Annotated in this window: 48 protein-coding genes, 5 pseudogenes and 1 riboswitch (2 of these 54 cut by a window edge); of the genes and pseudogenes, 30 read left to right on the plus strand and 23 right to left on the minus strand. The window is 58.7% G+C overall.

Annotation, left to right across the window (positions count from 1 at the left end; genetic code table 11):
- On the plus strand, positions 1-522 hold the end of the coding sequence (locus ABOC21_RS16675; protein WP_426815345.1) for a DUF1479 domain-containing protein. It extends 744 nt beyond the left edge of the window; 522 of the gene's 1,266 nt are visible here — the last part of the coding sequence; its start codon lies beyond the left edge, outside the window; it ends in the stop codon at positions 520-522.
- Here the strand turns inward: ABOC21_RS16675 and ABOC21_RS16680 are convergent.
- Entirely contained in the window at positions 519-1,592 is a 1,074-nt protein-coding gene (locus ABOC21_RS16680) for a LacI family DNA-binding transcriptional regulator (protein WP_426815346.1), read from the minus strand. The two genes, ABOC21_RS16675 and ABOC21_RS16680, sit on opposite strands and share 4 nt — an antisense overlap.
- Positions 1,593-1,893: 301 nt before the next feature.
- On the opposite strand from ABOC21_RS16680, the gene ABOC21_RS16685 reads away from it, so the two are divergent.
- Both ABOC21_RS16685 and ABOC21_RS16690 read left to right on the plus strand, forming a co-directional pair.
- Positions 1,894-3,195: an MFS transporter gene (locus ABOC21_RS16685; RefSeq protein WP_426815347.1), complete on the plus strand. Its 1,302-nt coding sequence runs from the start codon at positions 1,894-1,896 to the stop codon at positions 3,193-3,195.
- A gap of 14 nt (positions 3,196-3,209) precedes the next feature.
- Entirely contained in the window at positions 3,210-5,576 is a 2,367-nt protein-coding gene (locus ABOC21_RS16690) for a TIM-barrel domain-containing protein (protein WP_426815348.1), read from the plus strand.
- Positions 5,577-5,654: 78 nt separating this feature from the next.
- On the opposite strand, the pseudogene ABOC21_RS16695 reads toward ABOC21_RS16690, so the two are convergent.
- Positions 5,655-7,251: pseudogene (locus tag ABOC21_RS16695) on the minus strand (ABC-F family ATPase).
- Between the two features lie 357 nt (positions 7,252-7,608).
- Between ABOC21_RS16695 and ldtB the strand changes: the two are divergent.
- On the plus strand, positions 7,609-8,529 hold the full coding sequence (gene ldtB / locus ABOC21_RS16700) for a L,D-transpeptidase (RefSeq protein WP_045855429.1): 921 nt from the start codon (positions 7,609-7,611) through the stop codon (positions 8,527-8,529).
- 63 nt (positions 8,530-8,592) lie between these two features.
- Here ldtB and ABOC21_RS16705 read toward each other — a convergent pair whose 3' ends face one another.
- From ABOC21_RS16705 to mntR, 6 genes are all read right to left on the minus strand, one after another.
- Positions 8,593-9,306: a GntR family transcriptional regulator gene (locus tag ABOC21_RS16705; RefSeq protein ID WP_426815349.1), complete on the minus strand. Its 714-nt coding sequence runs from the start codon at positions 9,304-9,306 to the stop codon at positions 8,593-8,595.
- 12 nt (positions 9,307-9,318) lie between these two features.
- Complete coding sequence (locus ABOC21_RS16710) at positions 9,319-10,638, minus strand: PTS sugar transporter subunit IIC (RefSeq protein WP_426815350.1); 1,320 nt, start codon at positions 10,636-10,638, stop codon at positions 9,319-9,321.
- Between the two features lie 83 nt (positions 10,639-10,721).
- Positions 10,722-12,095: a glycoside hydrolase family 1 protein gene (locus tag ABOC21_RS16715; RefSeq protein ID WP_426815351.1), complete on the minus strand. Its 1,374-nt coding sequence runs from the start codon at positions 12,093-12,095 to the stop codon at positions 10,722-10,724.
- A 161-nt stretch (positions 12,096-12,256) separates the two neighbouring features.
- Positions 12,257-13,294, minus strand: a complete 1,038-nt coding sequence (locus ABOC21_RS16720; RefSeq protein ID WP_426815352.1) for an aldo/keto reductase — start codon at positions 13,292-13,294, stop codon at positions 12,257-12,259.
- A gap of 107 nt (positions 13,295-13,401) precedes the next feature.
- Entirely contained in the window at positions 13,402-14,514 is a 1,113-nt protein-coding gene (locus ABOC21_RS16725; RefSeq protein ID WP_426815353.1) for an anion transporter, read from the minus strand.
- Positions 14,511-14,984, minus strand: a complete 474-nt coding sequence (mntR, locus tag ABOC21_RS16730) for a manganese-binding transcriptional regulator MntR (protein ID WP_045854573.1) — start codon at positions 14,982-14,984, stop codon at positions 14,511-14,513. Before mntR ends, ABOC21_RS16725 begins: the two co-directional genes overlap by 4 nt.
- 183 nt (positions 14,985-15,167) lie before the next feature.
- Here mntR and mntS point away from each other — a divergent pair, with 183 nt between their 5' ends.
- Positions 15,168-15,293, plus strand: a complete 126-nt coding sequence (gene mntS / locus ABOC21_RS16735) for a manganase accumulation protein MntS (RefSeq protein ID WP_426815354.1) — start codon at positions 15,168-15,170, stop codon at positions 15,291-15,293.
- 268 nt (positions 15,294-15,561) lie between these two features.
- Positions 15,562-17,139: a phosphoethanolamine transferase gene (locus tag ABOC21_RS16740; RefSeq protein ID WP_426815515.1), complete on the plus strand. Its 1,578-nt coding sequence runs from the start codon at positions 15,562-15,564 to the stop codon at positions 17,137-17,139.
- A gap of 105 nt (positions 17,140-17,244) precedes the next feature.
- On the opposite strand, the gene ompX is transcribed toward ABOC21_RS16740, so the two are convergent.
- Positions 17,245-17,754, minus strand: a complete 510-nt coding sequence (ompX, locus tag ABOC21_RS16745) for an outer membrane protein OmpX (protein WP_426815355.1) — start codon at positions 17,752-17,754, stop codon at positions 17,245-17,247.
- Positions 17,755-18,107: 353 nt separating this feature from the next.
- Between ompX and rhtA the strand changes: the two genes are divergently transcribed.
- The 6 genes from rhtA (at position 18,108) to ybiO (ending at position 24,762) form a co-directional block, all read left to right on the plus strand.
- Positions 18,108-18,995 (plus strand): threonine/homoserine exporter RhtA, encoded by an 888-nt coding sequence (rhtA, locus tag ABOC21_RS16750; protein ID WP_426815356.1) that lies wholly within the window; start codon positions 18,108-18,110, stop codon positions 18,993-18,995.
- Positions 18,996-19,239: 244 nt separating this feature from the next.
- Positions 19,240-19,743 (plus strand): DNA starvation/stationary phase protection protein Dps, encoded by a 504-nt coding sequence (dps, locus tag ABOC21_RS16755; protein ID WP_426815357.1) that lies wholly within the window; start codon positions 19,240-19,242, stop codon positions 19,741-19,743.
- A 402-nt stretch (positions 19,744-20,145) separates the two neighbouring features.
- Positions 20,146-20,892 carry a glutamine ABC transporter substrate-binding protein GlnH gene (gene glnH, locus ABOC21_RS16760; protein ID WP_426815358.1) on the plus strand — a complete coding sequence of 249 codons (747 nt, stop codon included), beginning with the start codon at positions 20,146-20,148 and terminating at the stop codon, positions 20,890-20,892.
- 165 nt (positions 20,893-21,057) lie between these two features.
- A complete protein-coding gene (glnP, locus tag ABOC21_RS16765; RefSeq protein WP_095095381.1) occupies positions 21,058-21,717 on the plus strand; it encodes a glutamine ABC transporter permease GlnP in 660 nt (219 codons plus the stop codon).
- A complete protein-coding gene (gene glnQ, locus ABOC21_RS16770; RefSeq protein ID WP_426815359.1) occupies positions 21,714-22,436 on the plus strand; it encodes a glutamine ABC transporter ATP-binding protein GlnQ in 723 nt (240 codons plus the stop codon). The genes glnP and glnQ overlap by 4 nt, the downstream gene beginning before the upstream one ends.
- A gap of 109 nt (positions 22,437-22,545) precedes the next feature.
- A complete protein-coding gene (gene ybiO / locus ABOC21_RS16775) occupies positions 22,546-24,762 on the plus strand; it encodes a mechanosensitive channel protein (RefSeq protein WP_426815360.1) in 2,217 nt (738 codons plus the stop codon).
- Positions 24,763-24,820: 58 nt separating this feature from the next.
- On the opposite strand, the gene rlmF is transcribed toward ybiO, so the two are convergent.
- On the minus strand, positions 24,821-25,735 hold the full coding sequence (rlmF, locus tag ABOC21_RS16780) for a 23S rRNA (adenine(1618)-N(6))-methyltransferase RlmF (protein WP_426815361.1): 915 nt from the start codon (positions 25,733-25,735) through the stop codon (positions 24,821-24,823).
- 95 nt (positions 25,736-25,830) lie between these two features.
- On the opposite strand from rlmF, the gene ABOC21_RS16785 reads away from it, so the two are divergent.
- On the plus strand, positions 25,831-26,454 hold the full coding sequence (locus tag ABOC21_RS16785; RefSeq protein WP_426815362.1) for a flavin reductase family protein: 624 nt from the start codon (positions 25,831-25,833) through the stop codon (positions 26,452-26,454).
- Positions 26,455-26,478: 24 nt separating this feature from the next.
- Here the strand turns inward: ABOC21_RS16785 and ABOC21_RS16790 are convergent, their stop codons facing one another.
- On the minus strand, positions 26,479-26,850 hold the full coding sequence (locus ABOC21_RS16790; protein ID WP_426815363.1) for a LysR substrate-binding domain-containing protein: 372 nt from the start codon (positions 26,848-26,850) through the stop codon (positions 26,479-26,481).
- A 276-nt stretch (positions 26,851-27,126) separates the two neighbouring features.
- Between ABOC21_RS16790 and ABOC21_RS16795 the strand changes: the two genes are divergently transcribed.
- The 4 genes from ABOC21_RS16795 to ybiJ all read left to right on the plus strand — a co-directional run bounded on the left by ABOC21_RS16795 (position 27,127) and on the right by ybiJ (position 31,020).
- A complete protein-coding gene (locus ABOC21_RS16795; RefSeq protein WP_426815364.1) occupies positions 27,127-29,415 on the plus strand; it encodes a catecholate siderophore receptor Fiu in 2,289 nt (762 codons plus the stop codon).
- Positions 29,416-29,461: 46 nt separating this feature from the next.
- The gene (ybiX, locus tag ABOC21_RS16800) at positions 29,462-30,139 is read left to right on the plus strand and encodes a PKHD-type hydroxylase YbiX (RefSeq protein ID WP_426815365.1); all 678 of its coding nucleotides are present in this window, start codon (positions 29,462-29,464) and stop codon (positions 30,137-30,139) included.
- Positions 30,140-30,207: 68 nt separating this feature from the next.
- Positions 30,208-30,474 (plus strand): DksA/TraR family C4-type zinc finger protein, encoded by a 267-nt coding sequence (locus tag ABOC21_RS16805; RefSeq protein WP_426815366.1) that lies wholly within the window; start codon positions 30,208-30,210, stop codon positions 30,472-30,474.
- 285 nt (positions 30,475-30,759) lie between these two features.
- Positions 30,760-31,020: a DUF1471 family protein YbiJ gene (gene ybiJ / locus ABOC21_RS16810; RefSeq protein WP_095095340.1), complete on the plus strand. Its 261-nt coding sequence runs from the start codon at positions 30,760-30,762 to the stop codon at positions 31,018-31,020.
- Positions 31,021-31,268: 248 nt separating this feature from the next.
- On the opposite strand, the pseudogene ybiB reads toward ybiJ, so the two are convergent.
- The 3 genes and pseudogenes from ybiB to rhlE form a co-directional block, all read right to left on the minus strand.
- Positions 31,269-32,239, minus strand: a pseudogene (ybiB, locus tag ABOC21_RS16815) (DNA-binding protein YbiB).
- A 125-nt stretch (positions 32,240-32,364) separates the two neighbouring features.
- Positions 32,365-34,509: an ATP-dependent DNA helicase DinG gene (dinG, locus tag ABOC21_RS16820; RefSeq protein ID WP_426815367.1), complete on the minus strand. Its 2,145-nt coding sequence runs from the start codon at positions 34,507-34,509 to the stop codon at positions 32,365-32,367.
- Positions 34,510-34,715: 206 nt separating this feature from the next.
- Positions 34,716-36,059, minus strand: a complete 1,344-nt coding sequence (rhlE, locus tag ABOC21_RS16825) for an ATP-dependent RNA helicase RhlE (RefSeq protein ID WP_426815368.1) — start codon at positions 36,057-36,059, stop codon at positions 34,716-34,718.
- Between the two features lie 260 nt (positions 36,060-36,319).
- On the opposite strand from rhlE, the gene cecR reads away from it, so the two are divergent.
- From cecR to ABOC21_RS16850, 5 genes and pseudogenes are all read left to right on the plus strand, one after another.
- Complete coding sequence (cecR, locus tag ABOC21_RS16830) at positions 36,320-36,997, plus strand: transcriptional regulator CecR (protein WP_426815369.1); 678 nt, start codon at positions 36,320-36,322, stop codon at positions 36,995-36,997.
- Positions 36,994-37,990 (plus strand): annotated as a pseudogene (gene hlyD, locus ABOC21_RS16835) (secretion protein HlyD). Before cecR ends, hlyD begins: the two are co-directional and overlap by 4 nt.
- Positions 37,983-39,724: pseudogene (locus tag ABOC21_RS16840) on the plus strand (ATP-binding cassette domain-containing protein). The pseudogenes hlyD and ABOC21_RS16840 overlap by 8 nt, the downstream one beginning before the upstream one ends.
- A gap of 1 nt (position 39,725) precedes the next feature.
- A complete protein-coding gene (locus ABOC21_RS16845) occupies positions 39,726-40,847 on the plus strand; it encodes an ABC transporter permease (protein WP_426815516.1) in 1,122 nt (373 codons plus the stop codon).
- Between the two features lie 58 nt (positions 40,848-40,905).
- A complete protein-coding gene (locus ABOC21_RS16850) occupies positions 40,906-42,012 on the plus strand; it encodes an ABC transporter permease (RefSeq protein ID WP_426815370.1) in 1,107 nt (368 codons plus the stop codon).
- A 63-nt stretch (positions 42,013-42,075) separates the two neighbouring features.
- On the opposite strand, the gene ABOC21_RS16855 is transcribed toward ABOC21_RS16850, so the two are convergent.
- Positions 42,076-42,510, minus strand: a complete 435-nt coding sequence (locus ABOC21_RS16855) for a YbhQ family protein (RefSeq protein WP_426815371.1) — start codon at positions 42,508-42,510, stop codon at positions 42,076-42,078.
- 131 nt (positions 42,511-42,641) lie between these two features.
- Here ABOC21_RS16855 and ABOC21_RS16860 point away from each other — a divergent pair, with 131 nt between their 5' ends.
- The 3 genes from ABOC21_RS16860 to ABOC21_RS16870 are packed head-to-tail and all read left to right on the plus strand — an operon-like array spanning position 42,642 to position 45,609.
- A complete protein-coding gene (locus tag ABOC21_RS16860) occupies positions 42,642-43,403 on the plus strand; it encodes an endonuclease/exonuclease/phosphatase family protein (RefSeq protein ID WP_426815372.1) in 762 nt (253 codons plus the stop codon).
- On the plus strand, positions 43,400-44,644 hold the full coding sequence (clsB, locus tag ABOC21_RS16865; protein WP_426815373.1) for a cardiolipin synthase ClsB: 1,245 nt from the start codon (positions 43,400-43,402) through the stop codon (positions 44,642-44,644). Before ABOC21_RS16860 ends, clsB begins: the two co-directional genes overlap by 4 nt.
- A complete protein-coding gene (locus ABOC21_RS16870; protein ID WP_426815374.1) occupies positions 44,644-45,609 on the plus strand; it encodes a lysylphosphatidylglycerol synthase domain-containing protein in 966 nt (321 codons plus the stop codon). The genes clsB and ABOC21_RS16870 overlap by 1 nt, the downstream gene beginning before the upstream one ends.
- A 69-nt stretch (positions 45,610-45,678) precedes the next feature.
- Here ABOC21_RS16870 and ABOC21_RS16875 read toward each other — a convergent pair whose 3' ends face one another.
- The 6 genes from ABOC21_RS16875 to moaA form a co-directional block, all read right to left on the minus strand.
- Positions 45,679-46,383: a Bax inhibitor-1/YccA family protein gene (locus ABOC21_RS16875; protein WP_426815375.1), complete on the minus strand. Its 705-nt coding sequence runs from the start codon at positions 46,381-46,383 to the stop codon at positions 45,679-45,681.
- A 44-nt stretch (positions 46,384-46,427) separates the two neighbouring features.
- Positions 46,428-46,880, minus strand: a complete 453-nt coding sequence (moaE, locus tag ABOC21_RS16880) for a molybdopterin synthase catalytic subunit MoaE (protein WP_426815376.1) — start codon at positions 46,878-46,880, stop codon at positions 46,428-46,430.
- 1 nt (position 46,881) lies between these two features.
- Positions 46,882-47,130 carry a molybdopterin synthase sulfur carrier subunit gene (gene moaD / locus ABOC21_RS16885; RefSeq protein WP_426815377.1) on the minus strand — a complete coding sequence of 83 codons (249 nt, stop codon included), beginning with the start codon at positions 47,128-47,130 and terminating at the stop codon, positions 46,882-46,884.
- Positions 47,123-47,611, minus strand: a complete 489-nt coding sequence (gene moaC / locus ABOC21_RS16890; protein WP_426815378.1) for a cyclic pyranopterin monophosphate synthase MoaC — start codon at positions 47,609-47,611, stop codon at positions 47,123-47,125. Before moaC ends, moaD begins: the two co-directional genes overlap by 8 nt.
- Before the next feature lie 3 nt (positions 47,612-47,614).
- Positions 47,615-48,127, minus strand: coding sequence for a molybdenum cofactor biosynthesis protein B (gene moaB / locus ABOC21_RS16895; protein ID WP_426815379.1), 513 nt, complete (start codon positions 48,125-48,127; stop codon positions 47,615-47,617).
- 22 nt (positions 48,128-48,149) lie between these two features.
- Positions 48,150-49,139, minus strand: coding sequence for a GTP 3',8-cyclase MoaA (gene moaA / locus ABOC21_RS16900; RefSeq protein WP_426815380.1), 990 nt, complete (start codon positions 49,137-49,139; stop codon positions 48,150-48,152).
- Positions 49,127-49,265: riboswitch (molybdenum cofactor riboswitch) on the minus strand. (Overlaps the previous gene by 13 nt.)
- A 209-nt stretch (positions 49,266-49,474) precedes the next feature.
- On the opposite strand from moaA, the gene yvcK reads away from it, so the two are divergent.
- From yvcK to pmrB, 4 genes and pseudogenes are all read left to right on the plus strand, one after another.
- Positions 49,475-50,380 carry a uridine diphosphate-N-acetylglucosamine-binding protein YvcK gene (yvcK, locus tag ABOC21_RS16905; RefSeq protein ID WP_426815381.1) on the plus strand — a complete coding sequence of 302 codons (906 nt, stop codon included), beginning with the start codon at positions 49,475-49,477 and terminating at the stop codon, positions 50,378-50,380.
- Positions 50,381-50,493: 113 nt separating this feature from the next.
- Complete coding sequence (eptA, locus tag ABOC21_RS16910) at positions 50,494-52,140, plus strand: phosphoethanolamine transferase EptA (protein WP_426815382.1); 1,647 nt, start codon at positions 50,494-50,496, stop codon at positions 52,138-52,140.
- Positions 52,137-52,811 carry a two-component system response regulator PmrA gene (gene pmrA / locus ABOC21_RS16915; protein ID WP_426815383.1) on the plus strand — a complete coding sequence of 225 codons (675 nt, stop codon included), beginning with the start codon at positions 52,137-52,139 and terminating at the stop codon, positions 52,809-52,811. Before eptA ends, pmrA begins: the two co-directional genes overlap by 4 nt.
- Positions 52,812-52,813: 2 nt before the next feature.
- Positions 52,814-53,912: pseudogene (gene pmrB, locus ABOC21_RS16920) on the plus strand (two-component system sensor histidine kinase PmrB).
- Between the two features lie 274 nt (positions 53,913-54,186).
- Here pmrB and uvrB read toward each other — a convergent pair.
- Positions 54,187-56,202 (minus strand): excinuclease ABC subunit UvrB, encoded by a 2,016-nt coding sequence (gene uvrB, locus ABOC21_RS16925; protein ID WP_426815384.1) that lies wholly within the window; start codon positions 56,200-56,202, stop codon positions 54,187-54,189.
- Positions 56,203-56,939: 737 nt separating this feature from the next.
- On the opposite strand from uvrB, the gene ABOC21_RS16930 reads away from it, so the two are divergent.
- Positions 56,940-57,662: an ABC transporter ATP-binding protein gene (locus tag ABOC21_RS16930; RefSeq protein ID WP_426815385.1), complete on the plus strand. Its 723-nt coding sequence runs from the start codon at positions 56,940-56,942 to the stop codon at positions 57,660-57,662.
- On the opposite strand, the gene bioD is transcribed toward ABOC21_RS16930, so the two are convergent.
- Positions 57,604-57,671, minus strand: partial view of a dethiobiotin synthase gene (gene bioD / locus ABOC21_RS16935; protein WP_426815386.1) — the final stretch only. The gene runs 655 nt beyond the window's last position; only the last 68 of its 723 coding nucleotides appear in the window; the start codon falls outside the window, past its right edge; its stop codon occupies positions 57,604-57,606. The genes ABOC21_RS16930 and bioD overlap by 59 nt on opposite strands.

Raw genomic sequence — 57,671 nt, forward strand, 5'->3', positions numbered from 1 at the left:
GACAACACCACCAAATGCTCGGTCTTCCGCACCTTCCAGGGCTGGACGGCGCTCTCCGATATGATCCCGGACCAGGGCCTGCTGCACGTGGTGCCGATTCCGGAGGCGATGGCCTACGTTCTGCTGCGTCCGCTGCTCGACGACGTCCCTGACGATGAGCTGTGCGGCGTGGCGCCGGGTAAAGTGCTGCCGATTTCCGAGAAATGGCACCCGCTGCTGATCAAAGCCCTGAGCGCGATCCCAGCCATCAGCGCCGGCGATTCGGTGTGGTGGCACTGCGACGTGATCCACTCGGTGGCGCCGGTCGAAAACCAGCAGGGCTGGGGCAACGTGATGTATATCCCCGCCGCTCCGCTGTGCGAGAAGAATCTCGCCTATGCGCACAAGGTTAAAATCGCGCTGGAGAAAGGCGCATCGCCGGGCGATTTCCCGCGCGAAGACTACGAAGCCGACTGGCAGGCGCGCTTTACCCTCGACGATCTCAACGTTCACGGCAAACGCGCGCTGGGCATCGAGGTTTAATCGTCGTACAGCCCCTGTTGCTCAACGGCGGTGCGGCGGCTACCGGGTCGTATCCGCCGTACCGAATCCCGAACCGCCAGCGTCCCGTTTAGCAGCAGCGAGCCGCCCGGAGCCTGCGGGCGGATCAGCCGCTGCTGCAGGAGCTGCACCGCCTCCGTGCCGAGCTCGTCGCGCGGGACGTGAACGGCGGTAAGCGGCACATCCTGGATAGCGGCGAGGTTAAATCCGTCGATGCTCATGACCGAGATATCCTGAGGAACCCGCAGGCCGCGCTTTTGCAGGGCGTTAACGGTTCCCACCGCCATATAATCCCCGCCGACCAGGAAGGCCGTCGGCAGCGGCTTCCCGACCTGAGCGTCGAGCCACTCCCCTACCAGCTCTTCCGTCTCCCTGGCGCTAAAGTTGGCCACGCTAATCAGATCCCGACCGTCGGCGAAGCGGAGGTTGCGGGCGCCCCAGGCCTCCTTGATGCCCACCAGCCGCAGTTCCATGGTGTAGCGGCGCAGGCACATCACGTTCATGACCGCCCGATGCCCCATGTCGAACAGGTAGCGCGCGGCAAACTGGCCGATCAGCCGGTGATCCGGGGCGATCGACGACAGGCGCATGCCCTCATCCCGGCAGTTGATCAGCACGCAGGGTTTGGCGAAATCGGCGGCCAAATCGTGAATATGCGGATCGTCAATGCCCAGCAGAATGGCCGCCTCGGTCTCCGCCTCATTCATGCGCGCCAAAAACAGGTTGGCATCGCTGTCGTTCTCTTCCAGCGCGCAGGTGCGCAGGCGGACCTCATGCGGAGCCAGCGCATTATTAATGCTCTGAATAACGCGGTAGTAATAGATATCTGAGCGCTCATCAAACGCCCGGGAAGGGGCGAAAACCACCAGGCTGTTCAGCAGCATGCGTCCGGCGGCGAGCCCCGCCATCACCCCCATTTCGCGGGCGCACTGCAGGACCCGCTGGCGCGCCTTTTCGCTGGTGTTCGCTTTGCCCGCCAGCACCCGGGAAACGGTACTCGCCGACATCCCCGTACGGGCCGCGATTTCGGCAATTCTCAGCTTTTTATCCATTTTGTGATCCAGCTCCATCTTGCAAATGAAAGAATTTTCATGGCACTAAAAAGCAGCTTATCAAGCCAGATTCGCTACCTGTCGTGAGCGTTTCCTCATCTCATGAAAAAACTTGCATAAATAAGGCTACTGGCCGCTCATTTTCTATCTTAACCTGAATTGGTCCGATAGCTTCCATACTAGCTATACGGAAAAGAAGATAAATAAAACAATAACATTCATAGCGTTAATAAAACAGGTATGACAACTCAGGGACTGAGCATCGGTCATTTCCCCCTACAAAATTCTTGTGGAGAGTTCTATGAGCCAAGGCCTCAACAACGATATGGCGGTCAGTAAATCGCGCCGCGTAGTCAAAAACCTGCGCTGGTGGATGCTGACCCTGTTCTTACTCGGCGTCACCGTTAACTACATTACCCGCAACTCCTTAGGCATTATCGCCCCCGAGCTGAAGGCCACGCTGGGCATCACCACCGAGCAGTATTCGTGGATCGTCGGCGCTTTTCAGCTGGCCTATACCCTCTTCCAGCCTCTCTGCGGCTGGCTGATTGACGTGATTGGCCTGAAGCTCGGCTTTATGATCTGCGCCACCCTGTGGGCCGTGGCCTGTATCGCCCACGCCGGCGCCGGCAACTGGCTGCATCTGGCGATCCTGCGTTTTTTCATGGGCGGGGCAGAAGCCGCCGCCACCCCGGCCAACGCCAAAACCATCGGCGAATGGTTTCCAAAATCTGAGCGCCCGATAGCCGCCGGCTGGGCCGGCGTCGGTTTCTCCGTCGGCGCGATGCTGGCACCGCCGATCATCTATTTTGCCCACGCCTCTTTCGGCTGGCAGGGCGCGTTTATGTTCACCGGGGTGCTGGCGCTGCTGTGGGTGATCCTGTGGTGGGCGTTTTACAACAATCCGCAAAAGCACCCGAATCTGAGTAAGAGCGAGCTGGAGTTCATCCGTCAGGACAACGAGCCGCCGGCGGTGAAGCTGCCGTTCTTTACCGCGCTGAAAACCGTATCGAAAAATAAGCGCTTCTACGGTATCGCGATCCCGGCCTTTATGGCGGAGCCCGCCTGGGCGGTCCTGAGCTTTTGGGTGCCGCTGTACCTCGCCAAAGAGCACGGCATGGATCTCAAGCAAATTGCCATGTTCGCCTGGCTGCCGTTCCTCGCCGCCGATCTCGGCAGCGTGGTCAGCGGCTATCTGACGAAGCTGTACACCCGCTGGTTCGGCTGTTCGCGGGTGAATTCGGTGGTCGCCAGCTCGCTGACCGGCGCCTTCCTGATGGTTTCGCTGGCCCTCGTCGCCATTACCCGCGACCCCTACGTCACCATCGTTCTGATCTCCATCGGCGGCTTCGGCCACCAGATTATCTCCTGCATGCTCAGCGCGCTGGTGGTGGAGTCGTTCGATAAGGGCCAGATGGCGACCGTCAACGGCATGCGCGGCTCCGCCGCCTGGATCGCCAGCTTCCTGTTCTCCTTATTAATCGGGGTGACCGCCGACAAAATTGGCTTCAACCCGCTATTTGTCGCCATGGGCTTCTTTGACCTGATTGGCGCGGTTTTCCTCGTCGCTTTTATTGCTGAACGTCGCGCCAGGCGCGCCTGAGAGTGGATGTAAAAATGAAAACGTTGAAACACTGGAAATTGCAACAGCAGTTGGCCCACCACGTCGAGCTGGCGGTAGACGGGCAGCACACCCTGTGCCTGTACGTACTGGAAGAGAACCTGTTCCGCGTCCTGCTTAAGCGCAGAGGGGAGCTGGCGCTGGACCGCACCTGGAGCATCGCTCCGCAGCAGGACGTTCCCTGGGAGGGACGCAGCCGCGACGACGTCAGCGGCTTTACCCTTCCCGCCTGGAGCCTGGAGCAGCAGCAGGAGACCCTGACCGTCGCCACCGAACGGCTGCGCGTCACCGTCCACCGGCCGCTGTGGCTGGAGTGGAGCTACCGAGACGATGGCGGAGAGTGGCAGCCGCTGGTCAACGACCGTCCGACCAGCGCCTATCTGCTGAACGCGCACGGCGACGGCGTCGCGCACTACCAGAGCCGGCGCAAAGATGAACGCTTCTACGGTCTTGGCGAGAAGGCGGGCAACCTGCAGCGCAACGGCAAACGCTACGAGATGCGCAACCTGGATGCGATGGGCTATAACGCCGTCAGCACCGATCCGCTGTATAAGCATATCCCCTTCACCATCGCCCAGCGCGGCGATATTAGCTACGGCCTGTTCTACGATAACCTCAGCAGCTGCTGGCTGGATCTGGGCAACGAAATAGACAACTACCACACCGCCTATCGCCGCTGGCAGGCCGAGGCGGGCGATATTGATTACTACATGTTTACCGGCAAACGCGTGCTGGACGTCACCAAAGCCTTCGTCCGCCTGACCGGAAAAACGCTGTTCGGGCCGAAGTGGAGCCTGGGCTACAGCGGCTCGACGATGCATTACACCGATGCGCCGGATGCGCAAAACCAGCTGATGAACTTTATCCGCCTGTGCGATGAGCATGCCATTCCATGCGACTCGTTCCAGCTCTCCTCCGGCTATACCTCGATCGGCGGTAAGCGCTACGTCTTTAACTGGAATTACGCCAAGGTCCCGCAGCCGAAGGTGATGAGCCAGCGCTTCCACGACGCGGGCATCAGGCTGGCGGCCAATATTAAGCCCTGCCTGCTGCAGGATCATCCGCGCTATAGCGAGGTGGCGGAACGCGGCCTGTTTATTCAGGATTCCGAAAGCGAGGCCCCGGAGCGCTCCAGCTTCTGGGATGATGAAGGGTCGCACCTCGACTTCACCAACCCGCAAACCGTCGTCTGGTGGCAGGAAGGAGTCACAGCTCAGCTGCTGGAGATGGGGATCGATTCGACGTGGAACGATAATAACGAATTTGAAGTCTGGGACGGCGAGGCTCGTTGTCACGGTTTTGGCCAGGAGATTGCCATCAAGCATATCCGTCCGGTGATGCCGCTGCTGATGATGCGCGCGTCGCTTGAGGCCCAGCAGCGCTTCGCCCCGGAGAAACGCCCGTACCTGATCTCGCGCTCCGGCTGCGCCGGGATGCAGCGCTACGTGCAAACCTGGAGCGGCGATAACCGCACCAGCTGGGATACCCTGCGCTACAACACCCGCATGGGGCTGGGGATGAGCCTCTCCGGTCTCTATAACGTCGGTCACGACGTCGGCGGCTTCTCCGGCGATAAGCCGGATGCCGAGCTGTTCGTGCGCTGGGTGCAGAATGGCGTGATGCACCCGCGCTTCACCATCCACTCCTGGAACGACGATCGCACGGTCAACGAGGCATGGATGTATCCGGCGGTCCTGCCGGCGATTCGCGGCGCGATTGAGCTGCGCTATCGCCTGCTGCCCTACCTCTACACCCTGCTGTGGCAGGCGCACGCCGACGATGAGCCGATGCTGCGCCCGACCTTCCTCGATCACCAGCACGATCCGCAGACCTTCGAGGAGTGCGATGACTTCCTGCTCGGCCGCGATCTCCTCGTCGCCAGCGTCGTCGAGCCCGGCCAGCGCCGACGCCCGGTATGGCTGCCGGAAAATGAGTCCGGCTGGTACGACTTTTATAGCGGAGAGTGGTTCGCCGGCGGCCAGTGGGTCACGCTCGATGCGCCGCTGGAGAAACTGCCGCTGATGGTGCGCGCCGGGGCGGGACTGCCGCTCAGCGAGAGGATCGTCCACGTCGACGCCAAAAAAGACGCCAGCCGCGAGCTGAAGCTGTTCCCGCTGAAGGGCGCAGGCTCGACGAGCGGCCTGCTGTTTGAAGACGACGGCGAGAGCTGGGGCTATCGGGACGGTGACGCGCTGTGGCTGGGATGGGAAATGACCTGCAGCGCCAGCACTATCAGCCTGCAGGTGAACGCCCGCGGCCGCTACCGCCCGGCGTGGAAGGCGCTGAAGATAACGCTCCCCGCCGGTGAAAAGCGCCGGCTGTTGGTCAACGGTCAGGACGTCGGCGAGTGGCTGCCGGACTAAAGGCAATAAAAAACCCCGGTCGCGCGAGGCTGACCGGGGCTTCTGCTTGACTCCCCGCGAGTCCGGGGCAGCTGACGGTTAGCCGTCGATGCCTTTGCTGCGCAGATAGTCTTCGTAATTGCCGCTAAAGTCGACGACGCGCTCCGGCGTAATTTCAATCACCCGGGTGGCCAGCGAGTCTGACGAACTCGCGGTCGTGGGAGACGAAAATCAGGGTGCCCTGGTACATCTCCAGCGCCATGTTCAGCGATTCGATAGATTCCATATCCAGGTGGTTGGTCGGTTCGTCCATTACCAGAATGTTAGGTTTCTGCATCATCAGCTTGCCGAACAGCATGCGGCCCTTTTCGCCACCGGACAGCACTTTTGCCGGCTTTTTGATATCGTCCTGACTGAACAGCAGACGGCCGAGGAAGCTGCGCACAACCTGCTCATCGTCGCCTTCCTGCTTCCACTGGCTCATCCAGTCGAAAACGCTCAGATCGTTATCGAAGTCTTCGGCGTGATCCTGCGCGTAGTAGCCAATCTGCGCATTCTCAGACCATTTAACGGTACCGTTATCCGGCGTCAGTTCGCCAACCAGGGTTTTCAGCATGGTGGTTTTACCCACGCCGTTGGCACCCAGAATGGCAATCTTCTCGCCCACTTCCAGCAGCAGATTGAATTTTTTAAACAGCGGGCCGTTATCAAAGCCTTTCGCCAGCTCTTCGACGGCCAACGCGTTACGGAACAGTTTCTTGTCCTGCTCGAAGCGGATGAACGGGTTCTGGCGGCTGGAGGCCTTCACTTCATCGAGCTTGATTTTGTCGATCTGACGCGCGCGTGAGGTCGCCTGACGGGATTTAGAGGCGTTGGCGCTAAAGCGGCTGACGAAGGACTGCAGATCGGCAATCTGCGCCTTTTTCTTGGCGTTATCCGCCAGCAGACGCTCGCGGGCCTGGGTCGCCGCGGTCATATATTCGTCGTAGTTGCCGGCATAAACGCGCAGCTCGCCGTAGTCGAGATCCGCCATGTGGGTACAGACCATGTTGAGGAAATGACGGTCGTGCGAAATGATGATCATGGTGCTATCGCGTTCGTTGAGCGTCTGCTCCAGCCAGCGAATGGTATCGATGTCGAGGTTGTTCGTCGGTTCATCGAGCAGCAGGATATCCGGGTTAGAGAACAGCGCCTGGGCTAACAGTACGCGCAGCTTCCAGCCGGGAGCGACTTCGCTCATCGGGCCATAGTGCTGTTCAACCGGAATGCCGACGCCGAGCAGCAGTTCGCCGGCGCGGGCTTCGGCGGAGTAGCCGTCCATCTCGCCGTAGGTGACTTCCAGATCCGCCACCTTATAGCCGTCCTCTTCGCTCATTTCCGCCAGAGAATAGATGCGATCGCGCTCCTGCTTCACTTCCCACAGCTCGCCGTGGCCCATGATGACCGTATCCAGCACGGTGAACTCTTCGAACGCGAACTGATCCTGACGCAGCTTACCGATGCGCTCGTTCGGATCGATGGACACGTTGCCCAGCGTAGGCTCCAGATCGTTGCCGAGGATCTTCATAAAGGTAGATTTACCGCTACCGTTGGCGCCAATCAGGCCGTAACGGTTGCCGCCGCCAAATTTGACGGAGATGTTTTCGAACAGCGGCTTGCTGCCAAACTGCATGGTGACGTTGCTGGATACTAGCACGGGGTTATCCTGAAAAAAGAGAATGAGAAGTGTGATACATCGGACATTATGCCAGCAAAACCATCTCTTTTCACGGCCTGCGGTGAATTCCCTTGCCGCCGGCGCCGCGAATGGCGCCTTTTAACCGTCCTGCCCGCCTGCGCAGCGGACCGGCGGCCCCAGGCATCCCGTGCGATCGTCCCTGCGGGAGAGCAATTTTGTCAGCCAACGAACTACACTTGAAACAACCGGCAAAAAAGTGTGATTTCGTACACATCTCATTTCCCTGTTGGCGGGAATGCACATATAATGCGCTCCCATCTACTCCCTGAAAAATCTAACAAAGGCCTGTGTGGCTTTAACATCGCACACGACATGATGAATATGAAATTATCGACACTCCTTGCGGCAGCCTTCGCCATCGTGGGCTTTTGCAATACCGCCTCCGCGGTAACCTATCCCCTGCCGACTGACGGTAGCCGACTGATTGGCCAGAACCAGGTTGTTACGGTTCCGGACGACAACAAGCAGCCGCTGGAATATTTCGCCGCCAAATATCAGATGGGTCTGTCCAACATGCTGGAAGCGAACCCCGGCGTGGATACCTATCTGCCGAAAGGCGGCACCGTGCTGAATATCCCGCAGCAGCTGATTCTGCCGGACACCGTGCATGAAGGTATCGTCATCAACAGCGCGGAAATGCGTCTTTACTACTACCCGAAAGGCACCAACACCGTGATCGTGCTGCCGATTGGTATCGGCCAGCTCGGCAAAGATACGCCGATCAACTGGGTGACCAAGGTTGAGCGCAAGAAAGCCGGCCCGACCTGGACGCCGACGGCGAAAATGCACGCCGAATATATCGCAGCCGGTAACCCGCTGCCGGCCGTGGTGCCGGCCGGTCCTGACAACCCGATGGGCCTGTACGCGCTCTATATTGGTCGTCTGTACGCGATCCACGGCACCAACGCCAACTTCGGTATCGGCCTGCGCGTCAGCCACGGCTGCGTCCGTCTGCGCAACGACGATATCAAATTCCTGTTTGAGAATGTGCCGGTCGGCACCCGCGTCGAATTTATCGATGAGCCGGTGAAAGCCACCAGCGAGCCGGACGGCAGCCGCTATGTTGAAGTCCACAACCCGCTGTCGACCACCGAAGCCCAGTTCCAGGGCGGCGAGATCGTTCCGATTACGCTGAACAAATCCGTACAGGCCGTTACCGGCCAGTCCGACGTCGATCAGAGCGTGGTTGAGCAGGCGGTGCAGAACCGTTCCGGTATGCCGGTTCGTCTGAACTGATCCTGAGCGCCATGCACAAAAAAGGGCGAGGTGAAAACCTCGCCCTTTTCTTTTCGCCTGACGTCAGCCGTTGTTAACGATAACGATGCCGCCGTGATCGTAGCGGTAGTGACAGTGGGCATACTCCAGCGGCGTACCGTCCTCCAGGTAGATAACCTGCTCAACTTCCAGCACAGGATCGCCGGCTTCGCACACCAGGTGCTGCTGCTCAAGCTCGCCGGGCTTAATGGCGCGCACCACGCGGTACGATCCCATAATCTTCAGCCCGAGCGTTTCGACATACTGAAATACGGAGCTTTCGAGGTGGCTTTTATTCAGGCCAGGGACCAGACTCACCGGCATCACCGTGGCGTCCAGCGACATCGGCTCGTCGTTGAGCAGCCGCAGGCGCACGAAGTCATAAACCGGCGAATCGGCATTAATCAGCAGCGAAGTCTGCTCCTTCTCGCTGGGAAAGCGCAGCTCGAAGCGCACCACCTTGCTGCTGACCGCCCCCAGATGGGCCCAGGTTTTGGTAGCGCCAAAATAGTCGCTTCCCGGAAGGTCCCACTGCGAAAGCTGGAGAAAGTTTTTACGTACGAAGGTGCCCTGCCCCTTGCGGGTATAAATCAACCCTTCAACGATCAGCTGGCGCATCGCCTGCTGGATGGTCATCCGGCTGGTGTTAAACTCCGCCGCCAGCGCAAACTGATCGGGTAATGGCATGCTGGCGGGATACTGCTGGCTGATAATCCGCTTTTTAATTTCCCGCGCGATCAAGAGATACTTCGCCGCCATCGCCCTTCCTTATTATTCATTTATCCCATTGTTTTTTAACGCCACTCTCTCGGATATCTTGAGGAATGGCAGGTAGAAGAATACACCAAAGGTGATGATTATCAACTGCACCACCACCGCCCGCCAGTCCCCCGCCGTCGCCAGCCAGGCGCTGAGCACCGGCGGCGTGGTCCACGGGATCATCACCACACAGCGCGACATCAGCCCGAGCGTGGTGCACAGCCAGGCGAAAAAGATGCCGATGGCGGGCAGCAGCACGAACGGGATCATCAGCGGCACGTTGAAAACGATCGGCAGGCCGAAAATCACCGGCTCGTTGATATTGAACAGTCCCGGGGTTATCGCCAGCCGCGCCACCTGCTTTGAGGCCTGCTGCCGCGAGAAGAGAAAGATGGCGATCAGCAGAGAGATGGTGCTGCCGGTACCGCCCACCATGCCGAAGGTCGGCACGAAGATATTGTTAATAATATGCGGAATCGGCTGGCCGCTGGCGTAGGCCAGCATATTCTCATTGGTATTAATCAGCAGGAACGGCTCCAGCACCACGCTGTTGACGACCGACTGATGAATACCCAGCGTAAACAGGAAGTTGCCGAAGCTGTAGATAAAAATGGTCCCCGGCAGGCTGGTATTAATCAGGCGCAGCGGCTGCTGGATAAGCGTGGTGATCAGATGGATAAGATCGGTGTGCAGCAGGTTATTCAGCAGCGCCGCCAGCGCCGCAAACAGCGACAGCGTAAGAATGGCCGGGATGAGCGATGAAAACGATTGGCCCACCGCCGGCGGCACGTTCTCGCCAAGGTTGATGGTCAGGCGCTTAATTCCGGCGATGCGCATAAAGATCTCCGTCGCCACCAGACCAATGAGCACGCCGGCGAAAATACCGGTAGAGCCGATGTTGGCGAAGGTCAGCACCGACGTCAGGCTGATCGCCGCCTTCCCGCCAACGGGAACCAGATCCACCTGCATCGGCATCATAATAATAAAGCTGCAGATAGCGATAACGACGGTCGAAACCGGGTTAGCGAAGTTTTTGTTACGCGCCAGCGACCACGCAATCATCGGCGCAATCAGCAGCGCGGCGATATTCAAGGTCCCGTTGATAATCGCATCGCCCCATACCTTAAAGTGCGCCAGCGTGTCGCCCTCCAGTATCCAGGGAAACACCACGTTATTCACCAGCACCGCCAGCCCTGCCAGAATGAAAATCGGCATGACTCCGGCAAACGCATCGCGCAGCGAACGCAGGTGTACCTGGTTGGCGATACGCGCGGAAAACTCAACAAAGCGATCGGTCAAAGACTGCATACTGGACGTTGTGTTATCAGACATTTTGCAGAATCCTCTTCATCACTTACCCGTACTCCCCGCCAGGTTGCAGCCTGGCGGGGATAACCCGGTGCGGCCCGCGCGAACTACATCTCTTCACCGTTGCTGTGGATCGCTCGTTTCAGCCATGCGTAGCTTTTCTTCGGCACGCGTTTAAGGTCTTTAAGATCGTGGTTTTCGCGGTTGACGTACACCACTCCGTAGCGTTTGCGCATATCGCCCTGCGAGCTGAGAATGTCGATCAGCCCCCAGCCGAGATAGCCGATCACCTCCGCGCCGTCCTCAAAAATCGCCTCTTTCATGGCGTTAATATGGTCGCGGTGGTAGGCGATACGGTAGTCGTCGACAATCATATTTTCGCCATCCCAGGACTCAATCACCCCGATACCGTTTTCAATCGGGAAGACCGGCAGACGCCAGTCGTTGTAGTAGCGGGTGATGATGGTGCGAAAGCCGAGCGGATCGATTTGCCAGTTCCATTCCGTCGACTTCAGGTACGGGTTGTCCTTATCGCCGAACTGCATGTAGTAGTTCACCTCGGTGCCTTCCGGGATCGGATCGCTGCTGAGCGTGCGGCTGGCGTAGTAGCTAAAGGCCATATAGTCATTTTTATTCTGCGCAATCAGGGCCAAATCCTCTGCGCGATAGATATCGCCGAAGCCTTCACGGGCGACCACGGCCATCACCTCGGGGCTGTAGCCCTGACCGGCATAGACCCGCAGCAGATTCTGGTTGAGAAACTCATCATGCTGCTGAGCGCAGAAAACATCGCGCGGCTGGCAGGTCGCCGGGTAGATAAGCTGATGCGCCAGCATGCCGCCCATTAGCCTGCCGGGTTGGGTTTCGTGCAGGTACGCGGTGAGATGGACGTGCGCCATCATGGTGTAATGCTGGATCGCGTACAGCTCTCGGAGCGTTTCATCACCGTGCATATAGCCCGCAATGCGGAAGGCAATCGGCATGTGGAAAATATTCTGCTCATTGAAGGTCAGCCAGTACTTCACCTTGTCGCCGTAGCAGTCGATCATTTTCCTGCCGTAGCGCACAAAGGCCTCCATCACGCGGCGATCGATAAAGCCGTTGTACTCATTCGCCAGCGCCAGCGGCATGTCAAAATGGTACAGGCAAATCATCGGTTCAATGCCGCGGGCAATCAGAGCGTCGATAAAGCGGTGGTAGAAGGCGATCCCTTCTTCGTTGAACTCGCCGTCGCCGGTCGGGCAAACGCGGCTCCAGGAAATCTGGAAGCGATAGCAGTTCATTCCCAGATCCTGCATTAAATCAAAGTCTTCTTCATAGCGATGGTAGGAGTCGGTCGCCACCTTCCAGTCCGAGGCAAACTCTGCGGGCTCGCGAATATCGTAGACCGACATCCCCTTGCCGCCCTCATTCCACGCCCCTTCCGTCTGCATGCTGGAAACCGAATTGCCCCATAAAAAATCCTTTGCCAGTGTCTTCATCGTTCACTCCGTTACTATGACTAGTCATTAAAAAATCATGACTAGTCATATAGAATGAAATGATAAATCACGCAAAGGCGTTGTGCCGTTTTTGTGAGCGATTTCGAAAAGAGAGGGGAGAAAGCGGCGGGACAGCGCCCGCCGCGAGGGTGGTGACAGGATTAATCGTTAAGCTGATTGCGGCGATATTCGCCCTGGCGCTCGAGCATCCAGCCGGGATATTCGCGCGGCAGCGCGCTCACCGCATCCAGCCGACGCAGATCCTCTTCGCTGAGCTGGATCCCGGTAGCGGCAATATTATCCGCCAGCTGCTCCGGACGTTTGGCGCCGATAATCACGCTGGTCACCGCCTGCTGATGGAGCAGCCAGGCGAGCGCCACCTGCGCGACCGAGGCGCCCCTGGCGTCGGCCACTTCGCGCATCGCGTCCACGCAATCAAAGGCGCGATCCTTATTCACCGGCGGAAAATCAAATTCCAGCCGCCGGCCGCCCGCTTCCCCCTGGCCGTCGCGGGTATATTTGCCGCTCAGCAATCCGCCCGCCAGCGGGCTCCAGACCATCAGCCCCAGCCCTTCGCTCTGCATCATCGGCACCAGCTCGCGCTCAAGGTCGCGCCCGGCGATGGTGTAGTAAGCCTGCAACGAGGCAAAACGGGGCAGACCGAGGCGCTCAGCGATCCCCAGCGCCTTGACGATTTGCCAGGCCGCCCAGTTGGATATGCCGATATAGCGGACGTGCCCCTGGCGGACCAGGGTGTCGAGGGCGTAAAGGGTCTCTTCCACGGGCGTGGCCGGATCGAAACCGTGCAGCTGGTAGAGGTCAATATGATCGAGCTGCAGGCGTCGCAGGCTCTCTTTAACGCTGCTGAGAATATGATAGCGGGAGCTGCCGCGCGAGTTAACGCCGGCGGTGCCGGTTTCACCGAACACTTTGGTGGCCACCACCACGTTTTCGCGCGGGACCTTGAGATTTTTTAGCGCCTGGCCGGTTATCTCTTCCGAACGCCCTTCCGAATAGATGTTGGCGGTGTCGATAAAGTTAATTCCGGCATCCAGGGCGCTGCCCACCAGCTGCTCGGCTTCCGCCTGGCGCAGCCGGCCAACTTTCCCCCACATCCCCTCTTCGCCGCCAAAGGTCATGGTGCCAAGGCACAGCTCAGAGACAAACAGACCGGTATTTCCGAGTTTTTTATAACGCATCGGACTCTCCTCATCAGGATAATTAACATCAGCGCTATAGTTATACTCCCGGCCGCGCGAGCGCGAATGGGGGGATCCTGTTCGTTTCTTGCCCAATCCTCTGAATATCAGAAACCGAAGTGCAGCATGGCGTAGCCCAGCAGCGCCGCCCACAGCAGCATCGGCAAGGAGTAAAGATGAAAGCGCCACCAGATGCGCCGATCCCCCGCCATGCGCAGGGCAATCAGGTTGGCCAGCGAACCGGGAAGCAGGCCAAAGCCGCCGACGTTAACCGCCCAGGCCAGCAGCGTCGACGGGGGGACGTAGTTGAGCAGCAGAATGGTGGCCGGGACGTTGCTGATGAACTGCGACAGGCCGATCGCCGTCAGCCACAGGCCGCCGGAGGAGAGCTGGCCGACGCCGCTCAGCAGCTGATGCAGCGCCGGCAGCTGGATCAGCAGGTGCACGTCAATAAACATCACCATAAAGACCAGCAGCAGGGACCAGTCGACGTTGATAATCACCGCGCGCGCCAGCAGCAAAAAGCCGATGACGATCAGCGCGAGCCCCCAAAGCTCCTGCTTCATCTCTAACGTCGTGAGGAAAATCAGATAAAACGCCAGGCAGCTCCAGACCAGCTTCGGCCGCCAGGCAGGCACCCGCTCGCCGCTGTGATAGGTGAGGCGGACGGCGGAAAAACAGCACCAGCACAGCGCCAGCAGCGTTATCATCATCGCCGCCGCCAGCGGCAGCATCTGGCCGATAAACGCCGGGAAACTGAGGCCGGAGCGCCCCCAGAGCAGAATGTTTTGCGGGTTGCCGATCGGCGTCAGCAGCGAGCCGGCGTTGACCGCCAGCGCTTCGAAAATAATCAACCGGTTAACCGGAATGGCGCACCATTTTTTTAACGTCAGCGTGAGCGGAACGACGATAAAAAGCGCCACGTCGTTGGTCAGGAAGGTAGAAAGCAGCGCCGCCGCCAGCACCATAAAGATAGCCAGCTGGCGTTCGGTCACAAACCGCCGCGCCATTTTGCGGCCCAGCACGTCAAAATAGCCGCTCAGCTCAACCCCTTTGGTCAGCAGCATCAGCCCGCTGAGGGTAATAATCGTCTGCCAGTCGATAGCCTGAGGCCAGCTGGCGGGGGAAAAAGGCACAAAAAAGCTTAATACGCCGGCAATAATCAGCAGTAAATGCAGGAAGCGGTCACTCGCCAGCGACCGAACAAAGGGCAGGTTCATTCCCCCTTCTGTCCGTGCTTGAGCGTAAACTGGCTAAAGGCCTCCAGCGTCTCCTGGCTTACGTGATGCTCCATCCCTTCGGCATCGCGCCGGGCGATCTCCGGGCTGACGCCGATCACCAGCAGGAAGTTTTCCACAATCTGATGACGTTCGCGGCTCTCGTGCGCCAGCTTCTCGCCTTCCGGGGTTAAAAAGACGCCGCGCCACGGGATCTGCTCGATCAGTCCGACGCTGGCCAGACGCTTGAGCATTTTAGCGACCGTCGGCTGCGAAACGCCCAGCCGCGCGGCCATATCGACCTGGCGCGCTTCGCCCACTTCGCGGATCAGATCGGAAATCAGCTCAACGTAGTCGTCAATCAGCTCGCGACGGTGCGCCTCACGCACCTGACGAAACCCCTCAACGTGCTCTTCAACATTCACTAGCTGCGTCACTTTTTTTGTTATTTGTTTGCCTGCGCGACGATTCATTGTGCTTCCTCAAATACGTGTGACGCATCAAACGTCATCTCAAAGATGAGCCATTGTAAATGATCGAGCCCGTAGCACAAAAAATTAACTTTTTAGCCATAGCTATAAAATATAGCCTGTGCTATATCTGTATGTAATGCAAACATCCTTCAAGGAGCGAAGGCGAAATCACAGGAGGTTACGATGAACGAACTCAAGAGGTGCTTACAGGTGTTTACCCACTCCCCATTTAAAGTACGCTTAATGCTAATCGGTATGCTGTGCGATCTGCTCAACGGCAAAAAAGAGCAGAACAAACCGGGCAACTAACGCGGCGTTGCCGTACGCCGCGTCATTTTTTGGTCATAATTCCTCGTCATACTGGTCCGTTTCCCCGCCTTTCCGGTACTTTTTTCAAGTTTTGTAAGCTTTCTCCCAAAACAATCCGTTATGGCTAGTTGACCTTAGCATTTGCAAGCCCTATCTTTTGTCAGCCCTGCCACTACTGCGGCTCGCAGAGACCCTCTTCCGGCACTGTCCAGCAGGTTTTACCCCTTGATGCCAGGGGATGCACATGGCGTCTTTTTGATTGTTAACTATGAATCTCACCCTGAAAGAAACGCTGGTCGCTCGTGGATTGGTCCTGAACCCGTGGACCGGATTCTACTTTTTACAGTCCCTGCTGATTAACCTGGCCCTTGGCTACGATTTTAGCCTGCTCTACGCCGTTGCCTTTACATGCGTGCTACATCTGCTGTGGCGCAGCTTTCCGCGCGTGCAGAAGGTGGTGGTCGGCGGCTACTCGCTGCTTGCCGCGCTCTATTATCCGTTTGGCCAGGCCTACGGGGCGCCCAATTTCAATACCCTGCTGGCGCTGCACGCCACCAACGTTGAAGAATCCACCGAAATTTTGACCATCTTTCCGTGGTACAGCTATCTGCTGGCGCTATTTATTTTTGCGCTGGGCGCGATCGCCGTGCGCCGCAGGCCGGAAGAACGGCAGCGCTGGGGCAAAATGGAGAGCCTCGGCCTGCTGTTCAGCGTCGGCATTTTCTTCCTGCAGCCGGTGCAGAATCTGGCGTGGGGCGGCGTCTTCAAGGTGATTGATACCGGCTACCCGGCGCTGCGCTTCGTCAAAGACGTGGTGGTGAATAATAACGAGGTGCTGGACGAGCAGGCGCGCATGGCGCAGCTGGCGAATATGAAAGACAGCTGGCACGTCGTGGCGGTAAAGCCGAAATATCATCTCTACGTGGTGGTGATTGGCGAAAGCGCGCGGCGCGACGCGCTCGGCGCCTTCGGCGGCCACTGGGATAACACTCCTTTCGCCAGCTCGGTGAACGGCTATCTGTTCAATGACTACATCGCGGCCAGCGGTTCAACGCAAAAGTCGCTGGGCCTGACGCTTAACCGGGTGGTGGACGGCAAGCCGCAGTATCAGGACAACTTCGTCACGCTGGCCAACCGCGCGGGCTTCCAGACCTGGTGGTTCTCGAATCAGGGGCAAATCGGCGAGTACGATACGGCGATTGCCAGTATTGCCAAACGCGCCGACGAAGTGCAGTTCCTCAAAAACGGCGATTTTGAGGCCAACAAAAATACCCAGGATGAGCAGCTGCTGAAGCTCACCGAGCAGGTGCTCTCCACCCAGCGCACGCAGCCGCAGCTGATCGTCCTGCATTTGATGGGCTCGCACCCGCAGGCCTGCGACCGCACCAAAGGAAAATATACCGTCTTTGTGCAATCAAAAGAGACCTCCTGCTATCTCTACAGCATGACGCAAACCGATACGCTGCTGGGTAAGCTCTATAGCCAGCTGCAGAACTCCGGCGATAGCTTCTCAATGACCTATTTCTCCGATCACGGCCTGGCCTTCAAGGAGCGCGGAAAAGAGGTGCAGTACCTGGCGCACGACGATAAGTTCCAGCAAAACTTCCAGGTGCCGTTTATGGTGCTGTCCAGCGATGATAAAGCGCACAAGGTTATTAAGGCCCGCCGCTCGGCCAACGATTTCCTCAGCTTCTTCTCACAGTGGACCGGGATCGGTGCAGAGGAGATAAAGCCGCGCTATCGCTTTATCTCTGAGCAAAAGGCCGGGCCGGTTTTCATCACCAACTTCCAGCTGCAGAAAGTGGACTATAACCATCTGGGCAGCGATCTGTTCACGACCCAGTAGGCCGCCTCATTCGCCGTCGGGATCGCTGATGGCGAAAGGTTATGCCGAATGACAGGCAAAAAAAATCCGCCCCTGTGAGGCGGATTTTTTATATCACCGAAGTGATTAGAAGCGGTAACCAACGCCCGCGATCCAGGTACCAACGTCAACGTTACGAATGCGCGACTGCTCGTAGGAGAAGTCCAGCGCAACGTTTTCGATCGGGTTGAACTGCAGACCGGCGCCGTAGGAGAAACCGTAGTCGCTCATGTCAGATTTGTTCGGGTAGCTGTTGTCCTGGAATTTACCGTAGCCAACGCCCACTACGCCGTAGACGCTTGCCCAGTCGTTAAGACGGTAAGCCGGGCCCGCGGTGATGCCGTAGTACTGGCCTTTTTCGTATACGCCAGATTCGGTGCGATCTTTTTCAGTGTAGGTGAAGGAACCGATAACACCCAGCGGGCTATTGTCTTGCTCGTAACGGTACTTCAGGTTGAAACCGCCTGCTTTATTCGCTTCGCCCTGCATGTCGCTCTGCGCATAACCACCGGTAACGGTAGAAGTTGCAGCGAACGCGGTACCTACAGATGCAGCCAGTACAACAGCTAGTGCTGAAAAACGTGCAATTTTATTCATAACCACCTCAAATGTGCTTCTAATAAGTCCTAAGTCTTAAATATATCAAAAACTTTCAGGAAACTCTTTTCACTTTACAGTGTCTAACATACCTTTTCATGTAACCAAAAGTTTCCACAAAACTATAACAAACTGGAAAACAATCGTTTTTAGCGGATACAATCATATTTATGCGCGCAGACCGCCGAACAAGCATCCAGATAATTCCTAATCGCCAGCAGAGTGTTTCAGCGCCTATCACCTCATTATACTCGCCTCTGCGAGGATTTTTTCAACAATAGCTCAACCGCCATTGGCTAATTCATTTACACTGGAACCTTTACCGCTTTTGACAAATTTTGACAGGAGAAAGGATGCCCGGCTCGTCCCGTAAGGTTCCGGCGTGGTTGCCGACGGCTGTTATTTTAATCGCCATGATCTCTATCCAGAGCGGCGCATCGCTGGCGAAATCACTCTTCCCGCTGGTCGGCGCGCCCGGCGTGACCGCCCTGCGACTGGCGCTGGGCACCCTGATACTGGTGGTCGTTTTCAAGCCCTGGCGGCTGCGCTTCGCCCCCGAACAGCGCCTGCCGCTGCTCTTTTACGGCCTCGCGCTGGGGGCGATGAACTATCTGTTTTACCTATCGATTCAGCGCATACCGCTGGGTATTGCGGTGGCACTCGAGTTTACCGGCCCGCTGGCGGTTGCCCTGTTCGGCTCGCGGCGTCCGCTCGACTTCGTATGGGTGGTTCTGGCGGTTCTCGGGCTGTGGTATCTCCTGCCGCTGGGACAGAACGTGGCGCAGGTGGACCTCACCGGCGCGCTGCTAGCGCTGGGCGCCGGGGCCTGCTGGGCGGTCTATATTCTTACCGGCCAGCGCGCGGGCGAAGAGCACGGCCCGGCAACGGTGGCGATGGGCTCGCTGATTGCCGCGGTGATTTTTGTGCCGCTGGGGATGCTGCAGGCAACGGATACGCTGTTTCAGTGGTCGCTGCTGCCGCTGGGCCTGGGGATCGCCGTGCTCTCTACCGCGCTTCCCTACTCGCTGGAAATGATCGCCCTCACCCGTATGCCGAGCAAAACATTCGGCACCCTGATGAGCATGGAGCCCGCCCTTGCCGCGCTATCGGGAATGGTGTTCCTTGGCGAGACGCTGACCTTCACGCAGACCCTGGCGCTGGGGGCGATTATCCTCGCCTCGATGGGGTCGACGCTGACGATGCGGCGGGAAACGCAGCTGAAAAAAGTCGATATCGGCTAAATTATCGGACGCTTCTGCACGGCCGCCGCGCCGTGCAAAATTCGCTAAAACGCCAGCAGACTCATTGATTTAAAGGTTTTTTAAAATTACCAACACGCCTGCGCTATCAAACCGATAGAGACTACCGACGCCGCCTTTTGCGTATCCGTTGCTATACTTGACCCCATGAGTTACCGGGGACAAGCGCTCCATATAATTCGAATTTGATGTATGACGAGTATAAATATCAAGAGGATATGAAACTATGAGTACCGCAAAACTGGTTAAAACTAAAGCGTCTAACCTGCACTATACCCGCAACGATGTGGCCGACAGCGAGAAGAAAGCCACCGTTGAGCTGCTCAATCGTCAGGTTATCCAGTTCATCGACCTGTCGCTGATCACCAAACAGGCGCACTGGAATATGCGCGGTGCCAACTTTATTGCCGTTCATGAAATGCTGGATGGCTTCCGCACGGCGCTGACCGAACACCTCGATACGATGGCCGAACGTGCCGTACAACTCGGCGGCGTTGCGCTGGGCACTACCCAGGTTATTAACAGCAAAACCCCGCTGAAAAGCTATCCGCTGGACATTCATAGCGTCCAGGATCACCTGAAAGAGCTGGCCGACCGCTACGCGATTGTAGCCAACGACGTGCGCAAAGCGATTAGCGAGGCAAAAGACGAAGATACGGCCGATATCTTCACCGCCGCTTCTCGCGATCTGGATAAATTCCTGTGGTTTATCGAATCTAATATCGAATAATCGGCACACCGACTGCCGTCAGCCCCGCTGGCGGCACTGCCTCTTTCCCCTCGCCTTTCCCGCTTTTTTCTCACCCACGCTTAAACGCACCATTTTAGTGCACCACAATGGTCAAAATGCGTACTAAAGTAAATCAAATGTAATAATCACCTCACACAATCGTTACAGCAAGATTGTTTTCCCATCGGTGTTTGCGTTAAAAATGTTCTTGTTATTCGGCATATTTATGACGCACCAAAATGACGCCCCGTCTTGGTGCATATTGCGTTTGCCAGACCCGAAAGCGTGCAACAGGAACGCCCCTGGTTGTTATAAAACAACAGGTTGTAAAACTGGCACGATTTTTTCATAGGGTTACTCGTTCTCGCAGGGGATCGTCCCGTGGATAAAAAAGGAAATGCTATGAAGTCTGTATTAAAAGTTTCACTGGCTGCACTGACCCTGGCTTTTGCGGTTTCTTCCCAGGCCGCTGAAAAACAACTGATTGTTGCGACCGATACGGCGTTTGTTCCGTTTGAATTTAAGCAAGGCGATAAGTACGTTGGCTTCGATGTCGACCTGTGGGCCGCCATCGCCAAAGAGCTGAAACTGGACTATACCCTGAAGCCAATGGATTTCAGCGGCATCATCCCGGCGCTGCAAACGAAAAACATCGACCTCGCGCTGGCGGGGATTACCATTACCGAAGAGCGTAAAAAAGCGATCGACTTCTCCGATGGCTACTATAAAAGCGGCCTGCTGGTGATGGTGAAAGAGAACAATAACGATATCAAAGACGTGAAGGATCTGAACGGTAAAGTGCTCGCGGTTAAAGGCGGCACCGGCTCCGTTGACTACGCTAAGGCCAATATCAAAACCAAAGACCTGCGCCAGTTCCCGAACATCGATAACGCCTATATGGAGCTGGGTACCGGCCGCGCCGATGCCGTACTGCACGATACGCCAAATATCCTGTACTTCATCAAAACCGCCGGCCACGGCCAGTTTAAAGCGGTAGGCGAGTCGCTGGAAGCGCAGAGCTACGGCATCGCGTTCCCGAAAGGCAGCGACGAATTGCGTGAAAAAGTGAACGGCGCGCTGAAAACCCTGCACGAAAACGGCACCTACAACGAAATTTATAAAAAATGGTTCGGTACTGAGCCAAAATAATAATCAGACCGTATCCGCACGGATATATCACTTACAGGCCTGCTGAGGTCTGGTCGCCCGGCACCGGCGCTTGCGCCCTGTGCCGGGCATCGCCTCGCAGCAGGCCTGAGTCATTTTTTCTCAGAGGGCGATCCTCTGTTTTCAACACGGTAACAGGAACCCATTATGCAGTTTGACTGGAGTGCCATCTGGCCCGCCATTCCGATTTTGCTGGAAGGCGCCAAAATGACGCTGTGGATCTCGGTCCTCGGCCTGGCTGGCGGTCTGATAATCGGCCTCGTCGCCGGTTTCGCCCGCTGCTTTGGCGGCTGGATAGCGAACCATATCGCGCTGGTCTTTATTGAAATTATTCGCGGCACCCCGATCGTGGTGCAGGTCATGTTTATCTACTTCGCCCTGCCGATGGCGTTTAATGATTTACGCATCGATCCGTTCTCCGCCGCGGTGGTGACGATCATGATCAACTCCGGCGCCTACATCGCGGAAATTACCCGCGGCGCGGTGCTCTCTATCCACAAGGGCTTTCGCGAAGCCGGCCTGGCGCTCGGCCTCTCCCGGGGCGAAACAATTCGCCACGTGATCCTGCCGCTGGCGCTGCGCCGCATGCTGCCGCCGCTGGGCAACCAGTGGATCATCAGCATCAAAGATACCTCGCTGTTTATCGTCATCGGCGTTGCCGAACTGACCCGTCAGGGACAGGAGATTATTGCCGGTAACTTCCGCGCGCTGGAGATCTGGAGCGCCGTTGCCGTTATTTATCTCATTATCACCCTGGTTCTGAGCTTTATTCTGCGCCGTCTTGAAAGAAGGATGAAAATCCTGTGATTGAATTTAAAAACGTTTCCAAACACTTTGGCCCAACCAAGGTACTGCATGATATCGATCTGCAGATTAGCAAAGGCGAAGTCGTGGTGATTATCGGGCCTTCCGGCTCCGGTAAATCAACCCTGCTGCGCTGTATCAACAAACTGGAAGAGATCACCAGCGGCGAGCTGATTGTCGACGGCCTGAAGGTCAACGATCCGAAGGTAGACGATCGCCTGATCCGCCAGGAAGCCGGCATGGTGTTCCAGCAGTTCTATCTCTTCCCGCACCTGACGGCGCTGGAGAACGTGATGTTCGGGCCGCTGCGCGTGCGCGGGGCGAAGAAAGAGGCGGCCGAGAAGCTGGCGAAAGATCTGCTGGAAAAAGTGGGACTGGCGGAACGCGCGCACCACTATCCTTCAGAGCTCTCCGGCGGCCAGCAGCAGCGCGTGGCTATCGCCCGCGCGCTGGCGGTGAAGCCGAAAATGATGCTGTTCGATGAGCCAACCTCCGCGCTGGATCCGGAGCTGCGTCATGAAGTGCTGAAGGTGATGCAGGATCTGGCAGAGGAAGGGATGACGATGGTTATCGTTACCCACGAAATCGGCTTCGCCGAAAAAGTGGCCTCGCGCCTGATCTTCATCGATAAAGGGCGTATTGCGGAAGATGGCGATCCGCAGGTTCTGGTCAAGAACCCGCCGAGCCCGCGCCTGCGCGAATTCCTGCAGCACGTTGCCTGATCGTCAAAGGCTCCCCCGCCGCGGGGAGCCGCTTTCCAGATTCATCCCAGCCCCGGCCTCCCGACATCGTCTTCTATACTTACTGGTTTGAGACGCAACGGAGGTGCTCGTGCCGTGGATCCTGTTACTGCTTGCCGCGCTATTTACCGCCCCGCTTTCCGCCGCGACCCTGCCCGGCGTCCCGGCCGCCGGCGCGCAGCAGTCCGCCAGTCATGAACCCGACCTTGAGCAGAAAAAGGCCGCCTACGCGGCGCTGGCCGACGTGCTGGATAACGATGCCGCGCGCCAGGAGCTAATCGACCAGCTGCGCACCGCCGCCGCCACGCCGCCGCCGGCCAGCGCGCCCACGCTCGCGCCGCCGAAAGAGGAAGATCAGCCGACGGTGCTGGAAAACGTCACCCACATCAGCCGCGAATACGGCGAGCGCTTCTCGTCGCGCTTCTCGCAGCTGTGGCGCAATATTACCGGCGCGCCGCATAAGCCTTTCCATGCCGATACCTTTCGCCACGCCGCGGGGACCTTCCTGCTGCTGGCGACGCTGGTCTTTATCTTCTGGTGGCTGGTGCGGCTGGCCGCGCTGCCGCTGTATCGCAAAATGGGCCAATGGGGACGGCATAAAAACCACGATCGCAGCAACTGGCTGCAGTTGCCGGCCACAATCGCCGGCGCTTTTATCTTCGATCTGATCCTGCTGACGCTCACGCTGTTCGTTGGCCAGCTCCTCAGCGACAGGCTAAACGGCGGCAACCGCACCATCGCCTTTCAGCAGAGCCTGTTTCTGAACGCCTTCGCGCTGATCGAGTTCTTCAAAGCCATTCTGCGGCTAATCTTCTGCCCGCGGGTGGCCGAGCTGCGGCCGTTTAACCTCAGCGACGACAGCGCGAAATACTGGAGCCTGCGCCTGAGCGCGCTCAGCAGCCTGATTGGCTACGGCCTGATCGTCGCCGTGCCGATTATCTCCAACCAGGTCAACGTCCAGGTCGGCGCGCTGGCCAACGTGGCCATTATGCTGTGCATCACCCTGTGGGCGCTGTACCTGATTTTTCATAACAAGCACGTGATTACCGAAGGGCTGATTCATCTGGCGGATCGCTCCCTGGCCTTCTTCAGCCTGTTTATCCGCGCCTTCGCGCTGGTGTGGCACTGGCTGGCCTGCGCCTATTTCATCGTGCTGTTTTTCTTCTCGCTTTTCGACCCCGGCAACAGCCTGAAGTTTATGATGGGCGCCACGCTGCGCAGCCTGGCGATCGTCGGCGCCGCGGCGCTGATCTCCGGCATTCTGTCGCGCTGGATAGCCAAAACCATCACCCTGTCGCCGCAAACCCAGCGCAGCTACCCTGAGCTGCAGAAACGGCTTAACGGCTGGATCTCCGTGGCGCTGAAGGTAGCGCGCATTTTGGTGGTCGCCGTCGCCATTATGCTGCTGCTCAGCGCCTGGGGGCTGTTCGACTTCTGGAACTGGATGCATAACGGCGCCGGACAGAAGGCGGTGGATGTGCTGATCCGCATCGCGCTGATCCTGTTCTTCTCCGCCATCGGCTGGACGCTGCTCGCCAGCCTGATCGAGAACCGCCTCGCCTCGGATATTCACGGCCGTCCGCTGCCGGGCGCCCGGGCGAGAACGCTGCTGACGCTGTTTCGCAACGCGCTGGCGGTGATCATCAGCACCATCACCGTGATGATCCTGCTCTCCGAAGTGGGGGTGAATATCGCCCCGCTGCTGGCCGGCGCCGGGGCGCTGGGGCTGGCTATCTCTTTCGGCGCGCAAACGCTGGTGAAAGATATTATCACCGGCATTTTTATTCAGTTTGAAAACGGGATGAACACCGGCGATCTGGTAACGATCGGGCCGTTAACCGGCACGGTGGAACGGATGTCGATTCGCTCGGTCGGGGTGCGACAGGATACCGGCGCCTACCACATTATTCCGTGGTCTTCGATCACCACCTTCGCCAACTTCGTGCGCGGCATAGGCTCGGTGGTGGCGAACTATGATGTCGATCGCCATGAGGACCTCGACAAGGCCAATCAGGCGCTGAAGGATGCGGTGACGGACGTGATGGCCCAGGAGGAGGTGCGCGGACTGGTGATTGGCGAGCCGTCGTTTGCCGGGCTGGTCGGTCTGAGCAATACCGCCTTTACCCTGCGGGTGACCTTTACCACGCTGCCGCTGAAGCAGTGGACGGTACGTTTTGCGCTGGATACCCAGGTCAAAAGGCACTTCGACCTTGCCGGCGTGCGCGCCCCGGTGCAAACCTACCAGCTGCTGCCGACGCCCGCCTCCGCCGTCGACGGGCCGCCAGCCCCGGCGGAGCCAACGCTATAGCGCCCCGGCTGCGCGGCGCGGGCCGGGGCGCGAAGCAGGAGCGCGGCCGCCGAACGGCTTAAAACGGGCGTCGACGCTTCGCTTCATCCATAAAGGTCCAGGCGATAAAGCGGCTCTGCTTCTGCCCCTGCGCCATCTCCTTTTTCACCACCTTCACCGCGCCGGCTTCGCTCAGGGCGCGATACAGCGGCGGCAGATTGTCGCCGCGGGAAACCAGCGACGTAAACCATTTCACCTGACGGCCAAACTGCCGGCTCTCCTGGATCATCCGGGTGATGAAGGCTACTTCGCCGCCCTCGCACCACAGCTCCTGCTGCTGGCCGCCGAAGTTCATCACGCTATCGGCGCCCAGGCCGAGGTTACGCCGTTTGCGCTCGCCGCCCGCCTGCGCGCTGGCGGCGGAGTCGTGGAACGGCGGGTTGCACAGCGTCGCGTCAAAACATTCGTTTTTATGGATCACGCCGGTAAAAATCGCCGCGGCGTCTTTTTGACGACGCAGGCGAATCTGACGGCTCATTCCCGGGTTGCCGGCGATAATGGCCTGGGCGCTGGAGATCGCCTGCTGGCTGATTTCGCTGCCGGTAAAGCGCCAGCCGTACTCGTGCGCGCCGATCAGCGGGTAGATGCAGTTTGCGCCGGTGCCGACGTCGAGAATGCTCGCGTTCTCAGGAATAGCGCCGGTATCCAGCGCCAGCAGGTCGGCGAGATGGTGGATATAATCCGCCCTTCCCGGCACCGGCGGACACAGGAAGCCATCCGGAATATCCCAGTGTTTCACCGCGTAAAAGTGCGCCAGCAGCGCCTTATTTAGCGCCTTCACCGCGAGGGGGTTGGCAAAGTCAACGGTCTGCTCGCCCGCCGGGTTCAGGGTGATAAAGCCCTCGAGCTCGGGGTGAGCCAGGCACAGCGCGGGCAAATCATAGCGTTGGTGATGACGGTTACGCGGGTGTAACCCCGGTTTCTGGGCTTTCATGGCAATCTCCTTTGAACAGCCGCGTAAGATACCCGTTGACGGCGGCGCGGTAAATAAGGGAGTCTGGATATCTCCTCTTCCGCTACGGATATTGTATGTATTTCTATCAACCTTCGCAGGGGCACGGCCTGCCTCATGACCCGCTGAACGCCATTATCGGGCCGCGCCCGATCGGCTGGATCGCCTCGCTGGATGCGGCAGGACAGCGCAATCTCGCGCCCTACAGCTTCTTTAACTGCTTCAACTATCGGCCACCGATTATCGGCTTTGCCAGCAGCGGTTGGAAGGATAGCGTACAGAATATTGTCGAAACCAAAGAGTTTGTCTGGAACCTGGCAACCCGCCCGCTGGCCGAAGCCATGAACGAGACCTCAGCCAGCATCCCGCGCCACGAAGATGAATTCGTCCGCGCCGGGCTGACCGCCGCCAGCCGGATCGTCGCCGCCCCGCGGGTGGCGGAGAGCCCGGTGAACTTTGAGTGTCGCCTCTCGCAGTGCATCCGCTTAACCGCCGCCGACGGCACCCCCGTCGACAGCTGGCTGGTACTTGGCGAGGTTGTCGCGGTTCATATCGACGAGTCGCTGCTGGAGAACGGCGTGTACCAGACCGCGAAGGCCCGGCCGATTCTCCGCGCCGGCGGTCCGAGCGCCTACTACGGTATCGATGAAAGCCTGCGTTTTGACCTGATCCGCCCGGATGACCGCCAGCGTAAACAATGAAAAGCGGCCTGCGCCGCCGCGGCTTCACTCCACCAGGCTTATTGCGTGCAGGTATTCAATAAACGCTTTGGCCTGGCTGGAGATCTTCTGATTTTTCCGCGTCAGGATGTAATACGCTTTGTAATGCCTGACTTTATGCGTAGGGAGCGGCAGCACAAGCGCGCCGGAGGCGATATGTTCGCGAACCAGAGACAGGCCGCAAAGCGCAACGCCGACGCCTGAAATGGCCAGCGACATCAGGACATTGGACTCGCCAACGACGTGCCCGTCGTTAAGATTCAGCCCCTTGCAAGGGTGACATTTGAGCCAGAAATTCCAGTCGGCATAGTCGCGCTCGTGCAGGATTCTGACGCGGGCGAGATCGTCCGGCGTTTCAATTCGAGAATAGCGCCGCAAAATGACGACCCGCGGCAGCACGCTGCCGCGGGTCGTACCTCTCCCTTCCCCTGGCCCATAGCGTCGCTTTATGTAGAAAAAATGTAGTGCATGTAAAGAAATGTATTTATTTTTTTATCAATGAGTGATAGAAATTTGCCGTTATTTGATAATGGTTATCAGAATCATTATCAAACGCATTGCTAATTTAACAAATCACCTGCAGTGGTCGGGGCACGGCATCGCTTTGCCTGCGCCCTTAATGGCTTAAATTAAAACTATAAGTTGCTTATTGAAATGGACAAAAAACAAAATTTACCGTTCAGCAGTTTTGGCTCGCTGACGATCTTTACCGGCCTGTGTCTGAGCCTGTCGCCGACGGGACAGGTGCTGGCAGCGGGTAGCACTGAAAAAAATAGCGGCGAAACGCTGGTGGTGGAAGCGCAGGCTCCCTCTCTGTATGCCCCCACGCAATCCGCCGATCCTAAGTTTTCCCGCCCGCTGGCGGATACCACGCGGACGATAACGGTGGTTTCCGATCAGGTGATGAAAGATCAGGGCGTCACCAACCTCACCGACGCGTTGAAAAACGTCCCGGGCGTGGGGGCATTTTATGCCGGTGAAAACGGCAGTTCGTCCACCGGCGACTCCGTTTATATGCGCGGTGTCGATACGTCAAACAGCATCTATATAGACGGCGTTCGTGATATCGGCAGCGTGACCCGCGACACCTTTAATACCGAGCAGGTCGAAGTCATCAAGGGCCCATCGGGTTCTGACTACGGCCGCAGCGCGCCAAGCGGCTCCATCAATATGATCAGCAAGCAGCCGCGGCTGGACTCAGGCATTGATGCCTCCGCCAGCGTCGGCAGCGCCTGGTTCCGTCGCGGCACCCTCGATATCAATCAGGCGGTTGGCGATACCAGCGCGGTGCGCCTGAACCTGATGGGTGAGAAAACCCACGATGCCAGTCGCGACAACGTTAAAAATGAGCGTTACGGGGTTGCGCCATCCGCCGCCTTCGGCCTCGGCACCGACAACCGCCTGTACCTGAACTATCTGCACGTGACCCAGCACAACACCCCGGACGGCGGCATTCCGACTATCGGCCTGCCGGGATATTCTGCCCCGAGCGCGGGCACCGCGGCCCTGAATCACTCCGGGAAAGTGGCAACCAGCAACTTCTACGGCACCGATTCGGATTACGACGACTCCACCACCGATACGGTGACCATGCGCTTCGAGCACGATCTGAGCGATAACACGACGATCCGCAACACCACCCGCTGGTCGCGCGTGAAGCAGGATTATCTGCTGACCGCGGTGATGGGCGGCGCCACCAACATCACCCAGCCGAATCCGAACGACGTCGGCACCTGGAGCTGGTCGCGCCTGGCGAACACCAAGGATGTCAGCAACAAAATTCTGACCAACCAGACCAACCTGACCTCAAAGTTCTATACCGGATCGATCGGACATGACATCAGCGCCGGCTTCGAGCTGACCCGCGAAACGCAGACCAACTACGGCGTTTATCCGATTACGCCGCCGTCGGTCAATATTTACCACCCCAACAGTGGCATCTCCATCGGCGGGCTGGACCGCAGCGGCGCCAACGCCAACGGCCAGACCGACACCTTCGGGGTCTATGCCTTCGATACCCTGCAGATTACCCGTGATTTCGAGCTGAACGGCGGCATTCGTCTGGATAACTACCAGACCAAATACGATAGCGCCAGCCTGTGTGGCGGTACCGGACGCGGCGCGATTGCCTGCCCGGACGGCGTGGCGAAAAACTCGCCGGTGACCACCGTTGATACCTCAACCAGCGGCAACCTGGTGAACTGGAAGGCCGGCGCGCTGTATCATCTGACCGATAACGGCAACGTCTACGTCAACTATGCGATCTCCCAGCAGCCTCCTGGCGGCAACAACTTTGCCCTGGCGCAGAGCGGCACGGGGAATAGCGCCAACCGCACCGACTTCCAGCCGCAGAAAGCGAAAACCAGCGAAGTGGGCACCAAGTGGGAGCTGATGGATAAACGTCTGCTGCTGACGGCGGCCCTGTTCCGTACCGATATTGAGAACGAAGTCGAGCAAAACGACGACGGCACCTACTCCCAGTACGGTAAGAAGCGCGTTGAAGGCTATGAGCTGTCGCTGGCCGGCAATATCACCCAGGACTGGCAGGTTATCGGCGGCTATACCCAGCAGCACGCCAGCGTCCGCGAGGGCAAAAACATCGCTCAGGACGGCACCAGCTCGCTGCCGTACACCCCTGAGCACGCCTTTACCGTCTGGAGCCAGTACCAGGCCACCGATGCTCTTGCCCTTGGCGCCGGCGCGCGCTATGTCGGCAGTATGCACCGCGGCAGCGATGGCGCCGTCGGCACCCCGTCCTACACCGAAGGCTACTGGGTGGCGGATGCGAAGGTCGGCTATCGCATTAACCGTAACCTCGATCTGCAGCTGAACGTCTATAACCTGTTTGATACCAACTATGTCTCCTCTATTAACAAGAGCGGATACCGTTATCATCCGGGCGAACCGCGGACGTTCCTGCTGACCGCCAACGTGCACTTCTAATCCACACGCGGGGCGGCAACGCCCCGTTTTCTCAGGAGAGACAACGATGATGTACCATATCCCCGCCGTTCTCAGCCCGCAGGAAGTTGATGATTTTCGCGCGCAGCTGCAGCAGGCCGAGTGGGTGGACGGACGCGCTACCACCGGCGATCAGGGCGCGCAGGTGAAAAAGAATCAGCAGGTCGATACCCGCAGTCCGCTGTACGGCGAACTGCAGAACAGGGTCCTTGCGGCGCTCAACCACAGCTCGCTGTTCTTTGCCGCGGCGCTGCCCAAAAGCCTTTCCAGCCCGCTGTTTAACCGCTATCAGCAGAGCGAAACCTACGGTTTTCACGTTGACGGCGCGGTGCGCAGTCAGGCCCAGGGCGGCTGGATGCGTACCGACCTTTCCGCCACTTTGTTTCTGAGCGAGCCGGAGAGCTATGAAGGCGGTGAGCTGGTGGTCAACGACACCTATGGCCAGCATTCGGTCAAGCTGCCGGCGGGCGATCTGGTGCTCTATCCGTCAAGCAGCCTGCACTGCGTGACGCCGGTTACCCGGGGCGTGCGCGTGGCCTCTTTCCTGTGGATCCAGTCCATGATCCGCGATGACAAACGCCGCGGCATGCTGTTCGAGCTGGACCGCAATATTCAGACCCTGAAGAGCCGCCACGGCGAGAGTGATGAAGTGCTATCGCTGCTTAACCTGTACCACAACCTGCTGCGGGACTGGTCGGAAATCTGATCCTTGTCTGGCCCATTTTTACCCCCATCTTCTCTATACTGACAGTAACAATAGCGAGGAGGTGCAGCATGGCATCAGGGTGGGCAAATGATGACGCGGTGCAGCAGCAGATCGACAGCACCATTGACGACGCGGTGGCGCGGGCGAGAAGCGAGCTACCGGCCGGCGAGAGCCACAAATTTTGTGATGAATGCGGAGAGCCGATTCCGGAGGCCCGACGCAGGGCGATCCCTGGGGTCAGGTTCTGCGTGAAGTGTCAGCAGGATAAAGACTTACATAACAATACATTTTCAGGATATAATCGGCGTGGCTCCAAGGATAGCCAGCTACGTTGACCTTCCTTTACCGTTCATTACCACAGATCGCGTTATCTTTTCGCGCACGTTTTTTGGCGAATAAAGTAGCAAAATGTGCCCTGAAAGCCCGTAGAACTCCGCGGCTGAATCCGCCGCCCCGTTTCTTATAAATAATTTATTAATAATCAATAAATTAATAATCATTCAAAAAATTCGATGGAGACTGTTAATTTCCTTCGATTTTATATCTCGCAAAAAAACGTGATACTTATCACATCGACGGAACATCGTCACCTTAACAGAATAACCTGCGAGAAATTAACTATGAAAACCATCAAATATGCTGCTGCCGCTATCGCCCTGTCCGCTCTGTCCTTTGGCGCTTTCGCCGCTCAGTCTGTAACCCCGTCTCAGGCGGAAAGCATGAATAAAATCGGCGTCGTTTCTGCGGAAGGCGCAACGACTCTGGATGGCCTGGAAGCCAAACTGGCTGCTAAAGCGGATGCCGCTGGCGCAACGGGTTACAGCATCACCTCCGCTAACACCAACAACAAAGTTAGCGGTACCGCGGTTATCTATAAATAATCGCCGCCCGACCCTGTAATGCCACTGTATTACCCCTGAAATACCCTTTAATACCCTTGTTTTGCCCGTCCGCGCCACCGGACGGGCTTTTTTTTGATTTTTTTCGAGGCCGAGTGACGACTTCAGGCGGCGGTTTTGCGCAGCCTTAGTCCGCGATTAGCTTCTGTACATGCTCGGGTAGAAGGAACGTTCCATTCACTATTACCCCGCGCTCCTCGCTGATTCCGGCTGCGAGTGAGCGGCCCGCGCTACCAGCGTTGCGCCACCTTAGCCAGCCCCTCGTCCAGGGATCCAGCCTCTCCGGTCGCCAGCAGGCAGCACGCCAGTCTGAATTCGCAGCGGCTGCGGCAATGGCTCAAGCCCCGCCGCGCAGCGCTCAATCCAGCGCGCGGTCACCGCCGGATCTTTTGACTCCGGCAGCGCCGTCGCCTGTGTCGGGGCATCATTCTGCCGCTCGTACAGCGTCCGCGTTCCGCTCTCATCAATCAGGCTAATTTGCGGACAGCGCTGCGGATTGGCATAGACTTCGCCTTCAGTACCGTGCATCAGCAGCGCCCGACCACCGGTTTCGCTAAAGAATTTTGCCACCCTGCCGATGTATTCCGGATGCGACACGCTCGACAACCGCAAAGCCGCATCTTCCGCAAACGGCGTCGCCAGCTTGGCCAGGGTATGCGCGCTGTTGCGCACGCCCAGCCGCCAGCGCAGAGCCAGTCTGCTTCTCCAGCGGCGGACAGAGAACGCCAACCGGGACGTAGACCGGCTCGTGACCGTCCAGACGCGCCTGTGCCTGGCCGCCGTGCTGCGTAATCGGGATCCCCATCAGCGTAAAAATCGTCTCCGTCAGCACCCGGGTTGGATCGTGGCTGACGCCGTGCACCAGCACCGGGAAGCCGAGCTGATGCAGCAGGACGGCAAGCAGCGGCGTCAGGTTGGCCTGCTTACGCGCGCCGTTATAGCTCGGGATCACAATCGGCATCGGCCGCGCTACCGGCGGCGTCAGGCGCAGAGTGTGCTGCTGCATCGCCTCATAGAAGCCCTTCATTTCCGCTTCGCCTTCGCCCTTAATACGCAGGGCAATCAGGATCGCGCCGAGCTCAAGCTCCGCAACCTCACCGCTTAACATTCGCACGTACAGCGCGCGGGCGGTCTCCACATCCAGGTCGCGGGCGTGATTTTTCCCTCGTCCGACTTCTTTAATGATCTTGGTGTAATCCATCGAAGATTCCTCTTATCCGCCCTGCTTCACGCGATACGCAGATTGCCGCCGTATTCTTCCGGCAACCCGTCACCGACGGCGTGAAGGAGGAGGAGTCGTGCTGCTCACATTGCCGACCTGCGCCGCTAGCGACGTTTGCGACGCGTCTGTTTTGTTTTACTTTTTACTATAACCTCCGGGACGGCAGGCTGCTCTATCGGAAACACGGGTAATGCATTCAGTAAACGCTTGCCGTAATTTTTGGTCAACAAACGCTTATCGTAAATCACCACCTCCCCCCAGCAGCCGTGGCTGCGGATCAGGCGGCCGACCTGCTGAATCAGGTTGAAAGAGGCGCTCGGCAGGCTTTGCACTTCGAAGGGGTAGCGGTTCAGGCTTTTAAGCCACTCGCCTTCGGTGATCACCACCGGGCTGTCGATCGGCGGGAAGGCAATTTTGTGAATATGCACCTGACTCAGCAGCTCGCCCTTGAGATCCAGCCCCTCGGCGAACGACTGCAGCCCGACCAGCACGCTACGTTCGCCGCTCTCCACCTTTTTACGATGCAGTTCCACCAGCCGATAGCGGGGCTTATCGCCCTGCACCAGCAGCATCAGGCGCAGATCGGCGACGTACTCGAGAAAACGCTGCATCGCCCGCCCGCTGGCAAACAGCACCAGCATCCCGAGGTGCTTTTTGCTCTCGACGTGCTCGCGAAAGCAGGCCGCCATTTCGGCAATATGCTGCTCTTCGTTGTCGATGACCGGCTCATAGCGCATCTGCGGGATGATAATTTTTCCCTGCTCGACGTGGTTAAAGGGGGAATCCAGGGCGACGAAGCGATCGCCGGCCTTCTCCTTGAGGCCGCTCATCTCCTGCAGGCGAGAAAAGCTGTTCAGCGAGCGCAGGGTGGCGGAAGTGACGACAATATGCGGCACGCTGCGCCACAGCAGCCTTTCCAGCTGTTCACTGACGCGGATCCCGACGCAGTGGAACCAGATATGCGCCTGGCCGTCGCGCAGAACGCGGGAGGCCCATTTAGTGACCGGCGCGCCGGATGACTGCGCCAGCGACGCCAGCCGCCACAGCTTGCTCTGGCTTTCAAACATGCCCAGCGCGCGGTTCATTTGCAGCAGCACCCGGTGCAGGCGAACCACGTCATGGCTGCCGGTTTTTTCGCTGAGATCGTTCAGAAACAGCTCCGCCAGGCCGCGCAGCGTCTCGGTCAGTTTGGCCAGCCGCTGGCAGATATCCATCACCTCCTGCGGCAGCTCCCCCATCGGGAAGCGGTACTCGGCTTCCTGACCGGCGGGCATGTAGAGATTCAGAATATTATTCAGCGCAGAGATAAGCTCGGACAGCTCCTCGCAGTGGGCGCTCAGGCGCTCGGGGTTCGCCAGCGGCGGCGTCGTTTTGGGACGAAACTGCTCCATACAGGTCGCCACCAGGCGGGTGAAAAGATCGAGCTGTAGCCGATACCAGGGAGCGGTAATCTCGGCGCTCATCTCCAGCGCATCCCGGGCGACGTCGGGCAGATGGTGGCCCTCATCGAGCACCAGCAGCAGATTTTTCGGCTCCGGCAGCACCGCTTCGCTCTCCATCGCCGCCATCACCAGCGCGTGGTTGGCCACCACCACTTCGGCCTCCTGAATCTCACGCCGGGCGACAAAGAACGGGCATTCGCGGTAGTAGTGGCAGTTGCGGTTCAGGCAGCTTGCCTTATCGGTGCTCAAGCGGCCCCACAGCGCGTCATCGATGGTCTTATCGCTATGATCGCGCAGGCCGTCCCATCTGTAGCTATCAAGATCGCCCTTCAGCGTGGCGCACAGCTTCTGCTCCGCCTGATTATTCGGCGTAAGCTCGTCGTCAAGAAACGCCAGCAGGTCCTGCTGCGTCGGCTCGGTGCTGGCCAGCGCGTTGAGGTTACGCGGGCAAACGTAGCGCCCGCGGCCAAAGGCGGCGGTAAAGCGCAGATCGGGAATAATTTTACGCAGCAGCGGCAGGTCTTTGCTGAAGATCTGGTCCTGCAGGGCAACGTTGGCGGTGCTGACCACCAGCGTTTTTTGCTCTTCGCGGGCAATGGCGATACCGGGAATCAGGTACGACAGGGTTTTCCCGACGCCGGTCGGCGCCTCAATCGCCAGGTGCCTTCCCTCTTCCCCGGCGAGCGTTTTCGCCACGTCAGCAATCATCTGCCGCTGCGGAGTACGGGGAATAAAGTCAGGAATCTGTTCCTGGAGCGCCTTATACCAGGCGGCGATTTGCGTTTTTAGCGCAGTGGTCAAAGCCATGAGAAAACCTGAATACTGTATAAACAGCCACTATTGTGACACTTTTTGCCTGGCTGGAGGAATTTCTTTCTGCGCAAACGGGGATCGTACTCGAGGTTTAGCATCAGGCGGGGAGTTCCGGGCGGGAAGTCCCACCCGGAGAATCAAACCTGCATCCGCGGGCAGCGCCGGGCTGCCGCAGGGATAGCAGGTTTGCGGAAGTGCTGTTACTCAGCGGCCGCCGGCTTGCGCGAGCGACGACGCTGCGGTTTGCCGTCCTGAGTCCGCGCTTTCGGCGCGTCACCGTCGCTGCGGCGCGGCGAAGAGTGCTGACCGCGACCCTGGCTCTGACCGCCGCGACCCTGACTCTGGCCGCGACCGCCGCCACCGCGCTGCTGGCGACCGTTCTGAATCGGCTCGGCTTTGATGGACGGATCCGGCTCATAGCCGGCCACGCTGATGCGAGGGATCTCTTTTTTCAGCAGACGCTCGATGTCGTGCAGCAGCTTATGCTCATCAACGCAGACCAGCGACAGCGCTTCGCCGGTAGCGGCGGCGCGGCCGGTACGGCCGATGCGGTGGACATAATCTTCCGGCACGTTCGGCAGCTCATAGTTCACCACGTGCGGCAGCTCTTCAATATCAAGGCCGCGCGCGGCAATATCGGTCGCCACCAGCACGCGAATACCGCCGGATTTAAAATCAGCTAACGCGCGGGTACGCGCGCCCTGGCTTTTGTTGCCGTGGATAGCGGCGCTACGAATGCCGTCTTTGTTTAGCTGTTCCGCCAGGTGGTTGGCGCCATGCTTGGTGCGGGTAAAGACCAGCACCTGCTGCCAGTTGCCTTCGCCGATCATCTGCGACAGCAGCTCGCGCTTGCGCTTCTTATCGACGAAATGCACGTACTGGCTTACCTGCTCGGAGGCCGTGTTGCGCCGGGCAACTTCGATTTCCAGCGGGTTATGCAGCAGCTTTTCCGCCAGCGATTTAATCTCGTCGGAGAAGGTTGCCGAGAACAGCAGGTTCTGGCGTTTCGCCGGCAGCTTCGCCAGCACGCGGCGAATATCATGGATAAAGCCCATATCCAGCATCCGGTCGGCTTCATCCAGCACCAGCACTTCAACCTTATCCAGGCTGACGGCGTTCTGATGTTCCAGATCCAGCAGACGACCCGGCGTTGCCACCAGGATATCGACGCCGCTGCGCAGCTTCATCATCTGCGGGTTAATGCTCACCCCGCCGAACACCACCAGCGAGCGGACGTTCAGATACTTGCTGTAATCCCGGACGTTTTCGCCAATCTGAGCGGCCAGCTCACGGGTTGGGGTGAGGATCAGCGCGCGCACCGGGCGACGGCCCTTCGCGTGCGGTTCTTGCTGGGTCAGATGCTGAAGCAGCGGCAGGGTAAAGCCCGCCGTTTTGCCGGTGCCGGTCTGGGCGCTGGCCATCAGATCGCGCCCCTGCAACACCGCAGGGATCGCCTGCTGCTGAATGGGGGTTGGCTCAACATAACCCTGTTCGGCAACAGCGCGCAGGATTTCAGGATTCAGGCCAAGGGAATCAAAAGACATAACAACTCCAAACCGCCCCGGCCTTATGCAGGCGTAGTTTTCGGGGAGATTATTGCGAAAGAGATGGCAAAAACCACAATGCCATGAAGGGGCGCAGTCTAGCAGGTTTTGTGACGTATCGCATAAAATATCCCCGCGGGGGTTTTTCTGCGAAAGCAATCCCGGCCGATCGACCAGCAAAAGAGTCTTCACCATTGTGGACAGTTCCGCGAATTGGTCATACTCTTAATCAATCGATTGATTAATTTTTTTCAGGTGCGATGAATACCACTCCCGCGACCAGCAAAGGCGAACAGGCAAAAAGCCAGTTGATTAGCGCCGCCATCGCCCAGTTTGGCGAATATGGCCTGCATGCCACCACCCGCGACATTGCCGCCCTCGCCGGGCAAAATATCGCCGCAATCCCCTACTACTTCGGCTCAAAAGACGATCTCTATCTCGCCTGCGCCCAGTGGATAGCCGACTTTATCGGCCACAACTTTCGCCCCCACGCCGAAGCGGCGGAGCGGCTGCTTGCCGAGCCGCACCCGGATAAAGAGGCCATGCGGACGCTGATCCTCGGCGCCTGCCGCAATATGATCCTGCTGCTGACCCAGGATGACACGGTAAACCTGAGCAAATTTATCTCCCGGGAGCAGCTGTCGCCCACCCCGGCGTACCAGTTGATCCATGATCAGGTGATCGCTCCGCTGCACCGCTATCTGACGCGCTTAATCGCCGCCTTTACCGGACTCGAGGCGGACGACACACGAATGATCCTGCATACCCACGCCCTGCTGGGGGAGATCCTCGCCTTTCGCCTCGGGCGAGAAACCATTTTGCTGCGCACCGGATGGACGCAGTTTGATACCGAAAAAACCGAGCAAATTTATCAGGTTATTACCTGCCATATTGATTTCGTTCTGCAAGGGTTATCGCAAAGGAGTTTGGGATCATGAAAAAACCGCTCATCGTCGTCCTGGTGGTGCTGCTGCTGATCGTTGCTATGGGCGGCGGCTGGTGGTGGTATCAAAGCAGCCAGCAGAAGGGGCTGACCCTGTATGGCAACGTCGATATTCGTACCGTGAATATGAGCTTTCGCGTCGGCGGACGGCTGGCCTCGCTAAGCGTGGACGAGGGCGATGCTATCAAGGCCGGGCAAACCCTGGGCCAGCTCGACCGCGCCCCTTACGAAAACGCGCTGCAGCAGGCGCAGGCCAACGTCTCAACCGCCCAGGCGCAGTATGACCTGATGATGGCCGGCTACCGGGCGGAAGAGGTTGCCCAGGCCGCGGCGGCGGTCAACCAGGCGCAGGCCGCCTATGAATACGCGCAGAACTTCTACCAGCGTCAGCTGGGGCTGCGCAAAAACAGCGCCATTTCCGTCAACGATCTCGACAACGCGCGCTCCGCCCGTGACCAGGCCCAGGCTACGCTGAAATCGGCGCAGGATAAGCTGCGCCAGTATCGCGCGGGTAATCGTCCGCAGGAGATCGCCCAGGCCAAAGCCAGCCTGGAACAGGCGCAGGCCGCCTTAGCGCAGGCGCAGGCTCGATCTGCACGATACCACGCTGGCCGCGCCTTCCGACGGCACGCTGATGACCCGCGCCGTTGAGCCGGGCAGCATGCTCAGCGCCGGGGCGACCGTCATGACGCTGTCGTTAACCCGCCCGGTATGGGTTCGCGCCTACATTGATGAAAAGAACCTCGGCAACGCGCAGCCCGGACGCGAAGTGCTGCTGTATACCGATAGCCGTCCCAATCAGCCCTGGCACGGCAGGATTGGCTTCGTCTCGCCCACGGCTGAATTTACGCCGAAGACCGTAGAAACGCCGGACCTGCGAACCGACCTGGTGTACCGCCTGCGTATCGTGGTAACCGATGCCGACGACTCCCTGCGCCAGGGGATGCCGGTCACCGTCGCCTTCAGCAGCGGAAACGGACATGAGTGAGGAGCTTATCACCCTCGACGGGCTGAGCCGCAGCTTCGCCGGCATGACGCGACCCGCCGTCGCCCCGCTCAGCCTGCACCGTGCGCTCCGGCTACGTCACCGGCCTGGTCGGCCCCGACGGCGCGGGGAAAACCACCCTGATGCGCATGCTCGCCGGGCTGCTCAAGGCGGATAGCGGCAGCGCCAGGGTAATCGGCTTCGATCCGATTGCCGACGATAGCGCCCTGCACGCGGTGCTCGGCTACATGCCGCAAAAGTTCGGCCTGTATGAAGACCTGACGGTCATGGAGAATCTGACGCTGTATGCCGATCTGCGCAGCGTGACCGGCGAAGCGCGGCGGAAGATTTTCGACCGCCTGCTCGAATTTACCTCCCTCGGCCCCTTCACCGGGCGGCTGGCCGGTAAGCTCTCCGGCGGGATGAAGCAGAAGCTGGGGCTGGCCTGTACGTTAGTCGGCGAACCGAAGGTGCTGCTGCTCGACGAACCGGGCGTCGGCGTGGACCCCATTTCGCGCCGCGAGCTGTGGCAAATGGTCCACGAGCTTGCGGGAGACGGAATGCTGATCCTCTGGAGCACATCGTACCTTGATGAAGCGGAGCAGTGCCGCGAGGTGCTGCTGATGAACGAAGGCCAGTCTGCTGTATCAGGCAGAGCCCCGTTCCCTGACCCAAACGATGGCCGGCCGCAGCTTTTTGGTCTCCAGCCGCGAAGAGAACAACCGCCGCCTTCTGCAGCGGGCGCTGAAGCTGCCGCAAATCAGCGACGGCGTGATTCAGGGCAAATCGGTGCGTCTGATCCTTAGGAAGGAGGCCGGCATTGATGAGCTGCGCAATCACGCCAGCCTGCCGCCGCTGGAGATCGCCGAAACCGCGCCGCGCTTTGAGGATGCGTTTATTGACCTGCTGGGCGGCGCCGGTACTGCGGAATCGCCGCTGGGGGCGATTATTCACAGCGTCGAAGGCTCCCATGATGAAACGGTGATCGAAGCGCAAACCTTAACCAAAAAATTCGCCGATTTCGCCGCCACCGACCACGTTGATTTCAAGGTTAAGCGCGGGGAAATTTTCGGCCTCCTCGGCCCTAACGGCGCGGGCAAATCGACCACCTTTAAAATGATGTGCGGCCTGCTGGTGCCAACCTCCGGTAAAGCGCTGGTGCTGGGTATGGATCTGAAGCTCAGCTCCGGCAAGGCGCGCCAGCATCTCGGCTATATGGCGCAGAAGTTCTCGCTATACGGCAACCTGAGCGTGGAGCAAAATCTGCGCTTTTTCTCCGGCGTTTACGGCCTGCGCGGCCGGCTACAGGACGAAAAAATCGAGCGCATGAGCGAAGCCTTCGGCCTGAAGGAGATCGCCGGCCACGCCGCCGACGAACTGCCGCTGGGCTACAAGCAGCGGCTGGCCCTGGCCTGCTCGCTGATGCACGAGCCGGATATCCTGTTTCTCGATGAGCCCACCTCCGGCGTCGATCCCCTCACCCGCCGTGAATTCTGGCTGCATATCAATAGCATGGTGGATAAAGGGGTGACGGTGATGGTTACCACCCACTTTATGGACGAGGCCGAATACTGCGACCGGATCGGCCTGGTCTATCGCGGCAAGCTTATCGCCAGCGGCACGCCGGATGCGCTAAAGGCGCTGGCGGCTAACGATGAGCAGCCGGACCCCACCATGGAGCAGGCGTTTATCACCCTGATTCACGACTGGGATAAGGAGAATAGCAGTGAGCGCTAAAATGCTGTCATGGCGGCGCGTGCGCGCCCTGTGCGTCAAAGAGACGCGGCAGATCGTGCGCGATCCCAGCAGTTGGCTGATTGCGGTGGTGATCCCGCTGCTGCTGCTGTTTATCTTTGGCTACGGCATCAATCTTGACTCCAGCCGGCTGCGGGTCGGCGTGCTGCTGGAGCAGCAGAGCGAAGAGGCGCTGGATTTCGTCCACACCATGACCGGTTCGCCCTATATCGACGCCACCATCAGCGATAACCGCCAGCAGCTGATTCAGCTTATGCAGGCCGGGCGGATCCGCGCGCTGGTGACCATCCCGGTGGATTTTGACCAGAAGATGGCCCGCCCCGGCGACGACGCCCCCATTCAGCTCATTACCGACGGCAGCGAGCCCAATACCGCTAACTTCGCCCAGGGCTATATCGAAGGTATCTGGCAGATCTGGCAGCAGCAGCGGGCGGAGGATCGCGGTGAAACCTTCGAGCCGCTGATTGACGTGCAGACCCGCTACTGGTTTAACCCGGCGGCGATCAGCCAGCATTTTATTATTCCCGGCGCGATCACCATCATTATGACGGTGATTGGGGCGATCCTCACCTCGCTGGTTATCGCCCGCGAGTGGGAGCGCGGCACTATGGAGGCGCTGCTCTCCACCGAAATTACCCGCGTCGAACTGCTGCTGTGTAAGCTGATCCCCTACTATTTTCTCGGCATGCTGGCGATGCTGCTGTGCATGCTGGTGGCGGTGTTTATTCTCAATGTGCCCTACCGCGGCTCGCTGGTGATTCTGTTTTTCATCACCAGCCTGTTTTTGCTCAGCACCCTCGGGATGGGGCTGCTGATTTCGACCATTACCCGCAACCAGTTTAACGCCGCCCAGGTGGCGCTCAACGCCGCCTTTCTGCCGTCGATTATGCTGTCCGGATTTATTTTCCAGATCGACAGCATGCCGGCGATAATCCGCGCGGTGACCTACGTCATTCCGGCGCGCTATTTTGTCAGCACCCTGCAAAGTCTGTTTCTGGCGGGCAATATTCCGGTGGTGCTGCTGGTAAATCTGATGTTTCTGATCGCCTCGGCGGCGATGTTTATCGGCCTGACGTGGCTGAAAACCAAACGGCGCTTAGATTAGGGCATTAGCCACTCCCCTACGGTCGCTATCCGGGGGCAGCGTAAAGAGAGAACTGAAGATGTTTCATCGCTTATGGACGTTGATTCGCAAAGAACTACAATCGCTGCTGCGCGAGCCGCAGACGCGGGCGATTTTGATTATGCCGGTGCTGATTCAGGTGCTGCTGTTCCCCTTCGCCGCGACCCTGGAGGTAACCAACGCCACCATCGCTATCTATAACGAAGATAATGGCAGGCACGCGGTTGAGCTGACGCAGCGTTTTGCCCGCGCCAGGGCGTTCACCCATATCCTGATCCTCAAAAGCCCGCAGGAGATCCAGCCCACGATTGATGAACAGAAGGCGCTGCTGCTGATCCGCTTCCCGGCGGATTTCTCGCGCAACCTCGATAGCTATCGGACCGCCCCGCTCCAGCTGCTGCTGGACGGCCGCAACTCAAACAGCGCGCAAATCGCCGCCAACTACCTGCAGCAAATCGTCAAAGAGTATCAGCAGGAGCTGCTGGAGGGGAAAGCGAAGCCCAACAACAGCGAGCTGGTCGTACGCAACTGGTATAACCCCAACCTCGACTATAAGTGGTTCGTGGTGCCGTCGCTGATCGCCATGATCACCACTATCGGCGTGATGATCGTCACTTCGCTATCGGTTGCCCGCGAGCGCGAACAGGGGACCCTCGATCAGCTGCTGGTTTCGCCGCTGGCGACCTGGCAAATTTTCGTCGGCAAAGCGATACCGGCGCTGATCGTTGCCACCCTGCAGGCCAGCATCGTGCTGGGAGTCGGGATCTGGGCCTATCAGATCCCCTTCGCCGGCTCGCTGCTGCTGTTCTACTTTACGATGCTGATTTACGGGCTTTCGCTGGTGGGATTTGGCCTGCTGATTTCGTCGCTGTGCTCGACTCAGCAGCAGGCGTTTATTGGCGTATTTGTCTTTATGATGCCGGCAATCCTGCTCTCCGGCTACGTTTCACCGGTAGAAAACATGCCGCAATGGCTGCAGGACGTGACGTGGATAAACCCCATTCGTCATTTTACCGATATTACCAAGCAGATTTATTTGAAGGACGCGAGTCTGGAAATCGTGTGGGGAAGTTTGTGGCCGCTACTGGTCATAGCGGCCACCACGGGGTCAGCGGCGTATGCGATGTTCCGCAGAAAAATCGCCTGATCCCCGCCATTGCTCAGGCTGCCTCGGCGTTAGCCTGCCCTTTCTTTGCCCCCGGTCACATAGCTATCTATGCTTCGGGGGGTTCGCGGCGCTGCCGCCCTGATGCAACCCAAACTTAGAGTAGCGGTTTTTATCTTTCGCCAGCAGCGATACCACCGCCGGACCGGCCAGAATAACCAGCCCGGCAAGCGCCAGCAGCAGGTTATTGTGCAGCACCCGCGACAGCAGCCACAGTACGATAACCGCCACGCCAAAGTACCAGGTGGTGGTGAGCTCCTCAAGGAAATCACCGACATCGCGCCAGCGCTCTTCGTGGTGACGCTGTAAAAACAGCATCGACAGTAGCGTCACGCCGTACAGCACGCACAGCCCTAATCCGACGCGAACCAGCGCGCCGCTCATCCAACCCATCACCAGTACTGCCACGACCAGTAGATGCAACATAATCTGCCAGCAACTGAGGCCAGTTGCGACGCGTACACGTTGTTGCCACTTCATGGCTTCTCTCCTGAAGGATCTTTATCTGTAACTCAGAGTACCGCACTTTACGGAAAATTCCGTATCACCGCATCTTTTTGTGACAACTACTACACTATTTCATTCAGGAAAGAGATGTTAACCGGAGAAACATGGCCGAGAAAAATCCTTTATTCTCAGTAAACGTGCTGACAATTAACACCCATAAAGGCTTTACGACGTTTAACCGACGCTTCATTCTGCCCGAACTCCGTGACGCGGTACGCAGCATCGGCGCCGACATTGTTTGCCTCCAGGAGGTGATGGGCGCGCATGAGATTCACCCGTTGCATATCGAAGACTGGCCGGACACCACTCATTATGAGTATCTGGCCGATGCAATGTGGAGCGATTACGCCTATGGACGCAACGCGGTCTACCCGCAGGGGCACCACGGCAACGCCGTGCTCTCCCGCTTCCCCATTGCATATTATGAGAATCTCGATATTTCCGTCGGCGAGAGCGAAAAGCGCGGCCTGCTCTACTGTCGGATCGTGGCGCCGGAAAGCGGCATCAATCTGCATCTGATCTGCGCCCATTTAGGCCTCAGCGCGGGACAGCGGCGAGCCCAGCTGGCGATTTTGGCGGAGCGGGTTAACCGCCTGCCGGAGGGAGAGCCGGTGGTGGTGGCGGGTGATTTTAACGACTGGCGCCAGCAGGCCAACCGTCCGCTCAAGGCGCTGGCCGGGCTGGAGGAGATCTTCACCCGCGCCCACGGTCGCCCGGCACGCACCTTCCCGGCGCGCTTTCCGCTGCTGCGCCTTGACCGCATCTATGTCAAAAACGTCCACGCCGGTCAGCCGCGGGCGCTGGATCTTCAGCAATGGCGTCATCTTTCCGATCACGCCCCGCTCAGCGTGGAGCTTCATCTGTGAAATGCAGCTGGCAAAATGGCAACCGGATCCAGCTTCTGGAGAACGGCGATAGCTACTATCCGGCGCTGTTTCGCGCCGTCGACCGCGCCCGGCGCAAGGTAACCCTTGAAACCTTCATCTGGTTCGAGGATGACGTGGGCTGGCAACTCCACGCGGTGCTGCTGAAAGCCGCGCGCCGCGGCGTCGAGGTGGAGGTGCTGCTCGACGGCTACGGCTCCCCTGACCTCAGCGATGGCTTCGTTAACGAACTCATCTCAGCGGGGGTGATATTTCGCTACTACGATCCGCGCCCGCGCCTGCTGGGGATGCGCACCAATCTGTTTCGCCGCATGCACCGTAAAATTGTCGTCGTCGATGAAACCACCGCGTTTGTCGGCGGGATTAACTACTCCGCGGAGCATATGACCAGCTACGGCCCGGAGGCCAAGCAGGACTATGCCGTGCAGGTGGAGGGGCCGGTGGTGCTGGATATTGCGCAATTTGTCCAGCAAAACCTGCCCGCCAGCGAAAGCGGAGGCCGTCGCTGGCGGCGGCGTCGCCATCAGCCGGAGGTTAACCAGCATCCCGGCGAAGCGCAGGCGCTGTTCGTCTGGCGGGATAATTTCGATCATCGGGACGATATTGAGCGTCATTACCTGAAAATGCTGGCCAACGCGCGCCGGGAGGTCATTATCGCCAACGCCTATTTCTTCCCCGGCTACCGGCTGCTGCACGGCATGCGCAGCGCCGCCCGGCGCGGCGTGCGGGTGAAGCTTATCGTGCAGGGCGAACCCGATATTCCCATCGTCAAGGTTGGCGCTCGCCTGCTCTACAACTATCTGGTGAAGGGCGGCGTGCAGATTTTTGAGTATCACCGCCGCCCGCTGCACGGCAAAGTCGCCCTCGCGGACGACCACTGGGCCACCGTCGGCTCCAGCAACCTCGACCCGCTCAGCCTGTCATTAAACCTCGAGGCCAACCTGATCGTTCACGACCGCGATTTCAACCAGACTCTGCGCGATAATCTTAATACGCTGATCCAGCAGGATTGCAGGCAGGTAGACCGCTCCATGCTGCCCAGGCGCAGCTGGTGGAATCTGGGCCGCAGCGTGCTGGCCTTCCACTTCCTGCGCCACTTCCCGGCGTGGGTAGGCTGGCTGCCCGCCCATACGCCGAAGATGGCGCAGGTCAAACCGCCGGCGCAGCCGGAGATAGAAACCCAGGACCGGACGTCGACGCAGAGCCCGGAGGTAAAATCCTGATGGCCAAATCTCACCCTCGCTGGCGGCTGGCCAAACGCATCCTCAGCGGACTCTTTTTTATCGCCGTGGCCGGGCTGCTGGTGGTCTATGCGCAAAAAATAGACTGGCCGGAAGTGTGGAAAGTGATTCGCGGCTACAACCGCACGGCGCTGCTCGGCGCGTTTGGCCTGGTTATCGTCAGCTATCTGATTTACGGCTGCTACGACCTGCTCGGGCGCGCCTACTGCGGGCACAGGCTGGCTAAGCGCCAGGTGATGCTGGTGTCGTTTATCTGCTACGCCTTCAACCTGACCCTCAGCACCTGGATCGGCGGGATTGGGATGCGCTATCGCCTTTACTCCCGCCTCGGCCTGCGCGGCGGAACCATTACCCGCATCTTTTCGCTGAGCATTACCACCAACTGGCTGGGTTACGTGGTGCTCGGCGGAGTGGTTTTCAGCGCCGGTCTGGTGCGGCTTCCCGCGCGCTGGTATATCAGCGAGGAGTCGCTGCGCATCGTCGGCATCGTAATGCTGCTCGTTTCGGCCCTCTACCTGTGGGCCTGCGCGTTCGCCAGGCGCCGCCATCTGACGATAAAGGGGCAGCGGCTGGTGCTTCCCTCGTGGCGGTTCGCGCTGCTGCAGGCCGCGCTTTCCGGCGCCAACTGGCTGGTGATGGGGGTTATTATCTGGCTGCTGCTGGGCCAGGAGGTCAGCTACTTCCTGGTGCTCGGCGCGCTGCTGGTGAGCAGCATCGTCGGAGTGGTCGTGCATATCCCCGCCGGTATTGGCGTGCTGGAGGCGGTGTTTATCGCGATGCTCTCAGCGGAACCGATCTCCCGGGGAGCGGTGATTGCAGCCCTGCTCGCGTATCGCCTGCTCTATTACTTCCTGCCGCTGGCTATCGCCACGATGGGCTATCTGATTCTGGAAAGTCAGGCCAAAAAGCTGCGCGAGAAAAATCAGCGCAGGCTGGCGGGCGGATAAGAAGAGCGAAGAAAAGAAGAGATAACAAGAAAACCCCGGCGGCGTAAGGCCTGCCGGGGTTTTTAGATCTTAACGGCGGTTGCCGAAAATACGCAGCAGCATCAGGAACAGGTTGATAAAGTCCAGATACAGCGTCAGCGCGCCGAGGATCGAGTATTTGCGCAGCGTCGAGGTATCGCGGGTGTCGATCTGCTCGCCGATATTTTTCAGCTTCTGGGTGTCATAGGCGGTGAGGCCCACGAACACAAGCACCCCGATATAGGTCACCGCCCACATCAGCGCCTCGCTCTTCAGCCAGAAGTTCACCAGCGATGCCAGAACGATACCAATCAGCGCCATAAACAGCATGTTGCCAAAGCCGCTGAGATCGCGTTTGGTGGTGTAGCCGTAGAGGCTCATCGCGCCAAACATCCCGCCGCTGACCACAAAGGTGCTGGCAATCGACGAGTAGGTGTAGACGATGAAGATGCTGGATAGCGTGAGCCCGGTCAGCGCCGAATAGAGCATAAATAGCGTCGTCGCCATGCCCGCGCTCAGACGCTGAACCATGCCGGAGAGCACGAATACCAGCGCCAGCTGGGCAATTATCAGCCCGAAGAAGGTAATTTTGCTGGAAAAAACAAACATCATCACCGCCGGCGTGTTGGCGGCGAACCAGGCGATAAACGCCGTTAGCAGCAGACCGACCGTCATCCAGCCGTACACCTGGGCCATATAGGTTTGCAGGCCGCTGCGCGCCTGAACGATGGAATCGGAACGGGGGAATCTGTCCATGACTATCTCCTGATTAACGAAATTAACCTCTTAAGCGTATCACACTACCAGCGCTCTGCCGCCTGGCGATCGCTGTCGCGCGCGTCAACCCAGCGTTCGCCTTCCGGCGTGGCTTCACGCTTCCAGAACGGCGCGCGGGTTTTCAGATAATCCATGATGAATTCGCCGGCGGCAAAGGCGCTGCTGCGGTGGGCGCTGGTGACCCCGACAAACACAATCTCTTCGCCCGGCCACATTTCACCGATGCGGTGGATCACCGTGACCCGCCCCAGCGGCCAGCGCTCCCGCGCCAGGTCGACAATCTCCGCCAGCGACTTTTCGGTCATGCCCGGGTAGTGTTCGAGGGTCAGCGCCTTCACGCTAGCGCCAAGGTTGTGGTTACGCACTTTGCCGGTGAAGGTGACGACGGCGCCGTCCTCATCGCGCTCGGCAAGCCACGGATATTCGTCGCCCACGCGAAAACGCGCCGGGCTAACGATAATGCGGGTTTGCGTCATCTTAGCCTCCGGTAACCGGCGGGAAAAACGCCACTTCGTCGCCGGCGGCGAGCGGATGGTCAAAGGAGGTCAGCGTCTGGTTCACCGCCGCCAGCAGCTTGCCCTCTTCCAGCGCCAGCGCCCAGCGGTCGCCGCGGGCGATGAGCAGACGGCGAACGGCCTCCACCGTTGAGGCTTCGCTCGCCTCGAGGGTTAACGCATCGGTGCCCACCAGCTCGCGCACCAGGGCAAAAAACAGAACCTTAATCATGAGCCTCGTCCGCCTTAAAGTCGCCGGATTTGCCGCCGCTCTTCGCCAGCAGGCGCAGCGGGCCAATCACCATATCTTTCTGCACGGCTTTGCACATATCGTAAATCGTCAGCGCCGCCACGGAGGCCGCGGTCAGCGCCTCCATCTCAACCCCGGTTTTCCCGGTCAGCCGGCACAGGGATTCGATCCGCACCCGGCTATGTTCAGGCTGCGCCTGCAGGTTAACCTCCACCTTGCTGAGCATCAGCGGATGGCACAGCGGGATCAGCTCCCAGGTGCGCTTCGCCGCCTGGATCCCGGCAATGCGCGCGGTGGCGAAAACGTCACCCTTATGGTGGCTGCAGTCGATAATCATCGCCAGCGTGGTCGCCTGCATCTCGACAAAAACTTCAGCCCGCGCCTCGCGAATCGTTTCGGCCTTCTCCGAGACATCGACCATGTGCGCTTCGCCGGCGGCGTTAATATGGGTCAATTGCGACATAAATTATTTCTTCAAATGGGAGATAAAGTTACACGGGCGAGTGCGGGCATCAAGCTGGGGCGCAATGATGTTTTCCCACGCGGTGCGGCACGCTTTGGTCGAGCCGGGCATCGCAAAAATGAGCGTGCCGTTGGCCACGCCGGCAACGGCGCGGGACTGCAGCGTCGAGGTGCCGATCTCCTCAAAGGAGAGCATGCGGAAAACCTCGCCAAAGCCCGCAACTTCCCGGTCAAACAGAGGCAGCAGCGCCTCCGGGGCCTGATCGCCCTCGGTAAAGCCGGTGCCGCCGGTAATGAGCACTACCTGAACGTCATCGCTGGCGATCCACGCCGATACCCTGGCGCGAATGGCGTAGCGGTTCTCTTTCACAATCGCCTTATCCACAACCGCGTGCCCCGCCTCCTGCACCGCGTCGCGCAGCCAGTGGCCGGAGGTATCATCCTCTTCGCCGCGGCGGCTGGAAACGGTGAGAATAGCAATACGGGTCGGGATAAACTCAGCGCTGGCCTGACTCATCTGTTCGCTCCTTTAGAATCAATTATCCGCCAATATACGACAGGTTTTGCGTAATACCGGTGTTGCCCTGATGCAGGAAATGGGTTTGTTTTTTATGGGTTAACGCTTCGGAGATGCGCGCTTCCAGCACCGCCTGCTGGCAGTCCTCGGCCAGCAGATCGCGCAAATCTACGCCGCCGTCGCCGAACAGGCATAAATGCAGCTTGCCCACGGAGGAGACGCGCAGACGGTTGCAGGTGGCGCAGAAATCTTTTTCATAGGGCATGATCAGGCCGATCTCGCCGGCATAGTCCGGATGGCAGAAGACCTGCGCCGGGCCGTCGCTGCGCTGTCTAATCTGGTGGATCCAGCCGCGTCTGAGCAGCTCGTCGCGCAGCACCAGGCCGGAAATATGATGCCGGCGGAACAGATCGCTGCCCTCTCCGGTCTCCATTAGCTCGATAAAGCGCAGCTGGATGCGGCGCGGTTGGATCCACGCGAGGAAGGTGTCGAGCTGATGGTGGTTTACATCGCGCATCAGCACGGTGTTGACCTTCACCTTCTCAAAGCCGGCGGCGAAGGCGGCATCGATGCCGTCCATCACCTGCTGAAATTTATCCTGCCCGGTGATGGCGTGAAACTGGCGGGCGTCGAGGCTGTCCACGCTGACGTTGATTGCCGTTAGCCCGGCGTCGCGCCAGCGTTCGACGTCCCGCGCCAGGCGATAGCCGTTGGTGGTGACCGCTATCTGCCGAATAGCGCGGTTTTCACGCACGGCGGCAATAATATCGACGAAGTCGCGACGCAGCGAGGGTTCACCGCCGGTGAGGCGCACCTTTTCGGTGCCGAGGGCGGAAAAAGCGCGCGTGACGCGACGAACTTCATCTACGCTAAGAAAGCCTTTGTTGGTCACCGGACCGGGCCTGTAGCCGTCCGGAAGACAGTAGGTGCAACGGAAGTTACACACGTCGGTAATCGACAGGCGCAAGTAATAAAACTTACGCGCAAATGCGTCGGTAAGCTGTGAGGCCATATACACCTTTCCAAATTCGGGAGACGCGGTCATTTCTTTCCGCGCCCTGGTGACTAGCTGGGCTGTCACGGCCAAAGCGCCATATCTTGCGACACAGGCACAGAGGCTAGAGTGTTAACGGGTTTATGCCGATAGTAGCGCGGAAACGATCGTTTCGCCATTTCCTATTTCGCTATATAATTATGTATATATCGGTATGATCGTGCATTTTCGCTACAGAATAGCCAAAATTCATGGTTTTGCATTGATGTCGGTCAGTTTGTCAGGATCGGGGCATCGTCTTTTAGGGGTAGATCGGTTACCGTGAGCCCGTTCATTTGAAATAAGGAATTTGTATGCGCAATCGGACTTTCGCCGATCTCGATCGGGTCGTGGCTCTTGGCGGAGGGCATGGTCTGGGCCGGGTCATGTCGTCCCTCTCATCGCTCGGATCGCGCCTGACCGGCATCGTCACCACCACCGATAACGGCGGATCCACGGGGCGCATTCGCCGCGCTGAAGGCGGCATTGCCTGGGGGGATATGCGCAACTGTATTAACCAGCTGATCGCCGAACCCAGCGTGGCATCCGCCATGTTTGAATACCGTTTTAGCGGTAACGGCGAACTTTCCGGACATAACCTCGGAAATTTGATGTTAAAGGCCCTTGATAACCTGAGCGTCAGGCCCTTAGAGGCGATTAACTTAATCAGAAACCTGCTAAAAGTTGACGCCTTCCTGATACCGATGTCTGAACAACCGGTGGACTTGATGGCGATTGACGACGAAGGCCACGAAGTTTATGGCGAGGTGAATATCGACCAACTCCCCCGCGTGCCGCGCGAGCTGATGCTGAGCCCGCCGGTTCCCGCCACCCGCGAAGCGGTTGCGGCGATCGCCGAAGCCGATCTGATCCTGATCGGCCCCGGCAGCTTTTACACCAGCCTGCTGCCTATTTTGCTCCTCGACGAGATGGCGCAGGCGCTGCGCCGCACGCCGGCGCCGATGGTTTTTATCGATAACCTCGGCAAAGAGCACAGCCCGGCCGCCAGCCTGACGCTGGCAGACCGCATCGCGATTATGGAGCACTACGTGGGCAAGCGGGTAATTGACGCCGTCGTCATCGGTCCGAAGGCCGATGCCAGCGGCCTTGAGGACCGGATGATCATCCAGACGCCGCTGGATGCCAGCGACGTCACCTATCGCCACGACCGCCGGCTGCTGCGCAACGCGCTGGAGAAGGCGATTCAGATACCCGGTTAATTCCGCATTGATGGATAGCGCGGGGAGCATTGGCTCCCCCACATTAAAATCTTAAGGTTGTCTTAAAATAGAAGTGACAGCATAGCGAGCATGTTTTCATCAGGACTTTTGCTATGTCGTTATTTCCCCTGCGTCGGCCGGTAGTGAGCCGCACGGTTTATCTGATTCTTTTTGCCGCCTACGTGGGGCTATTGCTGAATATCGCCTTCTACCGCCAGGTTTTCACCCTGCTGCCGGTCAATAGCCCACATAACTGGCTGGTGTTTCTCAGCATGCCGCTGGTCGCCATCAGCGTCATGAATATCCTCACCACCCTCGCCTCTTTCCTGAAGCTCGATCGCGTCGTTATCAGCCTGTTTATTCTACTCAGCGCCTCGGCGCAGTACTTTATCTGGACCTTCGGGGTCATTATCGACCGGGCGATGATAACCAATATTCTTGATACCACGCCGGCGGAGAGCTTCGCCCTGCTGTCGGGCAGCATGGTGCTGACGCTCGGACTTTCCGGCGTGCTGGCGGTGGCGCTGGCCTGGTGGATTAAGGTGCGTAAGCCGAAAACGTTCGCGCGCGGCGTCGCCGTGCGGCTGCTGAACGTTGCGCTCTCGGCGATCCTTATCATGCTGATTGCCGCCCTGTTTTATAAAGATTACGCCTCGGTGTTCCGCAACAATAAAGAGCTGGTGAAGTCGCTGAGTCCGTCAAACAGCATCGTGGCGATCAACTCGTGGTATGCGCACAACAAGATGGACAACCTGCCACTGGTCAAAATTGGCGAAGATGCGCGGCAGAAGTCGCAAATGCGCGACGGGCCGCGGAAAAACCTGACGATTCTGGTGCTGGGCGAAACCTCGCGGGCGCAAGATTTCTCCCTCGGCGGCTACCCCCGCGACACCAATCCGCGCCTGCAGCAGGATAACGTTATCTATTTCCCCAACACCACCTCCTGCGGCACCGCCACCGCCGTCTCCGTGCCGTGCATGTTCTCCAACATGCCGCGCGAGCGCTATGATGAAGAGCTGGCCCATCACCAGGAGGGCGTGCTGGATATTCTGCAGCGCGCCGGTATTCAGGTGTTGTGGAACGACAACGACGGCGGCTGTAAAGGCGCCTGCGATCGCGTCCCGCATCAGAACGTTACCGATCTCAAGCTGCCGGGTCAGTGCATTGATGGCGAATGCTACGATGAGGTGTTGTTCCATAATCTGGAAAGCTACATCGACAATTTGCAACAGGACGGCATTATCGTTCTGCACACTATCGGCAGCCACGGCCCGACGTACTACAATCGCTACCCGGCTGAATTCAAAAAGTTCACCCCGACCTGCGATACCAATGAAATCCAGGGGTGCACGCCGCAGCAGCTGACCAACACCTACGACAACACCATCTTGTACGTCGATTACGTGGTGGATAAGGCGATAAAGCTGCTGCAGTCAAAGCAGGATAAATTTACCACCAGCCTGGTCTATCTTTCCGACCACGGCGAGTCGCTGGGCGAAGACGGCGTGTATCTGCACGGGCTGCCGTGGTCTATCGCGCCGGATACGCAAAAGCACGTTCCGATGCTGATGTGGCTGTCGCAGGATTACCAGCAGCGCTACGGTATTTCCAGCGGGTGCCTGCAGCAAAAAGCAACAACGGCGACCTATTCGCAGGATAACTTGTTCTCCACCCTGCTCGGCCTGTTCGGGGTCAGAACCCGAGAATACCGGGCGACAGACGATATTTTAACGCCATGCATAAGCGAGGCCGACAGATGAAAATCTTAGTCATTGAAGACGATGCGCTCCTGTTACAGGGATTAATACTGGCCATGCAGAGCGAGGGATACGCCTGCGACGGCGTCGCCAGCGCTCACGAGGCCGCGCTGTCGCTGGCCAGCAACCACTACGGCCTGGTGGTCCTCGACCTCGGACTGCCGGATGAGGACGGCCTGCACTTCCTCGCGCGGATGCGGCGGGAGAAATTCAGTCAGCCGGTGCTGATCCTCACCGCGCGCGATACCGTCGAAGACCGCATTGACGGCCTCGATACCGGCGCCGACGACTATCTGGTGAAGCCCTTTGCGCTGGAAGAGCTTAACGCCCGCATCCGCGCGCTGCTCCGTCGCCACCATAACCAGGGCGATAGCGAAATGGCGGTCGGCAACCTACGCCTCAACATCACCCGCCGTCAGGTGTGGCTGGGCGAGGATTCGCTGGAGCTGACGCCGAAAGAGTACTCCCTGCTGTCGCGCCTGATGATGAAGGCGGGCAGCCCGGTACATCGGGAAATTCTCTACAACGATATCTACAGCTGGGATAACGAACCGGCGACCAATACCCTGGAGGTGCATATTCACAACCTGCGCGATAAGGTCGGCAAGGCGCGGATCCGCACCGTCAGGGGCTTCGGCTATATGCTGGTGAATAATACCGAATCGGAGTCATAGAGATGCCGCTGTTCGCCACCGAAAAATGGACCATGCGCTTTCGCCTGCTGCTGACCATCGGCACCATTCTGGTGGTCTGCCAGATTATCAGCGTGTTCTGGCTGTGGCATGAAAGAAAAGAGCAAATTCAGACTGCTGGTGGCCAGCGCCATTGAGGGCCACAACAACCAGAAGCACGTTGAGCACGAGGTGCGGGAAGCGGTCGCCAGCCTGCTGATCCCAAGCCTGCTGATTATCGGCCTCGCGCTGTATCTCAGCCTGCTGGCAGTGAAAAAGATCACCCGTCCGCTCTCCCGCCTGCAGGGCGAGCTGGAGAACCGCACCCCGGATAACCTCCAGCCCATCGAACTCAGCGAGTCGGTGCCGGAAGTGACCGCCGTCACCACCGCGCTGAACCAGCTGGTATCGCGCCTGAACCTGACGCTCGACCGCGAGCGCCTGTTTACCGCCGACGTGGCCCACGAACTGCGCACGCCGCTGGCCGGGCTGCGCCTGCACCTCGAACTGCTGGCCAAAGTGCACGGGGTCGGCGTCGCTCCGCTTATTCAGCGCCTCGATCAGATGACCAACAGCATCTCCCAGCTCCTGCAGCTGGCCCGCGTAGGGCAGTCGTTTTCCGCCGGGAGCTACCAGCAGGTGCAGCTGATGGAGGATGTCGTTGAGCCGCTTACGGAGGAGCTGGAGGCGATGCTGGCGCCGCGCCAGCAAAAGCTTGAAATCGTCAGCCCGGACGAGAAGGTGATGGTTTCCGGCGACGCCACGCTGCTGCGCGTGGTGCTGCGTAATCTGGTGGAGAACGCGCACCGCTATAGTCCGACGGATTCAACGATCCGGGTCTCAATTCAGGCAGGGTCAACGCCGATTCTGGCGGTGGAGGATGAAGGTCCGGGAATTGATGAAGCGAAAAGCGGCGAGCTGAGCAAAGCGTTTGTCCGCATGGACAGCCGCTACGGCGGCATTGGTCTGGGATTAAGCATCGTCACCCGCATCGCCCAGCTGCACGATACCCAGTTCTTTTTGCATAACCGCCAGCCGGGCCCCGGCGTTCGCGCCTGGGTGCTCTTCCCCAAGCCTTCGCGTCAGAAGGTCAGCACCCACTGATGGAAGAAGGCGACGACGATAATAAAGGCGCAGGTGATGGCCAGATATTGGTGAAAGTGTAATTTTTGCATGACGCTATCCTCATTAGAATGGAGATAGTGTCCCTGAACAAGATTAAGCGGATATTAAGATCCGCCCCGGCGGGCCATTTTATTTGCCATTTTGGCCCGGGCGGCGCGCGCATCCGCAGGCGCCGCCCGTAGGTCGCGAGCGTTCCGCGCGGCCGGGCCCCAGACTGGCGGCGACAGCAACCGCCGGCGCAACGGACGCTGGCCTACGACGCGGCGATAAACAGCTCCCGCAGCGCATGCAGCTGGTCGCGGATCTGCGCCGCCTCTTCGAACTCCAGGTTCTGCGCATGCTGCATCATCTGCCCTTCCAGCTCGTGAATACGCTGCTGCAGCGCTTTTGGCGTCAGCGCTGGCGTATCCGCCTCCACCGGTGAACGCGACTTGCCGCGCCCCTTGGCTTTGGTCTTCGCCAGGCTGCTGCCCAGCGCCAGGATATCGACCACCTTCTTGTTCAGGCCCTGCGGGATGATACCGTGCTCTTCGTTATAGCGCTGCTGCTTCTCGCGACGCCGCTCGGTTTCGCTAATGGCCTTCGCCATCGAGGCGGTGATTCTGTCGCCGTAGAGAATCGCCTTACCGTTGATGTTACGCGCCGCGCGGCCGATGGTCTGGATCAGCGAACGCTCGGAGCGCAGGAAGCCCTCTTTGTCCGCATCAAGGATCGCCACCAGCGAAACCTCCGGCATATCCAGCCCCTCACGCAGCAGGTTGATCCCGACCAGCACGTCGAATTCGCCGAGGCGCAGATCGCGGATAATCTCCATCCGCTCGACGGTATCGATATCCGAATGCAGGTAGCGCACGCGCTCGCCGTGCTCTTCGAGGTACTCGGTCAGGTCTTCGGCCATCCGCTTGGTCAGGGTCGTCACCAGCACGCGCTCGTTGATAGCGGAGCGCTGGCGAATCTCCGAAAGCAGATCGTCGACCTGAGTGCCTACCGGACGCACTTCGATAACCGGGTCAAGCAGGCCGGTCGGACGGACCACCTGATCGACCACCTCATCGCCGGATTTATCCAGCTCATAGGCGCCGGGCGTCGCCGAAACGTAGATAGTCTGCGGCGCCAGCGCCTCAAACTCCTCAAACTTCATCGGACGGTTATCCAGCGCCGACGGCAGGCGGAAGCCGTACTCCACCAGCGTCTCTTTACGCGCCCGGTCGCCGCGATACATCCCGCCGATTTGCGGAATGGTGACGTGGGATTCATCGATAACCAGCAGGCCATCCGCCGGCAGATAGTCGAACAGCGTCGGCGGCGGCTCGCCCGGCCCGCGCCCGGAAAGGTAGCGCGAGTAGTTTTCAATGCCCGAGCAGTAGCCCAGCTCGTTCATCATTTCAAGATCAAACTGGGTACGCTGGCTAAGGCGCTGCTCTTCCAGCAGCTTGTTGTTTTCCAGCAGCACCTTACGCCTGTCCGCCAGCTCGACTTTTATCTCTTCCATCGCCTGAACGATCCGCTCGCGCGGGGTAACGTAGTGCGTTTTCGGGTAGATGGTATAGCGCGGAATGGACGATTCCACCTGTCCGGTAAGCGGGTCAAAGAGCGACAGACGCTCAACCTCTTCGTCGAACAGCTCAATGCGCAGGGCAATATCGTCCGATTCCGCCGGGAAGACGTCGATGACCTCACCGCGAACGCGGAAGGTCCCGCGCTGGAATGCCTGATCGTTGCGGGTGTACTGCAGCTCCGCGAGGCGGCGCAGAATCGCCCGCTGGTCAATCAGCATGCCGGTAGTCAGGTGCAGCATCATTTTCAGGTACAGGTCGGGATCGCCGAGGCCATAAATGGCCGAGACCGAGGCCACCACGATGACGTCGCGGCGCTCCAGCAGCGCCTTGGTTGCCGACAGGCGCATCTGCTCAATATGTTCGTTGACCGAGGCGTCCTTCTCGATGAAGGTGTCCGAACTCGGCACGTAGGCTTCGGGCTGGTAGTAGTCGTAGTAGGAGACGAAGTACTCGACGGCGTTCTCCGGGAAAAACTCCTTCATTTCACCATACAGCTGCGCCGCCAGGGTCTTGTTAGGCGCGAGCACCATCGTCGGACGCTGCAGGTCGGCAACAACGTTAGCGATGGTGAAGGTTTTCCCCGACCCGGTGACTCCCAGCAGCGTTTGGTGCGCCAGGCCATCTTCCAGCCCCTCTTCGAGGCGGCGGATGGCTTCCGGCTGATCGCCAGAGGGACGGAAAGCGGAATGCAGCGTGAACGTTTTACTCATATGTCTGACCCTGAAGGAGGATGAAGCGCCCGGCGCGAAACGGCAGGTGTTTAATTCTACTCGCCGCCGCCGCTTTTGCCAATAAATAACACTGGATATAAAACCAGTATCGTATTATTGTTTGCCCTGTAAACCCCGCGCTATGCGGCTACATTTGGGCAAAAAAAGAGCGTCTTGTGGAATAATCCGCCACTGAGTAAGGTTATCCCCAGAAAATTTTGTCATTTAACATTTGTCAAGCAAGGCGATGAATCTTTTATGGCAGCAGGTGACACTTTCCTTACAGCCATTGATTTTATTCAACCAATTGATATTAAATAGAATTTAATAAAAGACGGGTTTCGCGCCAATTCCGCCGCAGGCCGCGTAATCTCTAGCTTACCGCAAGTTCTCTAACTCTAATACACAAGGTTATCCACAGGAATAGTGGATAACTCGCTGCAGGCCATGACCTCTGCCACCCGGCCGAAATTGTCCGCCGACCAAAAACGCGCGGCTAAAAAATATTATTGAATTATTTTTGATGTTTATCAGCTAAAGACGGCCGCCTTTTTGCTGCTTTCTGCACCACGTTTCACGCCGCTTAGCACCGGGAGAGTGCAGCCGCTTCGCCGATCCCTGCGCGGGGCTGCAGGCGAGACCTGTGCTGGCAGAAAAATGCCGTCACTTCTTTTTCCTGGCAAGAGATTTGCAGAATGTTTGTCCCGCTCGTCGTCGCCAAAAAGGAGAAAACGTCTATGTTGAGTCTACGCGCCGTCAATCAGTACTATGGAAGCCAGCACACGCTGTGGAACGTCGATCTTGAGCTCAGGCCAGGAGAGTGCACCTGCGTGATGGGAAGCCAGGGCATGGGGAAAACCACGCTGGTCAACTGCATTACCGGAAATCTCCCGGTCGCCAGCGGCAGCATCACCTGGCAGGAGCGCGGGGCGCCGCCCTGCGACCTGATGCCGCTCTCCGCTCATTCACGCAGCATCATCGGTATCGGCTACGTGCCGCAGGACCGGCGCATCTTTACCCAGCTCAGCGTAGAAGAGAATCTGCATGTTGCGCTGGCGGCAGGCGGCACGCCCGGCGCCGTGGTGAGCAGCGAGATTTACGATCTGTTTCCGCAGCTCTACGCCCTTCGCCAGAGCAAGGGCGCCGCGCTTATGGAAGACGACAGGTATCAGCTGGCGCTGGCGAGAGCGCTGATCGTCCGACCGCGTCTGCTGATACTCGACGAGCCGTCGCGCGGCAGCGGACAGCACTTTATGCATAAGCTGGGGGATCTGCTGGTACGCCTGAACCGGGATATCGGCTTAACGGTGCTGCTCGCCGAGCAGCACCTGCCGTTTATTCGCCGGGTGGCCGACCGCTTCTGCCTGCTGCACCGCGGGCGCAGCGTGGCGCAGGGCGACGTTATGGAACTGGATGAACCGCTACTGGCGAAGTGGATGACGCCCGATCCAGCGCGCTAAGATCGAGAT

This window comes from Klebsiella sp. WOUb02 (genome assembly GCF_050058015.1).
Classification (GTDB): domain Bacteria; phylum Pseudomonadota; class Gammaproteobacteria; order Enterobacterales; family Enterobacteriaceae; genus Klebsiella.

Bases quoted from the DNA above. Each gene is read 5' to 3' on its own strand.
- uvrB (WP_426815384.1), bottom strand. From the start codon at position 56,202: ATGAGTAAAACGTTCACGCTGCATTCCGCTTTCCGTCCCTCTGGCGAT.
- mntS (WP_426815354.1), top strand. From the start codon at position 15,168: ATGAACGAACTCAAGAGGTGCTTACAGGTGTTTACCCACTCCCCATTT.
- ABOC21_RS16930 (WP_426815385.1), top strand. From the start codon at position 56,940: ATGTTGAGTCTACGCGCCGTCAATCAGTACTATGGAAGCCAGCACACG.
- ybiX (WP_426815365.1), top strand. From the start codon at position 29,462: ATGATGTACCATATCCCCGCCGTTCTCAGCCCGCAGGAAGTTGATGAT.
- ompX (WP_426815355.1), bottom strand. From the start codon at position 17,754: ATGAATAAAATTGCACGTTTTTCAGCACTAGCTGTTGTACTGGCTGCA.
- ABOC21_RS16795 (WP_426815364.1), top strand. From the start codon at position 27,127: ATGGACAAAAAACAAAATTTACCGTTCAGCAGTTTTGGCTCGCTGACG.
- ldtB (WP_045855429.1), top strand. From the start codon at position 7,609: ATGAATATGAAATTATCGACACTCCTTGCGGCAGCCTTCGCCATCGTG.
- ABOC21_RS16685 (WP_426815347.1), top strand. From the start codon at position 1,894: ATGAGCCAAGGCCTCAACAACGATATGGCGGTCAGTAAATCGCGCCGC.
- ABOC21_RS16870 (WP_426815374.1), top strand. From the start codon at position 44,644: ATGGCCAAATCTCACCCTCGCTGGCGGCTGGCCAAACGCATCCTCAGC.
- ABOC21_RS16705 (WP_426815349.1), bottom strand. From the start codon at position 9,306: ATGGCGGCGAAGTATCTCTTGATCGCGCGGGAAATTAAAAAGCGGATT.
- rhlE (WP_426815368.1), bottom strand. From the start codon at position 36,059: ATGTCTTTTGATTCCCTTGGCCTGAATCCTGAAATCCTGCGCGCTGTT.
- ABOC21_RS16720 (WP_426815352.1), bottom strand. From the start codon at position 13,294: ATGCGTTATAAAAAACTCGGAAATACCGGTCTGTTTGTCTCTGAGCTG.
- ABOC21_RS16785 (WP_426815362.1), top strand. From the start codon at position 25,831: ATGTATTTCTATCAACCTTCGCAGGGGCACGGCCTGCCTCATGACCCG.
- ABOC21_RS16845 (WP_426815516.1), top strand. From the start codon at position 39,726: ATGCTGTCATGGCGGCGCGTGCGCGCCCTGTGCGTCAAAGAGACGCGG.
- ABOC21_RS16805 (WP_426815366.1), top strand. From the start codon at position 30,208: ATGGCATCAGGGTGGGCAAATGATGACGCGGTGCAGCAGCAGATCGAC.
- ABOC21_RS16710 (WP_426815350.1), bottom strand. From the start codon at position 10,638: ATGTCTGATAACACAACGTCCAGTATGCAGTCTTTGACCGATCGCTTT.
- ABOC21_RS16860 (WP_426815372.1), top strand. From the start codon at position 42,642: ATGGCCGAGAAAAATCCTTTATTCTCAGTAAACGTGCTGACAATTAAC.
- ABOC21_RS16715 (WP_426815351.1), bottom strand. From the start codon at position 12,095: ATGAAGACACTGGCAAAGGATTTTTTATGGGGCAATTCGGTTTCCAGC.
- glnH (WP_426815358.1), top strand. From the start codon at position 20,146: ATGAAGTCTGTATTAAAAGTTTCACTGGCTGCACTGACCCTGGCTTTT.
- ABOC21_RS16875 (WP_426815375.1), bottom strand. From the start codon at position 46,383: ATGGACAGATTCCCCCGTTCCGATTCCATCGTTCAGGCGCGCAGCGGC.
- moaA (WP_426815380.1), bottom strand. From the start codon at position 49,139: ATGGCCTCACAGCTTACCGACGCATTTGCGCGTAAGTTTTATTACTTG.
- ABOC21_RS16740 (WP_426815515.1), top strand. From the start codon at position 15,562: ATGAATCTCACCCTGAAAGAAACGCTGGTCGCTCGTGGATTGGTCCTG.
- cecR (WP_426815369.1), top strand. From the start codon at position 36,320: ATGAATACCACTCCCGCGACCAGCAAAGGCGAACAGGCAAAAAGCCAG.
- ABOC21_RS16725 (WP_426815353.1), bottom strand. From the start codon at position 14,514: ATGAACCTGCCCTTTGTTCGGTCGCTGGCGAGTGACCGCTTCCTGCAT.
- ABOC21_RS16855 (WP_426815371.1), bottom strand. From the start codon at position 42,510: ATGAAGTGGCAACAACGTGTACGCGTCGCAACTGGCCTCAGTTGCTGG.
- moaB (WP_426815379.1), bottom strand. From the start codon at position 48,127: ATGAGTCAGGCCAGCGCTGAGTTTATCCCGACCCGTATTGCTATTCTC.
- ABOC21_RS16850 (WP_426815370.1), top strand. From the start codon at position 40,906: ATGTTTCATCGCTTATGGACGTTGATTCGCAAAGAACTACAATCGCTG.
- dps (WP_426815357.1), top strand. From the start codon at position 19,240: ATGAGTACCGCAAAACTGGTTAAAACTAAAGCGTCTAACCTGCACTAT.
- yvcK (WP_426815381.1), top strand. From the start codon at position 49,475: ATGCGCAATCGGACTTTCGCCGATCTCGATCGGGTCGTGGCTCTTGGC.
- ABOC21_RS16690 (WP_426815348.1), top strand. From the start codon at position 3,210: ATGAAAACGTTGAAACACTGGAAATTGCAACAGCAGTTGGCCCACCAC.
- pmrA (WP_426815383.1), top strand. From the start codon at position 52,137: ATGAAAATCTTAGTCATTGAAGACGATGCGCTCCTGTTACAGGGATTA.
- rhtA (WP_426815356.1), top strand. From the start codon at position 18,108: ATGCCCGGCTCGTCCCGTAAGGTTCCGGCGTGGTTGCCGACGGCTGTT.
- eptA (WP_426815382.1), top strand. From the start codon at position 50,494: ATGTCGTTATTTCCCCTGCGTCGGCCGGTAGTGAGCCGCACGGTTTAT.
- mntR (WP_045854573.1), bottom strand. From the start codon at position 14,984: ATGAATCGTCGCGCAGGCAAACAAATAACAAAAAAAGTGACGCAGCTA.
- ABOC21_RS16680 (WP_426815346.1), bottom strand. From the start codon at position 1,592: ATGGATAAAAAGCTGAGAATTGCCGAAATCGCGGCCCGTACGGGGATG.
- moaD (WP_426815377.1), bottom strand. From the start codon at position 47,130: ATGATTAAGGTTCTGTTTTTTGCCCTGGTGCGCGAGCTGGTGGGCACC.
- glnP (WP_095095381.1), top strand. From the start codon at position 21,058: ATGCAGTTTGACTGGAGTGCCATCTGGCCCGCCATTCCGATTTTGCTG.
- moaE (WP_426815376.1), bottom strand. From the start codon at position 46,880: ATGACGCAAACCCGCATTATCGTTAGCCCGGCGCGTTTTCGCGTGGGC.
- moaC (WP_426815378.1), bottom strand. From the start codon at position 47,611: ATGTCGCAATTGACCCATATTAACGCCGCCGGCGAAGCGCACATGGTC.
- rlmF (WP_426815361.1), bottom strand. From the start codon at position 25,735: ATGAAAGCCCAGAAACCGGGGTTACACCCGCGTAACCGTCATCACCAA.
- ybiJ (WP_095095340.1), top strand. From the start codon at position 30,760: ATGAAAACCATCAAATATGCTGCTGCCGCTATCGCCCTGTCCGCTCTG.
- dinG (WP_426815367.1), bottom strand. From the start codon at position 34,509: ATGGCTTTGACCACTGCGCTAAAAACGCAAATCGCCGCCTGGTATAAG.